The sequence below is a fragment of the Lactobacillus fornicalis genome, assembly GCF_055362665.1.
This window is the reverse complement of record NZ_JBLTIM010000015.1, coordinates 1-53,355: the sequence shown is the minus strand read 5'-3', so window position 1 is coordinate 53,355 and position 53,355 is coordinate 1. Positions and strand designations below refer to the sequence as shown.

At 32.3% G+C, this 53,355-nt stretch carries 51 protein-coding genes; 40 read left to right on the top strand and 11 right to left on the bottom strand.

Features of this window, described 5'->3' with window-relative positions; translation table 11 throughout:
• The first annotated feature begins 44 nt into the window (after nt 1–44).
• Both ACNDLV_RS04185 and ACNDLV_RS04180 read left to right on the top strand, forming a co-directional pair.
• Complete coding sequence (locus ACNDLV_RS04185) at nt 45–551, top strand: hypothetical protein (RefSeq protein WP_006586251.1); 507 nt, start codon at nt 45–47, stop codon at nt 549–551.
• Between the two features lie 73 nt (nt 552–624).
• On the top strand, nt 625–1,251 hold the full coding sequence (locus ACNDLV_RS04180; RefSeq protein ID WP_006587594.1) for an LVIS_2131 family protein: 627 nt from the start codon (nt 625–627) through the stop codon (nt 1,249–1,251).
• An 11-nt stretch (nt 1,252–1,262) separates the two neighbouring features.
• Here the strand turns inward: ACNDLV_RS04180 and ACNDLV_RS04175 are convergent, their stop codons facing one another.
• Nucleotides 1,263–2,798 carry an O-antigen ligase family protein gene (locus ACNDLV_RS04175; protein ID WP_006587595.1) on the bottom strand — a complete coding sequence of 512 codons (1,536 nt, stop codon included), beginning with the start codon at nt 2,796–2,798 and terminating at the stop codon, nt 1,263–1,265.
• Nucleotides 2,799–2,887: 89 nt separating this feature from the next.
• Nucleotides 2,888–3,178, bottom strand: coding sequence for a hypothetical protein (locus ACNDLV_RS04170; protein ID WP_006586254.1), 291 nt, complete (start codon nt 3,176–3,178; stop codon nt 2,888–2,890).
• A 58-nt stretch (nt 3,179–3,236) separates the two neighbouring features.
• Here ACNDLV_RS04170 and ACNDLV_RS04165 point away from each other — a divergent pair, with 58 nt between their 5' ends.
• Together ACNDLV_RS04165 and ACNDLV_RS04160 are read left to right on the top strand one after the other, a co-directional pair.
• A complete protein-coding gene (locus ACNDLV_RS04165) occupies nt 3,237–3,821 on the top strand; it encodes a guanylate kinase (RefSeq protein ID WP_006586255.1) in 585 nt (194 codons plus the stop codon).
• 463 nt (nt 3,822–4,284) lie between these two features.
• Nucleotides 4,285–4,998 carry a C40 family peptidase gene (locus ACNDLV_RS04160; protein WP_373369256.1) on the top strand — a complete coding sequence of 238 codons (714 nt, stop codon included), beginning with the start codon at nt 4,285–4,287 and terminating at the stop codon, nt 4,996–4,998.
• Nucleotides 4,999–5,053: 55 nt separating this feature from the next.
• On the opposite strand, the gene ACNDLV_RS04155 is transcribed toward ACNDLV_RS04160, so the two are convergent.
• Entirely contained in the window at nt 5,054–6,304 is a 1,251-nt protein-coding gene (locus tag ACNDLV_RS04155; RefSeq protein ID WP_498882931.1) for a CAP domain-containing protein, read from the bottom strand.
• 98 nt (nt 6,305–6,402) lie between these two features.
• Nucleotides 6,403–7,674 carry a GTPase HflX gene (hflX, locus tag ACNDLV_RS04150; RefSeq protein WP_006586258.1) on the bottom strand — a complete coding sequence of 424 codons (1,272 nt, stop codon included), beginning with the start codon at nt 7,672–7,674 and terminating at the stop codon, nt 6,403–6,405.
• 172 nt (nt 7,675–7,846) lie between these two features.
• Here hflX and ACNDLV_RS04145 point away from each other — a divergent pair, with 172 nt between their 5' ends.
• The 3 genes from ACNDLV_RS04145 to ndk all read left to right on the top strand — a co-directional run bounded on the left by ACNDLV_RS04145 (nt 7,847) and on the right by ndk (nt 10,938).
• Nucleotides 7,847–8,596 (top strand): ABC transporter ATP-binding protein, encoded by a 750-nt coding sequence (locus ACNDLV_RS04145; RefSeq protein WP_006587598.1) that lies wholly within the window; start codon nt 7,847–7,849, stop codon nt 8,594–8,596.
• 14 nt (nt 8,597–8,610) lie between these two features.
• Entirely contained in the window at nt 8,611–10,410 is a 1,800-nt protein-coding gene (locus ACNDLV_RS04140) for an ABC transporter permease (RefSeq protein ID WP_022091393.1), read from the top strand.
• Nucleotides 10,411–10,488: 78 nt separating this feature from the next.
• Nucleotides 10,489–10,938 carry a nucleoside-diphosphate kinase gene (ndk, locus tag ACNDLV_RS04135; RefSeq protein WP_006587599.1) on the top strand — a complete coding sequence of 150 codons (450 nt, stop codon included), beginning with the start codon at nt 10,489–10,491 and terminating at the stop codon, nt 10,936–10,938.
• A gap of 40 nt (nt 10,939–10,978) precedes the next feature.
• Here ndk and ACNDLV_RS04130 read toward each other — a convergent pair whose 3' ends face one another.
• Nucleotides 10,979–11,629, bottom strand: a complete 651-nt coding sequence (locus ACNDLV_RS04130) for a histidine phosphatase family protein (protein WP_006586262.1) — start codon at nt 11,627–11,629, stop codon at nt 10,979–10,981.
• A 15-nt stretch (nt 11,630–11,644) separates the two neighbouring features.
• Complete coding sequence (locus ACNDLV_RS04125; RefSeq protein WP_006587600.1) at nt 11,645–12,319, bottom strand: matrixin family metalloprotease; 675 nt, start codon at nt 12,317–12,319, stop codon at nt 11,645–11,647.
• 183 nt (nt 12,320–12,502) lie between these two features.
• On the opposite strand from ACNDLV_RS04125, the gene helD reads away from it, so the two are divergent.
• The 6 genes from helD (at nt 12,503) to efp (ending at nt 19,101) form a co-directional block, all read left to right on the top strand.
• The gene (gene helD / locus ACNDLV_RS04120; RefSeq protein ID WP_006586264.1) at nt 12,503–14,797 is read left to right on the top strand and encodes an RNA polymerase recycling motor HelD; all 2,295 of its coding nucleotides are present in this window, start codon (nt 12,503–12,505) and stop codon (nt 14,795–14,797) included.
• Nucleotides 14,798–14,889: 92 nt separating this feature from the next.
• The gene (locus ACNDLV_RS04115) at nt 14,890–15,504 is read left to right on the top strand and encodes a GTP pyrophosphokinase (protein ID WP_006586265.1); all 615 of its coding nucleotides are present in this window, start codon (nt 14,890–14,892) and stop codon (nt 15,502–15,504) included.
• Nucleotides 15,501–16,172: a response regulator transcription factor gene (locus ACNDLV_RS04110; protein WP_006586266.1), complete on the top strand. Its 672-nt coding sequence runs from the start codon at nt 15,501–15,503 to the stop codon at nt 16,170–16,172. The genes ACNDLV_RS04115 and ACNDLV_RS04110 overlap by 4 nt, the downstream gene beginning before the upstream one ends.
• Before the next feature lie 6 nt (nt 16,173–16,178).
• The gene (locus tag ACNDLV_RS04105) at nt 16,179–17,429 is read left to right on the top strand and encodes a sensor histidine kinase (protein ID WP_006586267.1); all 1,251 of its coding nucleotides are present in this window, start codon (nt 16,179–16,181) and stop codon (nt 17,427–17,429) included.
• A gap of 71 nt (nt 17,430–17,500) precedes the next feature.
• Nucleotides 17,501–18,415, top strand: a complete 915-nt coding sequence (gene coaA, locus ACNDLV_RS04100) for a type I pantothenate kinase (protein ID WP_006586268.1) — start codon at nt 17,501–17,503, stop codon at nt 18,413–18,415.
• A gap of 125 nt (nt 18,416–18,540) precedes the next feature.
• Nucleotides 18,541–19,101, top strand: a complete 561-nt coding sequence (gene efp / locus ACNDLV_RS04095; protein ID WP_006586269.1) for an elongation factor P — start codon at nt 18,541–18,543, stop codon at nt 19,099–19,101.
• A 58-nt stretch (nt 19,102–19,159) separates the two neighbouring features.
• On the opposite strand, the gene ACNDLV_RS04090 is transcribed toward efp, so the two are convergent.
• The gene (locus ACNDLV_RS04090) at nt 19,160–20,071 is read right to left on the bottom strand and encodes a proline-specific peptidase family protein (RefSeq protein WP_006586270.1); all 912 of its coding nucleotides are present in this window, start codon (nt 20,069–20,071) and stop codon (nt 19,160–19,162) included.
• Nucleotides 20,072–20,223: 152 nt separating this feature from the next.
• On the opposite strand from ACNDLV_RS04090, the gene ACNDLV_RS04085 reads away from it, so the two are divergent.
• From ACNDLV_RS04085 to ACNDLV_RS03995, 19 genes are all read left to right on the top strand, one after another.
• A complete protein-coding gene (locus ACNDLV_RS04085; RefSeq protein ID WP_006587602.1) occupies nt 20,224–21,804 on the top strand; it encodes an ATP-binding cassette domain-containing protein in 1,581 nt (526 codons plus the stop codon).
• 301 nt (nt 21,805–22,105) lie between these two features.
• Entirely contained in the window at nt 22,106–22,426 is a 321-nt protein-coding gene (locus ACNDLV_RS04080) for a hypothetical protein (RefSeq protein WP_006586272.1), read from the top strand.
• A gap of 193 nt (nt 22,427–22,619) precedes the next feature.
• A complete protein-coding gene (locus ACNDLV_RS04075) occupies nt 22,620–23,372 on the top strand; it encodes a PAS domain-containing protein (RefSeq protein ID WP_006586273.1) in 753 nt (250 codons plus the stop codon).
• A 124-nt stretch (nt 23,373–23,496) separates the two neighbouring features.
• Complete coding sequence (locus ACNDLV_RS04070) at nt 23,497–24,408, top strand: amidohydrolase family protein (protein ID WP_006586274.1); 912 nt, start codon at nt 23,497–23,499, stop codon at nt 24,406–24,408.
• Between the two features lie 55 nt (nt 24,409–24,463).
• Entirely contained in the window at nt 24,464–24,871 is a 408-nt protein-coding gene (locus tag ACNDLV_RS04065) for a MerR family transcriptional regulator (RefSeq protein ID WP_006586275.1), read from the top strand.
• Nucleotides 24,872–24,886: 15 nt separating this feature from the next.
• Nucleotides 24,887–25,825 (top strand): aldo/keto reductase, encoded by a 939-nt coding sequence (locus tag ACNDLV_RS04060; protein WP_006586276.1) that lies wholly within the window; start codon nt 24,887–24,889, stop codon nt 25,823–25,825.
• Nucleotides 25,826–25,846: 21 nt separating this feature from the next.
• Nucleotides 25,847–26,230: a DUF2255 family protein gene (locus ACNDLV_RS04055; protein ID WP_006586277.1), complete on the top strand. Its 384-nt coding sequence runs from the start codon at nt 25,847–25,849 to the stop codon at nt 26,228–26,230.
• 119 nt (nt 26,231–26,349) lie between these two features.
• The gene (locus ACNDLV_RS04050; protein WP_034530458.1) at nt 26,350–27,579 is read left to right on the top strand and encodes a DUF2075 domain-containing protein; all 1,230 of its coding nucleotides are present in this window, start codon (nt 26,350–26,352) and stop codon (nt 27,577–27,579) included.
• Nucleotides 27,580–27,670: 91 nt separating this feature from the next.
• The gene (gene pepT / locus ACNDLV_RS04045; protein WP_006586279.1) at nt 27,671–28,936 is read left to right on the top strand and encodes a peptidase T; all 1,266 of its coding nucleotides are present in this window, start codon (nt 27,671–27,673) and stop codon (nt 28,934–28,936) included.
• 11 nt (nt 28,937–28,947) lie between these two features.
• Nucleotides 28,948–29,724, top strand: a complete 777-nt coding sequence (locus ACNDLV_RS04040) for an SIR2 family NAD-dependent protein deacylase (protein WP_022091395.1) — start codon at nt 28,948–28,950, stop codon at nt 29,722–29,724.
• The gene (locus ACNDLV_RS04035) at nt 29,724–30,677 is read left to right on the top strand and encodes an exonuclease domain-containing protein (RefSeq protein WP_006587603.1); all 954 of its coding nucleotides are present in this window, start codon (nt 29,724–29,726) and stop codon (nt 30,675–30,677) included. Before ACNDLV_RS04040 ends, ACNDLV_RS04035 begins: the two co-directional genes overlap by 1 nt.
• Nucleotides 30,678–30,685: 8 nt before the next feature.
• A complete protein-coding gene (locus ACNDLV_RS04030; protein ID WP_006586282.1) occupies nt 30,686–31,561 on the top strand; it encodes a DNA/RNA non-specific endonuclease in 876 nt (291 codons plus the stop codon).
• A gap of 175 nt (nt 31,562–31,736) precedes the next feature.
• A complete protein-coding gene (locus ACNDLV_RS04025) occupies nt 31,737–32,822 on the top strand; it encodes an ABC transporter ATP-binding protein (protein WP_006587604.1) in 1,086 nt (361 codons plus the stop codon).
• Nucleotides 32,822–33,688, top strand: a complete 867-nt coding sequence (locus ACNDLV_RS04020) for a carbohydrate ABC transporter permease (RefSeq protein ID WP_006586284.1) — start codon at nt 32,822–32,824, stop codon at nt 33,686–33,688. The genes ACNDLV_RS04025 and ACNDLV_RS04020 overlap by 1 nt, the downstream gene beginning before the upstream one ends.
• Complete coding sequence (locus ACNDLV_RS04015; RefSeq protein WP_006586285.1) at nt 33,688–34,512, top strand: carbohydrate ABC transporter permease; 825 nt, start codon at nt 33,688–33,690, stop codon at nt 34,510–34,512. The genes ACNDLV_RS04020 and ACNDLV_RS04015 overlap by 1 nt, the downstream gene beginning before the upstream one ends.
• A complete protein-coding gene (locus ACNDLV_RS04010) occupies nt 34,496–35,779 on the top strand; it encodes an MBL fold metallo-hydrolase (RefSeq protein ID WP_006586286.1) in 1,284 nt (427 codons plus the stop codon). Before ACNDLV_RS04015 ends, ACNDLV_RS04010 begins: the two co-directional genes overlap by 17 nt.
• 51 nt (nt 35,780–35,830) lie before the next feature.
• A complete protein-coding gene (locus ACNDLV_RS04005) occupies nt 35,831–37,138 on the top strand; it encodes an extracellular solute-binding protein (protein ID WP_006586287.1) in 1,308 nt (435 codons plus the stop codon).
• Between the two features lie 152 nt (nt 37,139–37,290).
• Nucleotides 37,291–38,580 carry an extracellular solute-binding protein gene (locus ACNDLV_RS04000; RefSeq protein WP_006587606.1) on the top strand — a complete coding sequence of 430 codons (1,290 nt, stop codon included), beginning with the start codon at nt 37,291–37,293 and terminating at the stop codon, nt 38,578–38,580.
• Between the two features lie 113 nt (nt 38,581–38,693).
• Nucleotides 38,694–39,617: a magnesium transporter CorA family protein gene (locus ACNDLV_RS03995; protein ID WP_006586290.1), complete on the top strand. Its 924-nt coding sequence runs from the start codon at nt 38,694–38,696 to the stop codon at nt 39,615–39,617.
• A 50-nt stretch (nt 39,618–39,667) separates the two neighbouring features.
• Here the strand turns inward: ACNDLV_RS03995 and ACNDLV_RS03990 are convergent, their stop codons facing one another.
• Complete coding sequence (locus ACNDLV_RS03990; protein ID WP_006586291.1) at nt 39,668–40,567, bottom strand: N-acetylglucosamine kinase; 900 nt, start codon at nt 40,565–40,567, stop codon at nt 39,668–39,670.
• A gap of 154 nt (nt 40,568–40,721) precedes the next feature.
• On the opposite strand from ACNDLV_RS03990, the gene ACNDLV_RS03985 reads away from it, so the two are divergent.
• The 4 genes from ACNDLV_RS03985 (at nt 40,722) to ACNDLV_RS03970 (ending at nt 46,533) form a co-directional block, all read left to right on the top strand.
• Nucleotides 40,722–41,642: a serine hydrolase gene (locus ACNDLV_RS03985; RefSeq protein WP_006586292.1), complete on the top strand. Its 921-nt coding sequence runs from the start codon at nt 40,722–40,724 to the stop codon at nt 41,640–41,642.
• A gap of 111 nt (nt 41,643–41,753) precedes the next feature.
• Nucleotides 41,754–42,302, top strand: a complete 549-nt coding sequence (locus tag ACNDLV_RS03980) for a TetR/AcrR family transcriptional regulator (RefSeq protein WP_034535737.1) — start codon at nt 41,754–41,756, stop codon at nt 42,300–42,302.
• 13 nt (nt 42,303–42,315) lie between these two features.
• Nucleotides 42,316–45,441, top strand: a complete 3,126-nt coding sequence (locus ACNDLV_RS03975) for an MMPL family transporter (RefSeq protein WP_006586294.1) — start codon at nt 42,316–42,318, stop codon at nt 45,439–45,441.
• Nucleotides 45,442–45,552: 111 nt separating this feature from the next.
• Nucleotides 45,553–46,533, top strand: a complete 981-nt coding sequence (locus ACNDLV_RS03970; protein WP_006586295.1) for a zinc ribbon domain-containing protein — start codon at nt 45,553–45,555, stop codon at nt 46,531–46,533.
• A gap of 41 nt (nt 46,534–46,574) precedes the next feature.
• On the opposite strand, the gene ACNDLV_RS03965 is transcribed toward ACNDLV_RS03970, so the two are convergent.
• Nucleotides 46,575–47,957 carry an NAD-dependent succinate-semialdehyde dehydrogenase gene (locus tag ACNDLV_RS03965; RefSeq protein WP_006586296.1) on the bottom strand — a complete coding sequence of 461 codons (1,383 nt, stop codon included), beginning with the start codon at nt 47,955–47,957 and terminating at the stop codon, nt 46,575–46,577.
• A 127-nt stretch (nt 47,958–48,084) separates the two neighbouring features.
• Here ACNDLV_RS03965 and ACNDLV_RS03960 point away from each other — a divergent pair, with 127 nt between their 5' ends.
• The gene (locus tag ACNDLV_RS03960) at nt 48,085–48,582 is read left to right on the top strand and encodes a nucleoside 2-deoxyribosyltransferase (RefSeq protein ID WP_006586297.1); all 498 of its coding nucleotides are present in this window, start codon (nt 48,085–48,087) and stop codon (nt 48,580–48,582) included.
• A gap of 40 nt (nt 48,583–48,622) precedes the next feature.
• Here the strand turns inward: ACNDLV_RS03960 and ACNDLV_RS03955 are convergent, their stop codons facing one another.
• Both ACNDLV_RS03955 and ACNDLV_RS03950 read right to left on the bottom strand, forming a co-directional pair.
• Complete coding sequence (locus ACNDLV_RS03955; RefSeq protein WP_006586298.1) at nt 48,623–49,474, bottom strand: helix-turn-helix transcriptional regulator; 852 nt, start codon at nt 49,472–49,474, stop codon at nt 48,623–48,625.
• A 1-nt stretch (nt 49,475) separates the two neighbouring features.
• Complete coding sequence (locus tag ACNDLV_RS03950; RefSeq protein WP_022091398.1) at nt 49,476–50,270, bottom strand: alpha/beta hydrolase; 795 nt, start codon at nt 50,268–50,270, stop codon at nt 49,476–49,478.
• Between the two features lie 199 nt (nt 50,271–50,469).
• Here ACNDLV_RS03950 and ACNDLV_RS03945 point away from each other — a divergent pair, with 199 nt between their 5' ends.
• The 3 genes from ACNDLV_RS03945 (at nt 50,470) to serS (ending at nt 53,150) form a co-directional block, all read left to right on the top strand.
• On the top strand, nt 50,470–51,075 hold the full coding sequence (locus ACNDLV_RS03945) for a TVP38/TMEM64 family protein (protein ID WP_006586300.1): 606 nt from the start codon (nt 50,470–50,472) through the stop codon (nt 51,073–51,075).
• Nucleotides 51,072–51,602, top strand: coding sequence for a GNAT family N-acetyltransferase (locus tag ACNDLV_RS03940; RefSeq protein WP_006586301.1), 531 nt, complete (start codon nt 51,072–51,074; stop codon nt 51,600–51,602). The genes ACNDLV_RS03945 and ACNDLV_RS03940 overlap by 4 nt, the downstream gene beginning before the upstream one ends.
• Nucleotides 51,603–51,842: 240 nt before the next feature.
• Nucleotides 51,843–53,150, top strand: a complete 1,308-nt coding sequence (gene serS / locus ACNDLV_RS03935; RefSeq protein WP_006586302.1) for a serine--tRNA ligase — start codon at nt 51,843–51,845, stop codon at nt 53,148–53,150.
• Nucleotides 53,151–53,355 lie beyond the last annotated feature (205 nt).

Genomic DNA, 53,355 nt, shown 5'->3' with positions numbered 1-53,355 from the left:
AACTAGCACCACGCGTATATTTGATACATTAAAGAGGTTAAGCTTTGAAAATACTATTAAAAGACCTACTAGAAAAAATTGAAAATGAAGATTATATTCAAGATCTTGAAACAGAGAAATATTCGGCATTAACTAAATCAAAAGTGAAAACTATCAGTCAGAACTTAGTAAAACAAGTTTTAGCAGCATTGAAGCATAATTCTCTAGCTCATGTACAACTTGATGTAACAGGACAAAGACCAGCTAGTTTTATTTTAGAAACTAATGTGGTTAATTTGCCATATGCCAATTACAAAAAAATTGGAAATTTTGTTTCTGCTGACGAACCATTGCCAGTTAAAATTTATTTTGAAGTTTCTAGTGAATATATAAATGCTTCTAAATTTTGGATTGAAGAACTAGCTGGAGTAGATGATTTAAATGAAGAAATAATTGCGGATCATTTTGCTGATTTAATTAATCAAAAGTTAGTTGATGTTCGTAATTATGTTAAGCCTGAAAAAACTGTATCGGCTAAAAAGACAAAAGAAAAAACAAAGAAAAAATCATGATTTTAATCATGATTTTTTCTTTTTTATGAATGCCAAGTAACTTATACTAAAAGTTACAAGGAGGAATTAGCTTATGTTTAATTGGAATTGGCTGGGTATATTAGTTTGGTTAGTTCTTTTAGGCTATTTAATTTTTATATCGTATCATATCCGAAAACGACATTTAAAAATGATAGTCATGCAGCAAAAACATTTTACTTGGCGTACTTTGGGATTAGACTTTTTGGAAATATTAATATTATTAATAGGTCTTTTTATACAGATCCAAAATAGTTTCTTTGACAATCCTAGTTTAACTGTAAAAAGTCAGATTGAACAAAGTATTGAATACAAGCCATTAGTGCTATCTTCAGCATCAGATCGCTCATATTATGTGACTAGTAATTCGGTACAAAAAAAGAAATTGTATCAAAGATATAGTTTCTTTACTGAGGGAAATCAATATTCAGTAACAAGTGATTGGGCAACTATTTCTGATGGTAGTGTAGCGTTAAATACAGTGGCGCAAAAATTACCATATTCCAAGCAAGTGTTAGCAAAATATGATACTAAATATCAAAAGGCTTACGTTGCTATTTATGAGGCCAAATATAAAAACACTTGGCAAAATGGATTGGGCTTACATGTGGGGAGAACCGCACTTAGATATTACTTAATAAGAGTTCCCGACTCTACTTTTGTTAGAGAAGTTAAGAATTAAAAAAGGCCGCGTTAAGCGGCCTTTTTTGTAGTATTTAAACTTTTCAATAGATAGCCCATAATAAAACTTAGAATTAAAGTGGCTGTTAAAAAGTCCATTACATTTCCAGAATAGTATGAAGAAAAAATCAAAAAGCTACTAGATGTTAGTAAGCAAGAATTTAAGAAGGATCTATTTTGAGAATTAATAATCCATTTAAATCCAGCATAGATTAATATTACTAGGTAAATACCTACAAATATTATCATTCCTATTAAGCCTAATGAATATGTTTGGGCGATAAAATCTCTTTCAAGATTAAAGATATTAGTTTCTCTAACATAAGAAATCCCCAACCATTTATCTAGTTTATTATTGTTAGTTTTTAGTACTTGATTCAGCATTTTTTGCTCAATAAGGCGATTATTCATTCTATCTTGAACGGGCAATTTTATGATTTCTAGCCAAAATTCAGGATCATATTTATATGAATAACTTTGTTTTACAAATCGTGAGTTAAGTGAATAAAAATCACTGTATTTAGCAAAGAAATTTTTTAAGAATTTTTCCCTTTTTTTACCAGAATGCTTTTTAAGTCCTTCTTTTAAAGTTTGACTGACATCAACTTGTTTATGTGATTTTATGTGATTTTTTTTATTTGAACGAAGTTCAGTAATTTTTTCTTCGAAATTACCACGTTGAATCGCAGGGGAAAAAGGAAAAATTAAGCCGGTAGCGAGTGTACCTAAAACAATAATACTTATAGCATAATTGTTGATTTTAATGTTTTTAAAAACAAAATGATGAATTAAATAAAGAAATACAAATATAGCACTTGAAATTATTAGTCCATATGCTGCTACTTTTGTACCTAATTCTAGCATTGCGAGTGATTGAAAAATATACAGAATAACATTTATTAAATTAAATTGGGTTACTAGTATATAGAGCATTAGTGGTAATAACATAAATAAGATTGCACTTATTGTGTTGGCAAAGTTAAAAAAACCCTTAGAAGCTAAAAGAAAATAGCTCATTCTTTTCCCACTAAACCAAGAAAAAATATTTCCTTGAATGAATTGATTACCATAAGACATTAATGATATTAAGAATAAATTGCTTAATACAATAGTAATTGATATTGAAGCTACTAAGCTCTGAATAACGCGAACGAAGTCTTTTTTTTCTGTATTAGAGTTAGCTGTTATGTAAAGAACAACAATAGGTAAAAACATTCTAATTAGATAAAATATTTCTCCTGTAGTTGTATATCCGTAATCATTAGGATTAACACTAACAAAAGATTTGACATGCCAAATGTGAAGTGCAGAATATATAATTAAAACTATTGTGTAAGCTATTATCCACCAGTGCTTACCTATTTTTTGCCAATGATATTTTTTACTAAAAAACATCCCCAACAAGGTTGCAACTGCAAAGATTCGAATTATTGTTGGAAAAGTAAAAGGTAGGATAGTTGAAAGAGGTGGGTTATAAAACCAATAAAAATCTAAAAATGGTTGCAATAATATAAACCAATACAGACTCTTTTTTATTTTGTTATTCACAGGTATTCTCCTCACCATAGAAGTTACATTTATGTTAACAAAAAAAAGGCCTTAATTTAAGACCTCAGATTATGCTAAATAGAAAATATTTACTTTTTATTTGATGAATCATCATCAATTTTAGAAATCTTAACATCATTGCTTGAAGGTGTCTTTGCAGACTTTTTCGGTGATTTTACTGCTTTTAAATATTTAAAATTAATTACCATTTTATTATTTAAATCACTAACTGAAGCTGCATCTTTAGGATCAAAAGAAGTAATTGATAGCAATGCAGAATTTTCATAAATCTTTTCTACTTTACCTTGGAATGGACATTTCAATTCTTCTTGAGATCTTGCTTCAACAATTGCTCCGATTTTTACATCATTTTTTTTCATTTTCTCGCCTTTTCTCTCTTTTTATTTCAACGATAGTGAAATACTATTATATAAGTTAATGAATTTCAAGCGGGGAGAGTTATTTTTGAAAAAATTAATTATAATTGCAGGACCAAGTGGAGCAGGAAAAACCACAATATCTGACTATTTAGAAGAAAAATATCAAATTCCACGTGTTTTAACGCATACTACAAGAGCAATCAGGCCAGGTGAAAATAAAGAAGCTTATTATTTTGAAACTGAAGAAAGTTTTTCAAAGCTTCACTTATTTGAAAGCGTTAAATATGGCTCATATCAATATGGTTCAAGTAGAGAAGGCTTAGAAAAAGCATGGGAAACTAGTGATATTGTTTCAATAATTGTAGATACAGCTGGTGTGAAATCTTATGTTGAAAAGTTGCAACCAAATCAGTTTTATTTTATCTACTTAAAAGTTTCAAATTTAGATACTTTAGAAGAAAGACTTGTGGAGCGTGGTGATGAGCCAACTGAAATTCTAAAAAGAATTAATAGCCGCGAATTTAAGCGAGATCTCCAATTAAGTGAAGGCTTAAAAAAATATTCCCATATTTTGATTAATGATAATTTAGAAGAAACGCAAAGAAAAATCGATAAAATCATAACTAAGTTACGAAAAAATTAGATATTGTTACATACAAGCCTGCCTTTGTAATGTTTTTTAACACTAAAGATTTAATTTTGTAACACTCGTGTAACATTGCTCTTGTATTATAAATACTGAATTAATTGAGAAACAAAATATGTAGCTTTAAAAACTCGCTACCGAAGATTTTTGAGAGGAAATTATATTTATGAATTTTAAACGTAATTTAGCTAAGATTTCTGCTGCAACTGCATTTGCATTAGCTGGTGTTGCAACTGTAAACACTTTAAATGCGCCTACTTCTGTACACGCTGCAACTTTACCATATGCAGTAAAGATTAATTATGTTCCTGGTTATGGTATTGCTGTATGGAATAACTACAACAATCCAGAACTTATTGCTGGTAAGAAGTTAGCACATGGTACTGCTTGGAGAGTATTTGCACAAGCAACTGATTCAAATGGTGAATTGTGGTACAACTTAGGTGGTGCACAATGGATTATGGCTAAGTACACTGTTGATGCTAGTTCTTCAGATTCATCAACAAGCAAGGTATCACAGCCTCGTGTTTCAGTTGCCACTGTAAATTATGTTCCAGGCTATGGTATTGCTGTATGGAACAATTATAATAATCCAGAGCTTACTGGTAAAATTTTACCACATGGTTCAAGCTGGAGAGTTTTCGCAGAAGCAACTGATTCAAATGGTGAATTGTGGTACAACTTAGGTGGTGCACAATGGATTATGGCTAAGTATACTCTTGGTGGTTCATCAAATACTAGCTCAAGTTCAAACGTAAGTGCTTCATCAAATAATGGTTCAAGTTCATCAGCATCTAACACTACTCAAGCAACTACTTCATCAGCAGCTAAGGTTGTATCATTAGCTTCAGCACAACTTGGTAAAGCTTATGTTTGGGGTGGAAATGGTCCATCAGCATTTGATTGCTCTGGTTTAGTAAACTATGTATATTCACAAGTTGGCATTTCACTTGGCCGCACAACTTATGTTCAAGTAAATCACGGTACAACCGTTTCAATGAACAACTTACAACCAGGAGACTTATTGTTCTGGGGTTCAGCAAGTGCACCTTATCACGTAGGTATTTATGTTGGTAATGGGCAATACATTCACGCAGCTACTCCTAGTCAAGGTGTTATTAAGCAAAGTATTAGCCAATACTTCTACCCATCAGTTGCTAAGCGTGTATTATAATAAAATATAACGAAATTAAAAAAGGCATCTTTTTAGATGCCTTTTTTGTATAAAATTAATTATATTTTTTACCTACTGCCAGTCCCAATGTAATAGATAAGAATCCCATTAAAGCTAGAAGCCAAGACTTATTACCAGTTTGTGGCAATGTTTTTTGGCTAGCTATTGCATTAGAGCTTTTTATTAATTGTGATTTTACAGATGATTTAATGTTAGATTTATTTTCAAAAGTGCTTTTTTGAATTTGGAGAGGCTTCGTTTTTTGATTGGTAACTGTTTGAGGAAGTTTAGTCACAGGTACTCCATTACCTAGCTGACTAAATAATTTAAAACTATATGAATAAACATTGCCAACTTTAACTAGGTACTCATGTCCTAATACTAGTTCAACCCCAGTAGGCATATAATCAATAGTGGTTTTATAGCCATATGCCCAATTAAATCTTCCGAGATTTTTGACATTAGTAGCTGTATAAGTTTTTCCAGTATCTTTATCTGTGATAGTAATCACTGGTGTACCAACTACTTCTGTATTTCCTAAATAAATAGACCAAGGTGTGTTCTCGTGTTGCAACAATTCTATAGGATAAAGTTCTTTGCTCGGAAATGAAACATCAGCCCAAATATTGCTTTTTAGTAAATCATCAGCAAAAACCTCATTTTGGACTGTATATTTAATTTTATTAGTCCCAATAGCTGCACCAAAACCTATTCTGCTCGCACGAGCAGATAATAGTAAATCCCGATGTCCAGTTAGTGCAGTACCATCAATATTATTGTTATCTAAAAACGGGCTGTTAACATCTGTTTCAGGGTTTGATGAACCGTCATAATTATGGGTAAATGTAATATTTCCAAAACTAGCTAATTGTGCTTTATCCCAATCGCTGTCAGTCATTCCTTCTGGCTTTTGGGTATTTAAAATTCCATGAGCATCTTTAGAAACGGGGTAGTTAACTTTTGCCAAAGCCCAAGCTGCCAATTGTGCATCATTATTTGCAGAATCTGTTGTAGTTTCAGCATTTAATCCAGCTAGTTTCCGATAATAGTTAATATAATCTAAAGAAGTTTTTATATATTGAGAGTTTAGTTTGCCAGAATCAGTGTCTGTAGGCGTAGAATCATACATATTTTGATTTGAATAGGTTGATTTATCGATTGCTTGATATTGCTTCTGATAGTCGACTACTTGTTGGCTTTCTTCCTGACTAAAGTCAGCAGCATATACAGAATGATTATTAGTAGCCAGTGTTAACGTTAGTAGGGCAACGCTAGTTAGCATTGTTATTTTTGTATACTTTTTCATAATGTGTCTCCTCAACTTTTCATATTCATTATACCTCTAATTGTTACAATAGTGTTGCATTAATTACATTAAGATTACAAATTAAAAAAGCGAATGTGTCATTCGCTTTTTTGTTTGTATATGGAAAATTTGGAATAGTCTTTTGGAGATAGTTTTACTGTAATTAAAATCCCGGTATTGGTATATTCTTCCTTTTTAACATCACCATTTTCATGTAAATAGGATAGCAAGGCGCCAGCATTAAGTGGCAACTTAATATTTAAAGACTTGTAATTAGAAAAAACACGTTTAGTGATAAATTTTGCTAAAACCTTAATTGACTCACTATCTTTGGCACTATATAAAATATCATTTCCCTCAATTTCTGGAAATTTTTTAGTTGTTAAATCAGCTTTATTATATGCTGTTACAATTGGAACATTAGTAATTCCAATTTCATGAAGAACTTTTTGGGTAGTTTTAATCATTTGAAGCATGTTTGAATCGCTACTATCGACAACATTTACAATCAGATCTGCATCACTTGCTTCTTTTAATGTGGCTTTAAAAGACTCAATTAAATTATGTGGCAATTTAGAAATAAAGCCTACAGTATCAGAAATAATGAAATCGTTAGTTCCATCAAAATTAATTCTGCGTACGCTAGTGTCGAGTGTAGCAAAAAGCATGTTTTTTACGAATACCTCTTTACCAGTATCGCTGCCAAAAACTTTTAGCAATCCATTCATAGTGGTCGATTTACCAGCATTAGTATAACCAACAAGAGCGACTTGTGGTAGTTTAGAATTATTTCTTCTCTTTGATTTTATTTCTTCTTGTGTAGCTACATTTTGTAGCTCTTTTTTGATAGTAGTAATTTGTTTATCAATTGTTCGACGATTTAATTCTAATTTACTTTCTCCAGAACCACGATTAACACTTCCACCACCACGTTGTTGATCTAATGTGTTTTCACTAGGATGGAGGCGAGGAAGTTCATATTGAAGTCTAGCAAGTTGAACCTGCAATTTAGCTTGACGAGTTTTTGCACGATTTGCAAAAATTTCTAAAATCAATTCAGTTCGATCAATTACTTCTAATTTAGTTATTTTTTCGATATTTCTAATTTGCATTGGTGTTAATTCGTCATTTAAAACAACTGCAGTTGCATGCAAACCATGAGCTAAGTTTTTTATCTCATTAAGCTTACCCAATCCAAAATATGTACCACCGTATATTTGCTCAAGATTTTGTCTAACTTGTCCTACTACTAGCATATTATTAGCTTCAGATAAATTTACAAGCTCAGTCATGTAATAATCAAAATTAGGATCACTTAAGTTAACACCAGCAACAACTACTTTAGTTTTTTGAGGCTGATTATCAATCATTATAGATACCTTTCTTTCTTTGTGTTCATTTTTATTTTAAGGGGTATTCATAACTGGAAGCAAATTAATAGATTATTTGTGGTGAAAATGAAGTTGAAATGATTGACAATGTCGTTTTATTATTGTAGTGTAATATTTGAATAGAACAGTATTTCAAAAAGGAGGAAAGAATATGTCAAACTTAGTCAATGTAAAAGAAATTACAAAAACTTATGGAAAGAAAGGTCAAAAACAATTTACAGCTCTCAAAGGAATATCATTTGAAGCTAAAAAGGGTGATTTTATTGTTATTATGGGGGCTTCAGGTTCAGGAAAAACAACTTTACTAAATATATTATCAACATTAGATAAGCCAACTACAGGTCGAGTAGAAATTAATGGAAAAGACATTAGCAATTTGAATAAGAATGCTATGGCTGACTTTAGAGGAAAAGAGATTGGATTTATTTTCCAAGATTTTAATTTACTAGAGAATTTAAGTGTTCGCGAAAATATTGCATTGCCACTTTCATTGCAAAACTATCCCGTTAAAAAGATAAATCCGTTAGTTGAGAAAGTAGCCAATCGTTTAGAAATAGCTGATTTATTAGATAAGTATCCTGCTCAGCTATCTGGAGGACAAAAACAAAGAGTAGCAGCAAGTAGAGCATTAGTTCATGAACCGGCAATATTACTTGCTGATGAACCAACAGGAGCACTTGATTCAAAAAGTGCAAGAGAATTATTGACTACTATGGAAGAACTTAATGAACAAGGGGTAACTACTTTAATGGTTACTCATGATCCCTTCTCTGCCAGTTTTGGTAAAAGAATTATTTTTATCAAAGATGGAAAAATCGATTCGGAGTTAGCTAAGGGGAATAAGGAAAGAAAAGATTTTTATCAAGAATTAATTGATAAGTTAGGTACATTAGAAAATTAATGAGGAGAAAAAAGATGATTTGGAAATTATCATTAACGGGCATAAAGTCGCGCTTTAAAGATTATTTAGTTCTTTTTTCTGGATTAGTAATTTCAAGTACGATATTTTATATGTTTTTGTCACTTGCTTTGAATCCAGCTTTTTTAAGAAAAAATATGTCTTTCTCCATTAGTATTACTCAATATATTTTTATTTTTGGGGCTATTTTATTAGGAATTATTACAGTTGCCTATGTAAATTTTGCTAATAATTTCTTATTAAGTATGAGAAAGAAAGATTATGGTACCTATTTAATGTTAGGAGCTAAATCGAGAAAAATAGGTAATTTGATTTTTAGTGAAACGTTGATTACAGGTTTTTTATCAACGATTGTAGGTATTTTATTAGGAATATTGGTAAGTCATGTTGTAACTGATATGTTATTGAACTTGATTCAAATAAAAATCAGTTCATATTCATCTTTTGTATTTAATGCAGTTTTGTATACTGTATTGTTTTATATTGCTATTTTCTTTTTAGCAGCAATCTTTAATCGAATTAAGTTGACTAAAACGCCAGTTATTAAATTGCTGAAAGAAGAACAATCTCCAGTAACGATTACCAAAAAGAAATTCCTTAGAATTATTTTTGCAATTTTGGGGATTGGCTTACTTGCTACAGGATATTCTTTATTACTAAAAAAAGATATTGATTTAAAGATCATAGTCGCTTCATTCTTTACAATTACTTTTGGCTCTTATTTCTTCTTTAAAGCTAGTTTGGGAATGGCCATTGACTTTTTAAGATTGCGACATCAGATACTTTATAAAAAATTACATTCTTTTACTTTAGGACAATTAAAATTCAGAATAGAAGAATATACTCAAATTTTAGCGGCGATTTCAATCTTCTTTGCTCTTGCTTTAGGAGCAATTACTGTAGGGATGAGATTTGAGAGTTATAAGAATCAATATGCCTCAACCACTTATTACGATGCAGTTGTACAAAAAGAAACAGCGAAAACTACTCGGCTTTTAAAAGAAATTAAAGGCAAGACAACAGCAAGGTATAATTTCAAAGAAACTAACAAAGTGATTTATTTTAATCAATCTTCTTTTAAGAAAACACCTCTGGTAAATCTAGTTTTTGATGAAAAAGCAGTTTCTAGTCAGTCAGATGCTATTGAACATATGAAAACTGTGAAGTTAACCGCTAAAAAGAATGAAATAGCACAGATGACAGAATTGCTTCAAGAATTTCTTCAAACTGGTAAAAAAATCCAATTTGTTTCAAACAGTGAATACCAAAAATTAACTGGAAAAGTTAAGCAATTTCAATTGATAAGAACTAAAGACATGCGAGCAAACTATTCCAATTTAAAAGAATTAAATGAAGAGCAAACTGATAGTTCACAGGGCTTAGTTCCTTTGCGACCAGTGGCCTACCAAATGGTAATTGGTTTAGTATCCGGCTTTGAGTTTATGGGATTCTTTTTGGGAGTTGCTTTTTTGGCAATGCTTGCATCAACTTTAATGTTTAAAGTATTAACAGGAGCTAAAAAAGATCAGATAAGATATCAAATGCTTTCCAAATTAGGCTTTAGAGATAAGCAAATTAAAAGTGCTATTAATCAAGAAGTAGGGATTTTGTTCTTCTTGCCAGCGGTTTTGGGACTATGTCATGTTTTATTTGGTCTAAAACTCTTTGAGAGAATCGTTATTAAGCCATACCAAGATTTTTGGATTCCATTTACAATTTTCTTGCTTCTTTATTTAATTTATTACTTTGCAACTATTAAATTGTATCAGTCAATTGCTTTAAAAAAGGTTAAGTAATTAAAGAAAATCGCCAAAGTTCTCTTAGTTTGGTATCCTAATTTAATAGATAGGTATACTGTAAGAAGGAGTAAAATGATGATTCAAAATGAATATAGTTTGGTTCTTGTTAAACCAGACGGTGTTAAAGCAGGTCATGTTGGTGATATTATTACTAGAATTGAAAATCGTGGCTATAAAATTGAAGCACTAAAAGTGATTAATGCAACTGAAGATCAGCTCAATGAACATTATATTGATAGTGTTGGTAAGCCATATTTTCCCCACTTATTGAACTATATGACTTCTGGTCCCATGATTGGAATAATTGTTTCAGGAACCCATGTGATTGAAGTATTGCATAAAATGGCTGGGGCAACTAATCCATCTAGTGCAGAGATGGGCACTATTCGTGGTGATTTTGGTAGAGAATGGCCAGATGATAATATTCGCAATGTGATTCATACTTCCGATAGCCAAGAAAGTGCTGAACGTGAAGCTAAGGTTTGGTTCTCTGATTTTGATTTTTCTAAAATAGAAAACTATTAATTAAAAATAGGACTCTCCATTATTAGGAGAATCCTATTTTTTATAAAGTAAGTTGATTATAACTAGTGATTTTAGTATCAGTATCAGTTAATTCCATCATAGTAATAGATGAATTTCGTGGGCCTGTTTTGATATCAAACGTTCCTTTGCCATATTTCGCGACAAGAGATCTAATGGTAAAACCATGTGTAACTAGTAAAATATTTTCATACCCATCTAATTGGCGAATTAAATCTAAGCCTTGTTCTAATCGGCTCCAGTATTCTTGGGCGTTTTCTGCATCATGATATGGATCAGATTTTTTCATTAAATCTTTTATTTCATCGATTGAATAATTATCGAGTAAGTCTTGTAAGTTACGTAAACCTACCGGTCCCGCAATCATGCGCCAAGCCATGTCAGAGTCCATACCCTCGAAATAACCATAAAACTGTTCTCTAAAGAACTTACTTGTCAGATGCTGTAATTGATTATGATTTATATTTTCTTTCATAATCAATTCGCAAGTATCGCTTGCTCTTTTAGTATCACTAGACAAAGCTAGATCAAAAGGAATATTTTTAAGAACTTGGGCAACCTTTTTCGCCCCATCAATTCCTTCATTAGTTAATGGTGTATCACACCAACCTTGCATTTTATTATAGTGATTAATGTAAGTTCGACCATGGCGAATAATATAAACCTTTTTCATATTTACTCCTCATTTTTATGCTGCATTAATTGAACTAGATGAAGATTGATTATTTTCTCCATATAGTTGCTTTACATTACTTATATCTCTAGGTTGGATTGTGTAATAAGAACCCTCAGGATACATTACACTAACTTCTTTAGTATGACTTAATCCAATCGCATGTCCTAATTCATGTTCAGCCGTATTAACAATTCTTTGATTATCATAGCCGAACCACTGATTTAGCAAATAATATTCATTAAGTTTAACAACTGCCTTGAGTAAGTGATGAGAGACAGGATTGTAGGAAGTGTTTGTTAATCCAGCTGCGTTAGTTGAATCATCATTCATTGCCTTTATTATGATATTAGCATTCTTTTTAGAATTGACAATTTTAAAAGTAAAAGCTCCAGTACTATTCCAACTATTAATGGCATTAACGGCAGCATTGTATAAAATTTGATTATCTAAGTCGATATATACAGTAGCATTATTGCTTGACCAAGTATAGTTGTTAGTTGAATTATGATCGTCATTAGCACTTGATTTACTGTTTGGATATACTAACTGTGTAACTTTAGTTTGTAAAAAAGCTACTGAGTCTTTAGCTGCAGTTTGTATAGAAGTATCATTTTGATATAAGTGGACAGCAAAAGCGATTAATCCAACCCAAATACCCAACTTTAATAATTTATTGATAATTTTCATCTTATTTATTTCCTCATTAATACAATAATCCATTTTTGACTAAAAATATATCTAGAAGTTTTGAAAAAGCTGTGAATAAATTATCAAAGCTTGTTAAAGAAACTCTAAAATGCATCAGATTATAACTTAAAGATTAGATATGCTACAATAGTATGCAAGATTTTTAGAAAGGGTGGGAAAGTTTTGAATAATTTTGAGAATGAAAAAAGATATGAACAAGCCCACTTAGATGAAGTTTTAGGTCTAATTAAGAAAAAAGAAGCTAAATTAGCGGGATCGATTAAATCTGCTGAAAAAGAAGCGCGTAATTTGAATGCTCATTTTTTCGATGATTTAAAATTGGATTATGATGGCTATTCAACTTCGATGGATACGGCTTTATCCATTCACCAGCAACAACAAATGTTAGCTGAAAGACAAAATGCTTGGCAACATTCAAGTAAGCAATTGTCTACTCTTAAAAGATTAGAAAAAAAGCCATATTTTGCAAGAGTAGACTTTGAAGAAGTAGGTGAAAAGCCAGAAACTATTTATATCGGTTTAGGATCTTTTGCTGATCGTGATGATCACTTTTTAATTTATGATTGGCGTGCTCCAATTTCTTCAATTTATTATGATGGTAAGCTAGGTAAAGTTACTTATCATGCACCTAGTGGTGAACAAGAAGTTAATATGACCAAGAAACGTCAATTTATGATTGAAAATGGTCATATTGAAAATATGTTTGATACCAATGAATCAATTGGTGATCAAATGTTATTAGAAGTGTTGGGAGAAAAGTCTTCAACACAAATGAAATCAATCGTTACTACAATTCAAAAAGAACAAAATAAAATAATCCGTAATACTAGTGCGGACTTGCTTTTTGTTCAAGGAGCTGCTGGTAGTGGTAAAACTAGTGCAATTTTGCAAAGAATAGCGTATCTTCTATATCGTTATCGAGGAAATTTGACTAGTTCAAATGTAATTATGTTTAGTCCTAATCAGCTTTTTAATGACTATATTGAAAATGTTCTACCAGAAATGGGTGAACAAAATATGGTACAAATGACATACTGGCAATTTGCTAGTCGTCGTTTGCCAGGAATAGCTGTAGAAAACTTATTTGAACAATTTGAAAATTCAGAAAAAAATAATAAAATAAAGGACTTTAAAGATTCAATTTATTTCTTTAAACTTGTTACACGTTATGCACAGCTCTTAAAAGAGAAGGGAATGGTGTTCAAAGATCTTTATTTCCGAGATAAAGACAAACCATTTTTCAGCAAAGAAAAAATAAAGGATATATATTATTCATTCCCACCTAATTATAAATTGTCTAATAGAATTGATGCGACCCGCGAAAGCTTGGTTAATAGTTTGAACCATATGATTACTAGTGAAAGTAAAAAAGCTTGGGTTGCAGATATAATAGAAAATCTTAGTCAGGAACAACTGAATCAACTATATGATCGACCAGATCAAGAATTTGAATCAAGTGAAAAAGAAGAACGTTTTTTAGCTAGAAAAATAGTAATAAAGGAACTTCAAAAAGTTAATAAGAAAATTAATCATAATCAGTTTTTGAATATCCGCCGGCAATATATTAATTTTCTACGATTAGTGGGCAAAAGTGTAGACTTCACTAAATATGGATTTTCACAAGAAGAATGGGATAAGCATATATCAGAAGTTATAACTGGTTTTAAGAATAAGAAAATAAAAATGACGGATGTAAGTGCTTATTTATACTTATATGATTTGATTACAGGGCGAAGAACCAATTATGAAATGAGATATGCTTTTGTTGATGAAATTCAAGATTACACACCATTTCAAATTGCTTATTTACGGTTTAACTTCCCAAGAGCTAAATTTACAATGCTCGGTGATTTAAACCAAGCTATTTTTACTAAGGATTCTAGTCATGACCTATTAAATCAAATATCGACATTATTTGATCCTGAAAAAACAGAGGTTGTTCAACTGACCAAGTCGTATCGCTCAACTAAGCAGATTACTGAATTTACAAAAGAAATATTAGTTCAGGGAGAAAAAATTGAATCCTTTAATCGACAGGGTCCGAAACCAACATTCTATAAGAGAGCAGACTTTTTGGCAGAAATAGAAAGTTTGATGTCTGTGATTAAAGAAAATGATGCTCAAAAGTTGACAACAGCTATCATAACTAAAGATTTAGCAAGTAGTAAGGCTGTTTTTACCGCATTAAAAGAAAAGAGCGTAAAAACTACTTTAATTGCCTCAGCTAATCAACGATTAGTTCCAGGGACAATTGTAGTTCCATCATATCTTGCTAAAGGGCTTGAATTTGATGCTGTTGTTATGTGGGATGCAAGTGATAAAGTCTATCATAACTTTGATGAAAGTCAGTTAGTGTATACAATTGCTTCACGAGCTATGTATAAATTGGATATAATTTATTGTGAAAAGTTAAGTCCTCTTTTACAAGTTAAGAAAGATTTATATATTGATAAGTAATTATTAAGCCATCGTTTAGATGGCTTTTTCTTCACACTTTTTTCTTAAAGCTCTGCTAAAATGCAAAGTATAACAATAAGGAAGGTTATGCTATGAGTATTTATGGAAAATATCAAGCTTACTTGCCCCTTATTTTAGAGGATATGCGGCAAGAAATTACTGCGATGAATGAAGAATATCAAAAAAATCATGGACAAAAGTTATATGAACATTTTGAAGGTAGAGTTAAATCAGACAAAAGTATGATTGAAAAGTGCCAGCGCAAGCAACTACCATTGACACCAGAATCAGCTCTGATTAAAAATAGGGATTCAATCGGCGTTCGAATTGTGACTAACTTTGTTGACGATATATATACAGTAATTAAATTATTAGAATTGAAAAAAGATATCCACATAGTTAAGAAAAAAGATTACATAAAAAATGCTAAACCTAATGGATATCGTTCTTATCACTTAATTATCGAAAAAGAGGTTCCTTTTGAAGATATAAAGGGACAAAAACCAGGTCATTATTTTATTGAAATTCAATTAAGAACTATTGCGATGGATACATGGGCAAGTTTGGAACATGAAATGAAGTACAAACATAATATCAAAAATCCAGAAAGAATTAGCAAAGAGTTGAAAAGAGTAGCCGATGAGTTGGCAAGCTGTGATTTAAGTATGCAGACTATTCGGCAGTTAATTAAGGAAGATGAATCATGAGGATATTACTTGCAGAAGATGAAAAACAATTAAACCGAGTTCTAACAGTAGCGATGACAAGTCAAGGATATGATGTTGATAGTACATTTAATGGTCAAGAAGCAGTTGAAATGGCCCAAAGAAAAGCATATGATGTAATGATTTTTGACATTATGATGCCTATTAAGGATGGGCTAACTGCTGTTAAAGAAATTAGAGCAAGTGGGGATAAAACTTATATTATAATGCTGACAGCTAAAAGTGAAATAGATGATAAGGTTAGAGGACTAGATGATGGAGCTGATGATTATTTAACAAAACCTTTTTCATTAAAAGAATTATTAGCTCGCTTGCGTTCAAAAGAGCGGCGAGAAGATAGCTATACTACTAAAAAAGTTCAGTTGGCTAACTTATTTTTAGATGTGGAAAACCAGGAGGCTTCTAGTCGAAATTCGGTAAGATTATCAAATAAAGAAACAGAACTACTACAATATTTACTATTAAATAAAGAAAAAAAACTTTCTACACAGGCTATTTTTACACATGTGTGGAAAGATTCGGACGAAGATGAGGATATTGTGTGGATATATGTTTCATATTTACGTGAAAAATTAAAAGCCATTGGGGCTGATGTGGAAATATCTGGGGAAAAAGATGGGAGTTTTATGCTTCAAGTAAAGAAAGGATAAGGTCTGATGATTAAAAAATTTCGGCGTAAATTTATCGCAGTTGCAGTATTGTCGTTGGCAATTATCCTTTTCGCTTCATTTGGTGGGGTCGTTTTAGCGACTCAATACCGTACAGATAAGGAAATAACAAATGTTTTACAACTTTTAGCTAAAAACAATGGCCAGTTAAATCAAAAAGCTGCTCGAAAGACCTTGGGACCGGATTCTAATAAGGATTCTTTATTTAAGTATCGCTATTTTACTCTTAGTTTATCTAGTACAGGTAAGCTAAAATTAGTTGATAATACCCATATTTCTACGATTTCAGCTAGTGATATTACTAGCAATAGTTCTTTAATTAAAAGAACTATAAAAAATACTACTAGTGAAGGTAGTATTATGATTAATTCGAATCCATATCGTTTTATTTTAGTAAAAAGTAAAAGTTCTAATCAAACGATTGCAATATTTCTTGATACTACGCCAATAACCGCTAGTTATAAGCATTTATTTAGAGTAGCAATTTTTTTAGGAATTAGTGGTCTAATCTTTTTTACTTTAATTTTGTTTTTACTTTCTAATCAAGCAATTAAACCAATTGTGGAAGCATATGAGAAACAGCGACGCTTTATTACTAATGCGGGTCATGAATTAAAAACACCGCTTGCAATTATCTCCGCAAATACTGAAATGGAAGAAATGATAGGCAAAAGTGATGAATGGACTGAAAGTACTAAAGAACAAGTAGAGCGGTTAACGATGTTAATTAATCAATTAATCAGTTTAGCAAGAATGAGTGAAAAAGATGAATTAATTTTAGAACGAGTTAATTTTTCTGACTCTGTAAAAAGAGCTGCTAATAGTTTTAAAAGTCTGATTCAAAAAGATGGTAAGAATTATGATATAGAAATTGAACCTGATTTATTTGTAAATGGAGAAAAACAAAGTTTATATGAACTGGTTAATATTTTAATTGATAATGCTAACAAATATTGTGATGAAGCTGGTCGAGTAAGTGTTAACTTGAATAAAGGATCATTAGGAAGAAATGCTATTTTGCAAGTGAAAAATAGCTTTAAAGATGGTAAAAGTATAAATTATAATAAGTTTTTTGAGCGGTTTTATCGATCAGATGAATCTCATAATAGTCAAAAGGGAGGCTTTGGAATAGGTCTTTCCATGGCCCAAGACTTGGTAAGGGTTTTTGGTGGAAAAATAAATGCTAGCTATGATGGAAAAAATGTTGTTTTAACGGTTATTTTGAAATTAAGAAAGTAGGCAATTATCGCCTGCTTTTACTTTTTATGCTATTTTTATATTTGAAGTGCTTTAATTTGGAGTGGTGAATTATGAAGTCTTTTACACACTTTAGCAGAAAAGAATGGGCAAGTTTAAATCCTAATTTAAATATCAATGTAAGTCATGAAGAATTAGAAAAAATCAATTCACATGGTGACGTTTTAAGTATTAAAGATGTTCGACAAGTATATGAATCTTTAGTTGCTTATATAGGGGTAGTGTTTAAACAATCTAAAGAAAAAGAGAAGAAAAAAGCTGATTTTTTAAAGCGACCGATTTCTAAACGACCATTTATTATAGGAATTTCAGGTTCAGTTTCTGTTGGTAAATCAACTACCTCTCGTTTGTTGCGTCTGCTTTTACAAAGGACATATCCAGAGTTAAAGATTCAGAGAATGACTACAGATGGTTTTTTATATACAAATAATGAACTAAAGGCTAAAAATCTGATGAGTCGAAAAGGATTCCCAGAAAGTTATAATATGCAACGCTTGAATGACTTCTTAACAGATGTAGTAAGGGGAAAAGAAGATATTGTTTATCCTCTATATTCTCAAGGTATATCTGATATTGTACCGGACGAATTCGGTCATGTTCTAAGCCCAGATATTTTAATTATTGAAGGGATTAATACATTACAATTACCACCGAATGGAACAATTGTTAGTTCAGATTTTTATGATTTGTCAATTTATCTTGATGCAGATGAAGAGTTAATTGAGAGTTGGTTTTTGAGTCGCTTTAAAGAATTAATGGAACAAAATAAAGATAATCCTGATAATTATTACTATCATTGGGCCAACAGCGATCGTACTAAAGCGATAAATGCTGCTAAAGAAGTATGGCAATCTGTTAATCTGGTTAACTTAAGAGAATTTATTGCCCCAACGAAGGCAAGAGCAAATGTTGTTTTACATAAAACAAAAGGGCATCATATTGATTCAGTATATTTAAGATGCTACTAAATTTGGTATACTAGATGTATGAATTGGATTATTTATATGTTGATGAAAGTTCTGGCTTTGCCCCCGTCAATTAGTAATTGAAAAGTTAGTATAAAAATATTTGATTTAAAGAGGAGTTATTAATTATGGTAAATGCAATTGAACTAAAAAAAGGTATGATTTTTAGCCAAGACGGAAAGCTAATGAGAGTATTAAAGAGTAATCACCACAAACCTGGCAAGGGAAATACAGTTATGCAAATGGACTTGAGAGATGTTCGTGCCGGTTCAGTGATTCATAAGACAATGAGACCAAGTGAAAAAGTAGAATTAGTTGAAGTAGCTAAAAAAGGTGCACAATACCTTTATGCTGAAGGTGATAATTACATCTTTATGGATACTACAACTTATGAACAATATGAAATCACTAAAGACCAATTAGGTGATGATGCTCTTTACTTAATGCCAAATATTGAAGTACAACTTGAGTTTACTGATGATGGCGAATTGATAGGTATTGAGTTACCAGCTACTGTAACTATGAAAGTAGCAGAAACTCAACCCGAAATTAAGGGTGCTACCGCAGCAGGTGGTGGTAAGCCAGCTACTATGGAAACAGGTTTGGTTGTAACTGTACCAGATTTTATTAATGAAGGTGACGAATTAGTTATTAATACGCAAGAAGGTACTTACAAGTCACGTGCATAAAATCTTTATATATAAAAAGCTATTAGGAGAAATATTCTAATAGCTTTTTAAATGGTCTTTATTTGTTAAATGTGTCAGTTTCGACTTCTTGAATAAATTGCGCTAAATGACGATAGTATACATCAGGATTATCTACCATATGGTGGTGTCCTCCGTTTGGAGTAGTAACTAAGCGAGAATTTGGAATAAGCTTCTCCATTGTTCTAGCAGTTTCAATAGGCATAGTTTCATGTTCCCCAAAGGTTAATAAAGTAGGTACTTTAATGTTAGGAAGTTGATCTCTAAAGTGCCAATCTTTTAGCTTACCAGTGATGACAAATTCATTATCTCCTTGAAAAGCATTGTAAACTGCGCTTCCTCCTAAATCTTTTAAGTGGTATAACTTCGAAGGCTGTTTACGATCAACAAAGTTAATATTCAAGATTTGAACATCATCCTGGTATCGTTGATTATCAAAATTACCTTCAGCTTCACACTTATGCATGAAGTCAATTTCTTCTTTGGTTAATACTTCTTCGCGTCTGCGATTAACAGCTTCAACGTATTCATCAATTTCATCAACCATTGATGAAATAATAGCGCCTTTTAAGTGTTTACCATATTTAACTGCATATTCTTGAACTAATAATCCGCCCCAACTTTGGCCTATGAGATAAAAATTATCAATACCTAATTTTTGTCGAACTTCTTCAACTTCATCTAAGAAGTATTCGTAAGTAAGGTATTTTTTGGCAATATCAGGATTATTATAATCTGGTTGGTCAGAGTATAAAGAGCCTAATTGATCATACATGTGAACTTGGACATTTAAACCTTGCTTTTTTAATTGTTCAGCAGTATCTTCCCAATATTCATGATTCCCACCAGGTCCGCCATGTAGGGCCAGTAAATGAATATCACCGCTTCCTTGAGTGTTTGTCCATAAATGATAGCCATTATCCAGTGTAAGAATTTTAGTTCCTTGTTTCATGTGTGTCTCCTTACTAATACTTTTGATATTAATGAAATAATAACATTAATTTTAACTTTTTTTAGTATAAAATGCATTTTTGCGGATAGAATGCAGAATCTCTTAAAATTAGTTACAATGTAATGGACGTTAAAATATTTAAGGAGAAATAAATGAGTCTTAAATACGCACAAAAACGTAAAGTTTTTTTATTTATCTTTTTTGCAACGATTAAAGCCTGCAATATTTTATTTGTGGCCTACATGCTCAAATTAATGCTTAATGTTGCTTCATCTGGTAAAAAAGATATGATGCAATTAGTTGGGTTAGCTGGTATTACAGCAGTTGGTCAATTATTTTTTATGTGTAGCAATTTCTTGTATGAAGCAAATAAAATGGAAATTATCCGCCAGGTAAACCTCTATTTAAAAAAGAAAAATATTGCTTATTTAGTTGATCGAGGAGATAGTGACATTAAACAGGGTTTAAGTTTAATGACTAATGATTTAAAACAAATTGAAACTAATCGTGTCACTGCACAATTAGATATGATTTTTCAAAGTATAACTTTTGTTGGTGCTTTAAGTTTTGCATTTTATAATTCATGGGAAATGACTTTGATTTTTATTGTAGCCTCGTTAGCACCAGCAGTTGTGCAGATTTTTACTAGCAAAATTATTACGCAAAAGGCTAAAATTTGGACTAAAACCAATGCTGATTATACACAAAGTGTATCTGATAGCTTAAATGGTGCGAATGCTGCTAATTTGTATAATAGCAGGGATAATATCTTAGTTAGGGCAACTAAGTCAGCATCTAAAATGGAAGCTGCCTTAAAGTCAATGAATTTAACTCAAGCTTGGGCATTAGAACTCATTTATTCTGCTGCAGAACTCTTTTGTTTTATAGTTCCATGTACAATTGGTGGAATTTTAATGATGGAAGGTAAGTTAGCAGTTGGTACTTTAGTAATGTTAGTTGATTTAGCAATGAATTTTATTACGCCAGTAGTTACTATTTTTCAAGAATTTAATCAGGTTAAATCAACGGTACCTATGTGGGAAAAGAGCTTACGAGCTGTTAATTATCAGTTAGATGATGAAGTTGAAAAGCGTGATAATTTTACTGGATTAGAGGTTCAAAATTTAAGTTATCAAACTAGTTCAGATAAAAGAACAATTTTTTCAAATGTTGACTTAAAGGTTAATCCAGGTGAGAAAGTTCTTTTAATGGCCCCAAGTGGTTGGGGAAAAACAACCTTACTTAGATTAATGCTAGGTCAAAAGCAACCTCAAGAAGGTAAAGTATTAATAAATCAAAAAGATGTAACTGGTAATTGGGAGTCAGCACATAATTATTATTCCTATGTCAATCAAAAGCCTTTTTTATTTGATGATAGTTTGCGCTTTAATATTACCTTAGGAAGAACTTGTTCTGAAGCAGAATTATTAGCAGCTATTAAAGAAGCGGGCTTGAATGATTTGGTTGAAAGCAAGGGCTTAGACTTTTATGTTGGCGAAAATGGTAATAAACTTTCAGGTGGGCAAATCCAGAGAGTAGAAATAGCTAGAGCTCTGCTTTCAAGGCGTCCAATTATTTTGGCGGATGAGGCAACTAGTGCATTGGATCCAGTAATGTCAAAAGCAATACATGAAACCTTGCTAAAAAATCCACAAGTAGCAGTTATTGAAGTTGCCCATAAGATAAGCGATTATGAAAAAGAGATGTTTGATCAAATTGTTAAATTTAAATAGCATGACATTTTTGTCATGCTTTTTTCGTAAAAAATAAGCGTGAAAAATTGTTGAAGGTCAAAGAGGTGCATGTTAGAATGTCGATAAATTGAAAGGAACTTATGATTAATCGAAAGTTAGCTTTCAATTTTTGTAACAAAGTTCGTCGATTTTTTAAAGAGAGGGACATATATGAATATTTTAAATCTTAAGCTTGGTATTCCTTTGATAATTTGGGGAGCTAGTGTAATTCTTGGTTTTTTGCAATTAAAAAACTAGAAAGAATTACCTTAATCGCCTAAATAGTCTGGATACTTTCTTGATGGCAACAATTGTTGCCTTAATTTTTTTACTCCAATCCTTAATAGTTCCAGAAATTTTAGCATTCGTTTTTCGTGAATTTGCTCTATTCTTTGGCTTACTTAGTGTGGTATTGCTAATTATTGCGCTAGTTTTAAAAGCATATCAGACCTTTCAACTTGCTTCTTTAATTGATGTCGGCATGTTTACTGCATTTTGGGGAGTCGTAGTACTTTTTATATCACAAAATTACATTTCAGTTTTTACGATGATTGTTCCGATTTTTGCAGTAGTTGTCGGAATTGCTTTGATTATTTGTGGCAAAAAAGCGGAAAGTTATTAAACAATAGAAAACACTTGAAAAGCATCTTAGGATGCTTTTTTATTATTTAAAGGAATATATTTTGCACTTAAATAAAATTATATTTTATAAAGATAAAAGAAAAATATAAAATATATCAAATGAAATATTGAATTAGTATAGCGTTAAAGTTATGATAAAAGCGATTACATAACAAAGAGAGCGAGGAACTACAATGGCTGAACCAAAATGGCTAAAAGATATGAATCCTGATGATTATTTAAAAGAAGACTTTGATTGCAAAGGTAAAGGGAAATATACCGTTTCTGGTATTGAAAACGATGATCCAGAATGGCTTGATAAAGCAGCAAAGAAAGTTAATGCTGCTGAAGGCGATGACTACGTTAAACTTGATTGTGGTTTAATGACTGTTAACCAATTGAACTGGATGCTTAGAAATACTTTTGGTGAATTGACTTTTGTTGACGAAAATAACCAATTTTTGTGGTATAACCGTCCGACTGATCCTAATTACAAGATGAAGGCCAAGCGTGTTCCTGCTCAAGTTGGTGACACAATGGGACAAATTCACCCAGATGTACGTGATGTTATCCCTAACGCTAAAAAGGTTGTTCACGCACTTCGCACTAAAGAAGGCGGACATGATGATGTTTACATGCCAGTTCCAACTGGTAACTTGAAGGAATTAGTTTTACACTACTACAAGCGTGTTGAAGATGAAGAAGGTAACTATCGCGGAATTTACGAATGGGTACAAGACTTATATCCATTTGTTAAGTACTTCTGTGAAACCACTGGTCAAAAGTTGGTAGTTGACCCAGATGCTACAACTGGTGCAACTTACCGTCGCAATTCTGATCCAGATGCAAATACTGGAGCCTCAAGAAAGGCTGAAGCTGAAAAGATGGAAGAAAAGCCAAAGGTTGAAGAAAAACCTGATGCAAATACTGGAGCTTCAGAGCATTAATTAGTTTAGATAAGCGATCTCAATTCATTTTGAGGTTGCTTATTTTTTTGAAAAAAATCTTGACTTGGAGTTGACTCCAACCAATACAATTAGATAAAAAATTGGTTAAGGAGCTGATAAAGCAATGAAAATTGATGTCTTTTCACATTTTTTACCTCAGAAGTTCTATCAAAAAATGTTAGAAATAGAACCTAATTTAGCCGACACCTTTCCTTATGTAAATAATCCTATCTTATTTGATCCTGTCAAAAGACAAGAAAGTATTCCTGAAGGCGTCAAGCAAGTAATTAGTGCAGTAAATATTAATCCCGAAGACTTTGCTAGAGCAGATACGGCGGCAAAACTTTGTCAAATGGCTAATGAAGAATTAAATGAGTTAGTTATGAGTAACGAAAAATTTCTTGCTGCAGTTGCTATGTTACCAATGAATAACTTAAAAGTTGCAACTGAAATAATTCATCAAATAACAAGCAAGGAAAATAAATTAATTGGAGCTCAGATTTTTACAAGAGCTTTAGGAAAAAGTATCGCTGATGAAAGTTTTGAACCGATTTTTGCCCAAGCTGAAAAAGATAATGTGCCATTATTACTTCATCCAGTTTTCGATGAAAGAAAACCAGATAATAATTTGGTTTTCAGCTGGGAATATGAATTAGGTCAAGCAATGCTTCAATTAACAGAAAATGGGATTTTTGAAAAATATCCTAAATTAAAAATTATTGTTCATCATGCAGGTAGTATGGTTCCATTTTTTGCAGAGAGAATTAATCATATCTTACCTAAGAAGCAAGCTGATGATTTTAAGAAATTTTATGTAGATACTGCAATTTTAGGTAATCCAAGTGCCTTAAAACTAGCGTTAGATTACTATGGCAGTAACCATATCTTGTTTGGAACTGATGCACCATTTGGAATTCAGCCAGCAGGAGCTACAAATGAAATTATTTCTGCTTTAAAAGAAACGAATATCGAGTCAAAGCAGCTTGATAAAGTGTTCTATGAAAATTTCTACGAACTTTTTGAAAATAATATTTGACTTGAAGCTAACTCCAGGTAATAAGATATCTATTAACTAAAGCGGGAGGATAAAAATGGCTAACTTAACAATTACTGAAATTAGTAAAAAATATAATATTACCACTGATACGATTCGTTACTATGAACGAATTGGACTTTTACCTAACATACCGCGTAAAAGTAATGGCAATCGATATTTCACTGATGGAATGCAACATTTTTTAGAAATGGTTATTTGCTTGCGCCACTCAGGAGTGAGTGTTGATTCATTGGTAGAATATGTAGCTTTAATTCAAAAGGGAGATGCAACGCTTGATGCTAGAAAAGAACTTTTAGAAGAACAAAGGGATTTGTTGGAAGAAAAGAAACATAATTTACAGCGGTCAATTGATCGTTTGAATCATAAGATTTCACTTTATGAATCTGGTGAAATAACGGAAGATAAATCATATTTCAAAGAATATAAAATTAATGAAGACTAAGGAAGGATAAAGTTAATGAATAAAGAATCTAAGATTGTCCTTGGTGCATGGGCATGGGGCGATAATAATAGCTATTTTGGTAATAATTATGATCAGTCACATTTTCAGGAAGTATATGACCAAGCAGTTAAGTCGGGTTTAACTTTTTGGGACACTGCTTTTGCATATGGTGCTGGAAATTCTGAACGTATTTTAGGAAATTTGATGGAACATACGCCACGTGAGGAATTGACTATTTCTACAAAATTCACACCACAAATGGCTGATAATAGTGAAAATCCAGTTGAGCAAATGTTTGAAGGAAGTCTTAAGCGCTTGAAGACGGATTACATTGATTATTACTGGATTCATAATGACGCTGATGTTGAAAAATGGACACCAATGGTAATTAATTTAGTAAAAAGTGGAAAAGTTAAGCATATTGGTGTATCTAATCACACTTTAAGTGAGATTAAACGAGTTCAAAAAATTTTGGTCGAGGCAGGTTTAAAGCTTGATGCTGTACAAAATCACCTTAGCTTGCTTGATCGAACTTCTGAACAAGCAGGAATTCTTGATTACTGCCGTCAAAATAATATCGAATTTTTTGCGTACATGGTTTTAGAACAAGGTGCATTAACTGGTAGATACAATCAAGATAATCCATTCCCAGCAGGCAGTGTTAGAGCGCAAGTCTATAACAATAAGTTGCCTCAATTAACCGAATTACTTAATAATTTACAAGCAATTGGTGATAAACATGGAATTAGCATTGCTCAGACAGCGATGGCTTGGGCAATGGCTAAGGGTGCTCTTCCAATTATCGGAGTAACTAAGGTAAATCAAGTTAAAGATGCCAAAGCGGTTACTCAAGTTCAATTAACATCTTCAGAAATTAATCAATTAGAAGAGGTGGCTGATAAGGCAAACGTTAATACCATTGGTAGTTGGGAACAAGATATGCGAGAAGATTAGTAGAAAGGAAAGAATATAAATATGACCTGGACTAAAGAAGAATTAGCTAATTTTAATGAAAGTTCAACTTTACAAAATCATCCATTTGATAGCGATAAACACTGGACTGAAGATAATCCAGTTTGGTGTGTAGTTGCAGATAATCGTTTATTTATTCGCGGAGCAAAAGGAGATAAAGCAACTAAATGGGTTCTTAATGGAACCGCCAATGGAGGAGAAGTTGCTGTTGAAGGAAAGCTTTACCAAGTAAACTATAATCTTGTTACTGATAAAGAGACTATTAAATTAGTGACTGAAGCTTATGAGAAAAAGTATCATGGCCAATATCCAATTGATTTAATGGTATCTGAAATAGCTGAATCAGGAACAGTAGAATTAATAAAGGATATTAACAAAATGGAATGAATTCGTAGGTTTTGCTTAGCGAGTTAGTTTAAATGAAAAGTAGTTTCTTAAGTGAAACTGCTTTTTTAGTAATAAAATAAAAACTATCCTGAGTTATTAGAAAAGAGTGTGTATTACCTATTTTAACTAATGATGCTACTGAAAAATTATCAGTCAATTTACCTTTAACTACTGAGCAAGAAAATCTCGTAAAAAGAATTATCTCTTTTACAAGAAAACATATTAATGGTGATAATCCAGCTATCTTTACTGTTTATGGAGATGCAGGTACTGGAAAAAGCGTGGTTTTAGCTCATTTATTTAATCAAATTCAATTAGCTGCTAGAAATGAGAAGAATTCTAATTTATATGGAACTAAAAATTATTTTCTAGTTAATCACCCCGAAATATTGAAAGTATATAAAGAGATTGCTGGGCAAGAAGCAGGATTATATAAGAAGGATTTTACTAGGCCAACTTCGCTCATCAATGAATTAGATAAAAAGCAGGCTCAAGTTGATATTGTAGTTATTGATGAAGCTCATTTACTTTTGTCGCACAGGGATGCCTATAATAATTTTACTTATGATAATCAATTAATTGAGATTATTAAAAGATCCAAGGTGGTAATCTTAGTTTTTGATCCATATCAAGTTATGAGAACTAAAACATACTGGTCGACTAAACGATTAGAGAAAATTACTCATCAGTATCCTCATGAAGATTATCATTTAACTCATCAATTTAGGATGAATGCTAGCTCGGAGTTAATTGATTGGTTTAATACTTTTACTGATGAGGCTAAGATTATGCCATTTCCTAAGAATGCTAGATTAGGATATGATTTTCGTGTGTTTGACGATGCAGAAAAAATGCGACAAGAAATCGTTAAAAGAAATCAAGAAGTTGGATTATCTAGAATTTTATCGACAACAGGGTATCCGTCTATTCTTGATGGTAAAAACCATTATATTGAAGAAGGTAAATTTAAAATGCCTTGGGATCAATATAATTACACTAGTAAGCCTTGGGCTGAAATACCAGAAACGATTAATGAAGTAGGGTCTTTTTATACTTGTCAAGGCTTTGATTTGAATTATACCGGTATCATCTTGAGCCCACCATTTAGCCAAATTCCTGGGACTAATAAGGTTCAAATTGATACTAGCAAATTTACTGATACTGAGGCTTTTAAGAAGCGGGCTGATTTGTTTGATCCGCAAGAATTAGAACAAGTTAAGCAACGACTTTTTATGAATCAGATTAATGTCCTGTTTAAAAGGGGAGTTTATGGGACTTATCTTTATGCTCATGATCCACTTTTAAGAAAGACTTTGTTTCAAGCTTATCGAGAAATAAGCCAGAGTTAGTAGCATAATACTAGACAAAGACGTCAAAATTTGGCGTCTTTTTTTATGTAGCAAAAGAGCCTAAAATCTATAAACAAGGGAGGCGACTAATTTGAATATTGATCAAAAATATATCCAAGATAAGTTTATTGAGTATTGTGAAGTAGATACCCGTTCTTATTTTGAAAGTGAAACTGTTCCCACTAGTGTTGGACAAGTTGAATTGTTACAGTTGTTAAAACAAGAATTGATAGAGCTGGGATTATCGCAAATTAGCTATTCCCCAAAAGATGCTTATTTATTAGGAAAAATTCCAGCAACTACATCTAAAAAAGTAACTGCAATTGGCTTTGTAGCACATGTGGATACAGCCGATTACAACAGTAAAAATATTAAAGTTCAAATTCATAAAAATTATGATGGGACAGATATTAGACTTGATAAGAGTCATGTCTTATCTTCTAAACAATTCTCAAGTTTGAAAAAAGTTATTGGTCATACTTTGCTTACTGCTTCAGGAGATACTTTACTTGGCGCAGATGATAAAACGGGAATCGCCGGGGCCTTGGGGATGGCTAAGTATTTACTTTCTCATCCTGAAATTGAGCATGGTGATATATGGCTAGCTTTTGGACCTGATGAAGAAATTGGAAAAGGGGCTGCGCGATTTGATGTTAAACGTTTTCCAGTTGAATTTGCTTATACACTTGATAATGGCGATATTGGTGATATTGCATATGAAACGTTTAATGCGGCGAGTGCAACAGTAACTTTTGCGGGGACTGTTGTTCATCCTGGAGAAGCATATGGGCTAATGGTAAATGCCGGTTTAATGGCAAATGAGTTTATCGCTGCTTTGCCTAAAGATTTTGTACCTGAGAAGAGTAAAGGATATGATGGATTTTATTTAGTTACTGATTTTTCTGGTAATGTCGATCAAGCTATGGTCAACTTAATAATTAGAAGCTTTGATACAAAGGATTTTTTAGCTAGAAAGCAATTTCTTAAAAACTTGGCTAATAAAATTGATGCTAAATATGGTAAAGGGCGAGTAAAAATTGAAATGAGAGATCAATATAAATCTCCCGGTGATTTAATTAAGCAAAATCCCTATGTTGTTAACTTAGTTCATCATGCTTATAAACAACTCAACATAACAGCTAAGCATATTCCATTTCGTGGAGGTACAGATGGTGACTTTATTAGTGAAAAAGGCATTCCTACGCCAAATTTATTTAACGGAGGCGCAAATTTTCATGGACCATATGAATATGTAACAATTGAAAATATGGCAAAATTAAGCGAGGTACTTGTTGAGATAAGTAAACTGCATGTTCATTTGAATGATTGCAGAGATGAAACACCTTTGAAGAGATGAGGATAGAAAAAATGTCTGATTTTGAGAAAGCTAGAAAAATTATAAATGAAGCAGATGCAATTTTAATTACGGCTGGAAACGGGTTTGCTAGTTTGGATGGATTCGATATGTTAGATGAAGCTAGTTTTAAAATCCAGTATCCAGATTTAGTAGAGAAATATAATTTTAAAACTATTGGAGATGCATTAGATAGAAGATTAAGCAATTGGGATGAGCAATGGAGTATTTGGCGTAGATTTATTGATAATTATTCGATTAATTATCAAGCGAGTTCAATGATGCAAAATTTGAAAACTTTGCTTAAGGGAAAAGAATACTTTATTGCAACAAGTTATTATATCCATGCTTTTGAAAATGCTGGATTTGACTCTAAAAAGATTTTTAATATTTTTGGAGATTGGACAACTATGGCTTGTTCAAGTGGGATTAATCATGGCTTAAAAAGTGATTTGCAAATTTATGGCGTGCCAAAATGTGAGATTTGTAATAGTGAAATGGAAATCCATATGCCTTTAACTGCCCATTTTTATCCAGATACAGATGCTAATACAAGATTACGGATTTTTATTACTAATAATGAGAGTAAAAAAGTGGCAGTATTAGGCTTAGGTGTAGATGAGTTAAGCCCACAATTGTTAGAACCGATTACTCATTTAGTAAGTCAATTTGAAAGTTGGCATTATATATCGGCAGATTTATGCATCACCGATTTACCTCAAGATGTAGCCAAGAGAAGCATTGCAGCTGAAAGTAATAGTGAAAGTTTATTAGAAGGTTTAATAAGTTAATGACAGTAAAAGTAGTATCCGGTCAATTGGAGTTCACAAATCAAAATTTAGCTAATAAACTACGAAAAAAAGGGCATGAGCTTGTAACATTTTTAGACGATTATACAATGCTAGATATTGAAACAACGGGGTTATCACCATATCGTGATAGAATAACAGAACTTGCTGGTATTAAAGTAAGAAATGGAAAGGTAGTTGCAGAATATAGTCAACTAGTAAAATATCCTAAAGATAATAAGGTACCACGCTTTATTACTAAGCTAAATGGAATAGATGAAGCATTAATTTTAGCTAATGGGATGCCTGTAAAAGAAGCTATCACTGAATTTAGAAATTTTATTGGTGGAGATGTAATAGTTGGATATAATGTCAACTTTGATTTGAACTTTATTTATGATCTTTGTGAAAAATTTCAGTTAAAAAAATTGAGTAATAACTATATTGATGTTTTACATTTCTCACGAGTCTTTTTTAAAAAAGAGAGTCATAATCGCTTATTAGACTGCATTCGGCGACTAGGAATTAGTGAATCAGAAGCACATCGAGGATTAAAAGATTCATTGGATACTAAAGCAGTATTTGATATTTACCGAAAGCAATTTACCCCTGAGATGTTAAATGAAGTCAAAGATAGTTTAAAAAGTTGTGTTTTAACCGAAGAAATTCCATTTGAATACTTGATTAAACGCAATCCATTAAAAAATAAAACTGTCGTTTTTGCAGGTACTGTTAATAAAGAAGAATTAGAGCTAATTGTAAGTAATATGGGCGGTCAAGTAAGAGACCATGTTGATTCCACAATAGATTATTTAGTCATGGGGGATAAGGACTTCTTTTCAAAAAGTAATTCTGAATTGCAAAAAGCAAGAAGGTTAATATCAGAAGGAATTAAGATTTCTCGACTTAGCGAAAGTTTTTTCCTTGATATGTTAGATAGTTGGGCAAGAAGTTAGGAGTAATAATGACGAAAAGAAGAAAGAAAAGAGCATCAAATAGAAAATTTAATCCGATTACTTCAATTCTTTTTGTATTAGCATTTGCTTTTTGGGGAATTTACCAAAGTTCAGGTGGAAATTTATCTACTGCCGTTAATTCAATAACTTCCTTTAATAACTCTAGTAGTTCAAGTAATTCAGCAAAAAATACTTTTACAGCGACAAGTGCTGATACCGAATATGGTGGATTATCAACTAGTGATTATCAAAAGTTAGCTAATTTAGATTTTCAATCAGGTCAAAAAGGATATGTTGTAGTTAATAATAATCATTCAACATTAATAAAAAACGCTTGGAAGGTTAACAAAGTTATTTATTCTAATTTAGATAATCTAAATAGAACTTCTCATTCAAATACTGGCTTTTTAGAACAAAGAAATGTTGCTAATGATAGTTTGCGAGTAAGGCAATTCGTAAATCCAACTGCGTGGCACTCTAATCGTTCAAGTGGGGAACAAATATATAACCGAGGCCATCTGATTGCCTATTCAGTTTCAGCAGGAATTGATCAAAATGGTAATTATGAACCTAATAACCAGTCAGGTGATCAAAATAATCCTAAAAATTTATTTACGCAAACAGCTTATTCTAATCAAAAAGTTCAGACTATTTTTGAAGGAAAAGTTAGACAAGCTCTTAGACAAGGGAAAAAAGTGATTTATCAAGCAACGCCTATCTTTAGAAATAACGAATTAATGGCGCGTGGCATTAATTTACAGGCAGTTTCGACTGATGGAATGTTAGATTTTAATGTCTATATTTTCAATGTTCAACCTGGATTTCAATTTAATTATCAAAATGGGCGGGCAAGTAAAGACAATAGTTTGCAAGTAGCTAATTAAGTTTATAGTTATATAAATAAAGTTCGGATTTTTAGATTGTGTATATATAAAAATACTAATGTTAATAAAATGATAGGTAAAAACCGAATTTTATCATTATTTTATATTGTAATTTACCGAAAAATCCCGTACACTCAAATAAGAGAATTTTCAAAGTAAGTAGTGGAGTTATTAGATGAACGAAGAAAAATTTGTTGAAGTAAAAGACCTTCGTAAGGTTTATGATAACGGCCATGAAGCAATTAAAAATGTTTCATTTAGCGTTAAAAAGGGTGATCTTGTATGTTTATTAGGTCCATCTGGGTGTGGTAAAACCACAATTTTAAATATGCTTGCCGGATTGCTTAATCCAACTAGTGGTGAAATTTTGTTTGATGGAAAAAATGTGGTTAATGTGGAACCTAAAGATCGTGAGATTGGCTATGTGTTCCAGAATTACGCATTGTATCCACATATGACTGTATTACAAAATGTTATGTTTCCACTTACCGTTGGAAAAACTAAACGACCAAAGGAAGAAGCGGAAAAAATAGCCAAGAAGTATATGGCTTTGACTCAAATTACGGATTTGGCCAATCAAAAACCTGGCAATTTGTCAGGTGGGCAACAACAGCGTGTCGCAATTGCACGTGCTTTGGTTGGTGAACCTAAAATATTACTTATGGATGAACCTTTAAGTAACTTGGATGCTCGGCTTCGTTTGAAGATTAGAGAAGAAATCAGAGCATTAGTCAAAGAAGTGGGGATTACAACTTTATTTGTTACTCACGACCAAGAAGAAGCTTTATCAATTGGTGATAAAATAATCCTTTTCAATAATGGAGTAATTCAACAAGATGATAACGGACAAAACTTCTATTTAGAACCTAAAAATCATTTTGTTGCTAACTTTATTGGAAATCCAGTTATCGATAATTTCGCTGTAACAGTTGAAAACGATGAAATTAAGACAAGTGATTTTACAATTAAAGTTTCAGATTGGGATAAACAGAGATTAAGAAAACAATTAGTTGATGGAAATTATATTTTATCTGTACGTCCAGAAAATATTACTCCTGCTGACAATGGTGAGCTAGCTGTCCAAATTGTTGATGTTGAATTAATTGGTAGAGAAAGAATTCTAAAATTTAATTATGATGGTCAACAAGCTAGATCACTTGTTAATTTGGAAGTGCCGATTAAGGCAGGAGATAAGGTAAGATTAAAGCTACGGCTAGATCGAATCTTTATCTTTACTCCGGAAGGGGAAAGAATTTACTAATGAAAACTAATCAAAAAAAGGCTTGGTTATTTTTAGCTCCAACTTTAATTTTTGTTACTGTTTTTAGCGTATGGCCTATTTTACGGGCTTTTACAATGAGTTTCCAAAGCGGACCATTAATTAATTTGGAATGGACTGGCTTTTCTAATTATCAATATATTTTTTCAGATCCTGAATTTTGGCGCGCAATTAAAAATACTTTAATCTATGCTATTTTTGCTGTGCCGGTTAGTTTAGCAATTTCGATTATGTTGGCTTGGTTTATTTTTAGTAAAGTAAAGCATTCTTCATTTCTTGAAACTACTTTTTTCATGCCATACGTAACAAGTACGATTGCAATAGGTATCGTTTTTAGATATATCTTTAATGGCGAATATGGGTTGCTGAATTACTTATTAAAAGCGGTGCATCTTCCTGCTCCAAATTGGATTGATGATCCAAGTATGAGTTTAATCACAATAATTATTTTCGGAATTTGGACTTCTTTAGCTTTTGACATTGTAATTTTAATGGGAGCTTTAAGAAATATTGACCCTAATTATTATATTTTGGCAGATATGTATGGTGCCAGTGAACGAGAAAAGTTTTGGCGAATTACAATGCCACAACTAGTTCCAACTTTAGCATTTTTGTTAACTATGAATATTATTGGGGCATTTAAAATTTATACTTCTGTTTATGCTTTGTTTAATGGGCAAGCAGGAATTGGAAATTCTGCCACTACAGCAGTATTTTATATTTATAATAAATTCCAAATGGTTGGAACTCCTGGAGTTGCAATGGCCGCAACTGTCGTATTATTCTTAATTATTTTACTAACAACATTTTTACAACGTAAAATGATGAAAAAGATTGGACGATACTAATGAAAAAAATTCGAATTGGTAATTTAATTGCCTACGTAGTTCTAGCAATTTTTGCATTAATTACAGTGTTCCCATTTGTGTATATGATTTTAGGTGGATTGATGTCTTATAGTGAAACTACAACTATTCCTCCGACTTTAATTCCACATAAATTTAATTGGGGCAATTATGCAAAAGTTTTTGCTCAAGCACCATTTGCAAGGTATTTTTTAAATACCTTTATAACAGCGTCAGTTACAACAATTGTGAGTTTATTTAATGCCCTACTTGCTGCTTTTGCTTTAACAAGTTTGAAGTTTAAAGGTAAAGGGTTAGTGCAAAGCTTATTACTTTCTCTATTAATGGTTCCAGGAGAAGCAATAATTTTTACTAATTATAATACTATTGCAAAAATGGGATTATTGAATACTTATCTTGGATTGGTTTTGCCATTTTTAACATCTATTTTCTATATGTATTATTTACAAAGTTACTTTGGGTCAATTTCAGATACTATTTATAAGGCTGCCATGATTAATGGAGCGAGTGATTGGGAATATATATGGAAAGTACTGGTACCTATGAGTAAAGGTGGTCTATTTACAGTTGGTCTACTTAGCTTTATTAGTGGATGGAATGCCTTTTTATGGCCATTACTTGTGACTAATGAAGATAGTATGCGATTGCTTAACAATGGACTTTCTTCGTTTGCTTCAGATTCTGGTAGTGAAACTGAACTTCAATTAGCAGCAGCAACGTTGACAGTTCTTCCAATTTTGATTGTCTACTTTATCTTTAGAAAGCAAATTATTCGAGGAGTAGTTAGAAATGACCTTAAAGGATAAAACAACTGTAACTTTTTATAATGGTCTAACAACGATTGGTGGGCCAATGATTGAAGTTGCTTATAACAAAAGCCATGTTTTGTTTGATTTAGGAGAAGTATATCGGCCTGAATTAAATTTGCCAGATGAAAGCTATCAAACTTTGATTAAGTATCAGCTCATTGGCGATGTTCCTGATTTTTATGATCCGGCTATAACTGGTAAGCAGCTAAATCACGAAAAATGGGAGCATGCAGCAGCTTATATTTCTCATTTGCATTTAGATCATAGTAAGGCACTTAATTTATTGGCGCCAGAAGTTCCTTTATATGCGGGACCAATTACTGCAGCACTTTTGCCAGTATTAAATAAAAATGGTGATTTTTTGTTGCCAGCAGCTAATCATGAAAAAAATTATACGCGTTCAATTATTCCTGCAAAATATAAAACTCCCATAAAAGTAGGAGATATTACTTTGGAAGTATGGCCAAGTGATCACGATGCATATGGAGCGACTGGTTTAGTTGTTAAAACCCCAGATAAGCTAATTGCTTTTACAGGAGATATTCGGTTGCATGGGTATCATCCTGAATGGGTCAAAGAATACCTTTCAGCTGTAAAAAACGCCGATTTGTTTATTGTTGAAGGTACAGGAATTTCCTGGCCAGAACATATAGGACAAGAATTTTCTGGCCCTAAAAATGAAGATGAATTAACAGAAAGAATAGTACAATTAGAACAAGAAAATCCTCAAAGACAAATAACTTTTAATACTTACCCTACTAATGTAGAGCGACTTCTACGGATTATTGAAGAATCTCCAAGAAAAGTTGTTCTACATGCTAAAAGGGCAGATTTGCTTAAAGAGTCATTGAATAAAGATTACTATTATTACTACTTGCCAGGGGAAGAAAAATATAAATCACTTGATCCTAACTTGAAAATTTCATATCAAGACTTATTAAAAGATAATCACAAATACCTTTGGCAAGCAGTTGCTAATTATGGCGATCTGATGAAAAATGGCCTGTACATTCACTCAAATGCTGAACCGTTGGGTGATTTTGATCCAGCATACAAACCTTTTGTTGAAGCTTTGGAAAGGCAAAATATTGAGTTCACTGCCTTACGTTGTTCAGGCCATGCTGATGATAAAGAACTCAGAGAAATTATTGGATTAGTTCAACCTCGCATTCTATGCCCGGTGCACACATTGCATCCGGAGTTGGCAGAGAATCCTTATGGGGAACGGATTTTACCTAAACGTGGACAAACAATCACGCTTTAGTTAAAAATCAAAAATATTGTTGTATTTAGTTTTATTGGAGGAAATATCCTTATGAAGTTTGCTAAAAGATTAGCTGTTGCTGGTATGACTGCTTTAGCTTTAGTTGGCACTACTGCTTGCTCTAGTAGTAAAACAAGTTCAACTAAGTCTAATGCCACTAGTTCCGTTAAGATTCCTAAAGTTACTAAGAAGACAACTGTTGTTTTCTGGCATGCTATGACAGGAGTTCAACAATCAACCTTACAAAAACTGACTGCTGAATTTGAAAAGAAAAATCCTAACATTACTATTAAGTTGGAAAATCAAGGTGCGTACACTGATTTACAAGCAAAGATTAATTCAACTTTGCAATCACCAAATAATTTACCAACTATTACTCAGGCCTATCCAGGTTGGTTGTGGAATGCGGCTAATAATAAAATGTTAGTTGACCTTACGCCTTATATTAATGATAAAACAGTTGGTTGGGGAAGTGCTAAGTCATCTAATATTAAGACAGAACTTCTTGAAGGTGCGCAAATTAAAGGAACCCAATATGGGATTCCATTTAATAAATCTGTAGAAACTTTGACTTATAATGCAGATATTCTCAAGAAATACAATGTCAAAGTACCTACTACAATGGCTGAACTTAAAGCAGCTGCTAAGAAAATCTATGAAAAGAGTGGTCATAAAGTTGTTGGTGCAGGTTTTGACTCACTTTCAAATTACTACACACTTGGCATGAAGGATGAAGGTGTGGATTTCTCAAATAAGATTAACTTCTCAGGAACCACTTCTAAGAAAGTTATCAACTACTATGCAGATGGAGTAAAGGCAGGTTACTTCAGAACAGCAGGAAGTGAACACTACTTATCAGGACCATTTGCAAATGAAAAAGTTGCAATGTACATTGGTACGAGTGCTGGTGAAGGATTTGTGAAGAAGGGTGTTGGAACCAAATTTACTTATGGTGTAGCTGCACGTCCATCTAAGTACAACATGCAACAAGGTACAGATATTTACATGTTTAGTAAAGCAAGTGCAATGCAAAAAGCAGCAGCATTTAAATACATGAAATTCTTGGTATCTAAGTCAAGTCAATTAACGTGGGCAAATGCAACAGGTTATGTACCAGTTAATACTGCTGCAGTAAACTCAAGTGAATACAAAGATAATAAGTCAATGAAGACGCCAGCAATTATTGCTAAGTCAATGAAGAACTTGTACTCAGTTCCAGTAGAAAAGAATTCAAATGCTGCATACAGCCAATTAAATTCAATAATGCAAAACATTCTTTCTGCAGCAGCTAAGAAGCAAAGTGTAAATTCACAAATAACAGCTGGTAAAGCAAAATTTGATGCTGCATGGAAGCAATAAACTAAATTTACATAAGAAAGAAGTAGGGTTTCCTACTTCTTTTTCTTTAACATACTATATATTGAAATTCAAGGTTGAATATATCAATATATAGAGTAAGATGATATATGGACTTTTCGAAAAAATTCAAAATCAATTTTGGAGGATTAGATATGAATATTTGGAAAAAAGCATTTTTATCATCATTAGTTGGAGTATCTTTATTAACTACAGCATGTTCTACACAGAAAAAGACCTCAGCAAAACAAGAGAGTAATATTCCTAAAGTAACTAAAAAGACAACTGTAGTTTTTTGGCATGGAATGAGTGGAGTACAAGGTGCGACATTAAAGAAATTAACAGATGAATTTGAAAAAAAGAATCCTAATATTAAGATTAAGCTTGAATATCAAGGAACATATATTAATTTACAAGCTAAGTTAAATTCTACAATGCAATCACCCAATAACTTACCAACTATTACACAAAGTTATCCAGGTTGGCTTTATAATGCTGCCAAAAATAAAATGTTGGTTGATTTAAAGCCATATATTGCTTCTAAAAATGTTGGTTGGAATGGAAAAGACAGTGATATCAATACCAGTTTATTAAATGGGGCTAAGATTAATGGTGTGCAATATGGAATTCCGTTCAATAAATCTGTTGAAGCATTAACTTATAATGAAGATATGTTGAAAAAATATAATGTAAAAGTTCCTAAGACAATGGCTGAGCTTAAATCAGTCGCCAAAAAAATATACGAAAAGAGTCACCATAAAGTTGTGGGTGCTGGTTTCGATGTTATGAGCAACTATTACCTTTTGGGTTTAAAAGATCAAGGAATCAATTTTAGTAATAAAGTTAAATTCGATAGTAAGGCATCTAAGAATGTAATTAATTACTACGCTGAAGGAGTTAAAGAAGGCTACTTTAGAACAGCAGGAAGTGAACACTACTTATCGGGACCATTTGCAAATGAAAAAGTTGCTATGTATATCGGAACTAGTGCAGGAGAAGGTTTTGTAAAAAAGGCAATCAACGGGAAATTTAAATACGGCGTAGCTGCACGTCCATCTAAGTACAACATGCAACAAGGTACAGATATTTATATGTTTAGTAAAGCAAGTGCAATGCAAAAAGCAGCAGCATTTAAATACATGAAATTCTTGGTATCTAAGTCAAGTCAATTAACGTGGGCAAATGCAACAGGTTATGTACCAGTTAATAAGCAAGTTTTAATGGATAAGAAATATATTAATAATCCTAATATGAAAACTCCAGCAATTCTTAAAGCTGCTATGCAACACTTATATTCAGTTCCAGTAGAAAAGAATTCAAATGCTGCATATATCCAAGCTGGTAGCAACTTAGAGAATATATTAATTGCAGCGGGTAAAAAACAAAATTATAGTGGCTTAATTAAGCAAGGTCAAACCAAACTAGAAAATGCATGGAAGCAATAAACTAAAAAAAGAAGTAGGAAATCCCACTTCTTTTTTTATGGATTAAAAACATTAGTTTTTCATCTAAGAAGAAACATGTTAACATAATAAGGTACTTCTAGTGAGGTGATGGCATGATAAAAGAACAAACTTTCCCAGTTAAAACAATTTATAACTGGTATGATATTAGTAATCTTAGTGAAGAGGACAGTCGGATTTTACAGAAAGATTTTAATTTTACTTCTGACATAATTTCATATATATCTGACCGGCATGAACGTCCTCACTATGACTATGATCAGTATACTCAAAGTCACTTATTGGTTTATGACGTGCCTATATGGCCAACACCTAGCATCAAACACTTTACAGCTAATCCGGTTACCTTCTTAGTTCAGGGAAATAATATTTTTACTTTTCATACCGAACTAACTAATTATGTATTTGAAGAATTTGATGATGAAAGAATGCGTGAGCGTTTATCTGAGGCAGAAGATGTAACAGAACTCTTGATGATTTTTTTATTATACTCATCTCAATACTTTCAAAGAGCTGTAACTCAATTGAATATTGAACGTAATGGTCTTGATAGTAAATTGTCAGATAATATTAATAATAAGGATTTAGTTGAGCTTTCTAACATCGAAAAGGGTTTAGTGTATCTTTCAAGTAGTATTCAAACTGACTTGCTTATGTTGCATAGTTTAAATAAATCACATTTAAATAGTAAATTTACTAAGCGATCACTTGAACGATTAGATGATGTTTTAATTGAATCAAATCAATCTGCGCAAATGGTTCGAATTTCTAGCCAAGTTACGAAAACTTTATCAACTACTAGTAATAATATGATGAATAATAATTTGAACGATACTATGAAGTTTTTGACTGTTTGGTCAATTCTTTTAACTATTCCAACCATAATGACAGGTTTTTATGGCATGAACGTTAGCTTACCTGTTTTTGGACATAGCTTAGACTGGATTATGATTTCTATAATTACAGTAGGTATTATGGCATGGTTAGCTTATTACATGAAGCGACATCATTTCTTTTAAAATAAAAAGTCTAGCATATATTGAAGTGCTAGACTTTTTATTTTTATATTTTACTTTGCAGTATAGTAATCATCGTTTTTATCAAATAAGATACCACTTGCATTGCTACCTGAAGAAACAACAAATTTGGCATTAGGATATTTGACATGAACTTTATCTTCTACACGTGTGCGAAGCATCTTATTATTAGTTAATACTGATCCGGTTAGTGCAATTGCCATTGGTTTAGGATCTGTGAAGCGGTCAAGTCCCATAATAATATCCTGTGCCAATAGATCAGCTTGGCTAAAAATCACATCTTGTGCGTCTTTAGATCCTTTATCAGCTAATTCAGCAATAAGTCTTGCTAGACTGGCAATTTCAGGTCTTTCGAGTCGGTAAACTTTTTGATTACAGTCATTCATTTCAGAAACACCAAAATGTTTAGTGAACAAGTCAATTAAATCATTCTTTTCACGCTTGTCCCAAGAATGAAGGGCTGATTTTAAGCCAGCAATGCTGATGGCATATCCACTACCTTCGTCACCTAGCAAGTGTCCATATCCGCCAACAGTTAATATTTTTCCATTTTGCAAGCCGTTAACGACAGAACCGGTTCCGGCAATGACTATAATACCATCTTCACCTTTAAGACCTTTGTATAAAGCTAGAAGCGAGTCAGTTACAGCTTTAGCTTTGGTATTAAAAGCAGAAGCTAAAGCTTCAGAGACTTCTTTATATTGGCCAGTTACTGAAATTCCAGCGATTCCAGCGAGTATTCTTTCGCAATCTGAACCTAGTTTTGCTTGGATTTGGCGAATAGCTTCTTTGATATTTGCCATACCACCATCAAAGTCTGCGTTAATATTTCCTTGTCCGGTTTCTACTGTTAATAATTCTTGACCTGTTAAGTCATATGCAATAGCAGTTGTATGAGTACCACCTGCGTCAATTCCAATTTGATAATGCACTGTTTAAATATCCTTCCTGTTTTTGTATCAGAATAATTATATAATTAAATCGCTTTCTTTGCTTATGAAAATAATAACTTTCTAAAAAATTTTAATGCATATTGATAAGTTGAATGTATTTTGGCTAAAATTATCCTAGGTAGAGGGAGAAATTATGAAAAATAGGATTATTTTAGGGGCAATTGTAGCATCTGTATGTTCATTTGCATTATATTTAAACAATATGAAAAGGTATGAATCTGCTACTTTAACTATTTCTAGAAATCAAAACAATACTCAAACTGTTACAGAAAAAAATAAACAAGGCAAAAAGCAAGAAACAAGTCCTGTTCTTGAAAAAATAACTAAGAAAGGGAATTCTAAATTAGCATCGCAAATTCAGAAAGCTATGAAGAATTCTAATAGTTATGATGTAAAAGTACTTGATTTAAAAAATTCTAATAATTCAGCAGAAGTTTATAATAAGAAAGACAAAGTAAATGTTAGTGATAGTTTGAAGGCTTTTTTATTAGTTGGACTATATAAAGAAATAGAGCAACAAAAAATTAAGGCGGCAGCTACGCTTACTCCAACTGCAAGTGAAATTGTTAAGGGAGATAGTACTTTTGCAGCTAATACCGTCTACAGCTTAACGTATGTGCGACAAAATTTAATGAGTAAAAATAGTAATACAGCTGCTAATTTATTGCTTAATAAATTAGGAAAAGAACAAGTTAATAACATCATTAAAGAAATGGGAACCCGTGAAACTGTAATTTCCAATAAATTTGGTGAAAGTGTTGTAGGTACTACGAGTGCTGAAGATTTGGCGATATTAATGAAATCTCTGTATAATGGAAAATTTTTAGGAAATTATAGCAATACAGTATTAACCGGTCTTTCAACTTATTCTGTAAAAAGTCCATTGGTAAATAAAATAAGTAATGCCAATATAATCCAAATAGGAGATAATACTTCAGCAGTTGCTTTAGTAACTACTGATAAGCACAGTTATGTTATTGCTGTTACTTCACAAAATAATAATTCATTTGCAGAATTAGGCTTAAAAATTAGTACTTGGTTTAATCAAAATTAAGATTTGGCTGATGCCAAATCTTTTTTTGTAACATTAATCTACAAAGTGTAGAAAGAAATCTACAATGTATCGTGGTATATTATTTTTTGTCGATAATTGGAGGTGAAAATATTGGTTAAAAAAAGAACGTTAGATTTATCTAAGGTTATAGCTGCCACTAGTGAGTTGATAGATGAACAAGGCTTAGCAGCTGTAACATTTCCTAATCTTGCTAAAAGGTTAGGGATTCGTTCACAGTCTTTATATCACTATATTGATAATCGTACACAATTGTTATCACTTGTCGGTGCTAATCGAATTAAGGCTTTGAATGAAAATTTAAAAGAAAACTTAGTCGGAATGGCAGGGCAAGAAGCAATTCTAAAATTTTGTGATTTGATTCGTGACTATTTACTAAAAGATAATGCGTTAGCTGCAATTTTATATCATTTAAATGAATATGAACGAGATGCAGAAATCAATATTGAGCTTTTAAAAGTTATTGAACTGGGAACAAAACTAAAATCTGATAAAGATGAACCGATATCAGTTCATGCTTTAGTTGGTGCTGTTTTAGGATATGTCTTTTTTGACAGATCAGCCATCTTCAGTGGAGAAAGTTCGAATGAAAGAAATTCTAATTATCATCAAATGATTTTACGTTTAATAAAGCCAGTTTAGAAGGGGGAAAATAATGCAAAAGTTTATAAAAAATCATGTATTTTCATTGATTGCCTGGTTGCTGATTTTGGTTATATCTATTGTTGCATTACCCAATGTTAATCAGCTAACACGTGATCATGCAGAGATAAAATTGCCTGCAGATACACAAACTACTATTGCTCAAACATTTAATAATGAATGGAGCAATAAAACTAAGAATACATATGAGATTGCTTTGGTTTTCAATAAAAAAGATGGAAAGCTAACTAAAAGTAATCAAGCAGCAATTGATCAGACAATTTCTGATTTGAAAGAAAATAAAGAAAAGTATGGAATAAAAAATATCTTATCGCCCAATGATAATACTGCCACTAAAAAGCGTTTGAAATCTAAGGATAAAACTACTTGGCTTGTGCAGTTAAATGTTTCCAAATCACATGGAACTATTTCAGATATAAATAAAGAGTTGCAAAAAGCTGTTAAGACTAAAGGCGTTACAACATATGTAACTGGTGCGGATATTTTAAATGATGACTTTTCAGCATCAATTCAAGAGGGAATTAAGAAAACAGAATTAATATCAATAATTTTCATTTTTATTGTTTTAGTTTTAGTTTTCAGATCTCCAATTGTCCCATTGATTTCTTTATTTACAGTGGGGGTATCTTTCTTAACAGCCTTTTCAATTGTAACGAATCTTGTAAAAAGTGCTAACTTCCCATTCTCTAACTTTACACAAGTTTTCATGGTAATTGTGTTGTTTGGAATAGGAACTGATTACAATATTCTTTTATATGATAAGTTTAAAGAAAATCTTGGTAATGGCTTAACAGTTGGAGAAGCCACTAAAGATGCATTGCATAAAGCAGGAAGAACTATCTTATTTTCAGGCTCTTCTATATTAATCGGTTTTTCAGCATTAGCTTTAGCTAAGTTCTCTATTTACCAATCAGCAACTGGCGTTGCAGTGGGCGTTGCAGTGCTATTACTTGTCTTGTTGACCTTAAATCCATTCTTTATGATGAGTTTAGGTGCTAAGATGTTTTGGCCTGTTAAAAAATTCGAAGGGGAAAGTGAAAGCAAAGTTTGGACTTTCCTTGCTTCTAATTCAGTAAAAAGACCAATTTTGCATATCATTGTAACTTTTTTAATTGTTACGCCATTTATGGCATTATATAGTGGTCACCTTAATTATGATGATACAGATGAAATTAGTAATGATACACCTTCAAAAGCTGGTTTGCTAGTAGTTCAAAAGCACTTTTCTAAAGGGATGGCAATGCCATCATACTTATATATAAAGTCTAATCACACTTTAGATAATGAAGCAGATTTGAAATTAATTGATGAAGCTACCCGACAACTTCAGGCAAGCAAAGGGGTAAGCTTAGTTACTTCTGTAACGCAACCTTATGGTGAAAAAGTTAGTCAACTTTATGTAAATAAGCAACTTAATACTGTTACTCAAGGTGTAGGAACAGCGCAAAGTGGCTTAACTAAATTAAGTAATGGTTCAAGTCAAATGACTAATGGTTTGGGGCAATTAGTATCTGGTTCACAAACTTTAACCAATGGTTTGAATACAATGACTAGCCAACTTAATAGCCAAATGTCTACAGCTAACCAGAGTCAATTGGCTCAATTACAAACTGCTTTACCTCAAATTAATCAAGGGATTCAAGAACTAAATTCAGCCTTACGTAATTCGGGGGCTTCAATTGATACAACTAGTTTAACTAACAATTTAACGGATGCAGGCAATAATGCTAAGTTAATTGGAAATAATCTAACTGCTGCAGGTGAAATTCTTAAACAACTTCAAGCGTCAACGAGCACTTCTTCTGCTGATACTAGTCAAATTTTGGCTCAATATCGTGCTGTAGAAGATAAAGCAGGCTTGAATGATCAACAAAAGCAGGCTATGGAACAAGCTTTGATGACTATTTTGTCAGGAGTTAATAATAAAGTTCAAGCTCAAACTAGTGCAGCAACTACATCAATAGAAAAAGTAGCTGCTAACTTGCAAGCAGCAGGCTTAGCTGATCAAAGTTTAGGAAATAATTTATCCAATGTTGCCGCAACTCTTCAAGGATTATCAGGTTTGAGTAGCCAAATTAGCACGCTTCAAACAGAAGTTAATAAATTAGCAACAGCATCTAATCTTGCTTTACCAGGTGCTAACCAAGCTATTACTAAGTTATCGTCTGGGTTGAATCAAGTTCAAAGTGCTGTATCAACAGCATCTAATGGTAGTTCACAAATTACTAGTGGGGCGCAACAACTTTATAACAATTCACCAGCTCTTACTGACGGAATTAATAAGGTAAATTCTGGTTTGGGTGAAGGAGCTACATACTTATCTGGTCTTGCAGATTCTGCAGCTAGTGATGAATTTTATATTCCAAAGAAGTATTTAAAGAGTTCATTATTCCAAAAATCAATTAATAACTACATGAGTAATGATAAGAAAATGACTAAAATTATTGTAGTTCTTGATTCAAATCCAAGTTCTGACAAGGCTGCGGTTAAGTCACATAAACTTAGTGCGATGGTTAAGAAATCACTTGCTGGAACTGATTTAAAGGATGCGGAAGTAGTAATGGGAGGACAAAGTTCAAGAATCCAAGATACTCGCCAAACAGCTTCTAAAGACTTTACTCGGACAGCAATAATAATGTTAGTTGGAATTGGTTTAGCTTTAATTGTAGTAACCAGATCTGTACTTCAACCATTATTCATTTTAGGAACTTTATTGATGGCTTACTTCAGTTCATTAACTATTAATGAATGGTTTATCAAGGCGGTTATGGGTAAGGATATGCTTACTTGGAATACCCCATTCTTTAGTTTTATTATGATTATTGCTTTAGGTGTTGATTATTCTATTTTCTTAATGATGAGATATCGTGAATTAGATGAAGCAACTGCAAGTGAAAGAATGGTTCATGCTAGTGCAATTATCGGTACTGTCGTAATTAGTGCAGCTATAATTTTAGGTGGTACCTTTGCAGCGCTTATTCCATCAGGTATTCCAACTTTAATTGAAGTTGCGATAACTGTAATTGTTGGTTTAGCAATTTTAGTAATCTTAATGCCGATTTTATTATCTGCAGCTGTAAAGTTAACTTATGAAGGTTTTAAGAAATCCAAGCATTAAGTTTAAAAAGTAGTAAAAGACTGTATAAATGCAGTCTTTTTTTCTATGCAAAATAAGTTTTAAATTTATAATGGATGTTATAGTAAATAAAAATTTTAGAGGTTTTGATTAATGAAAAGATGTCCAAGTTGCGGCCACTTATTAAAAATTGATGAAGCAAAATGTACATATTGTGGCCACATATTTTCAAAAGAAACTGAACAAAATAAGTCAGAGTATACAGAAAATACGCAGGGGATGAGTAGGAGTCAACTTCAAAAAGAAAACTCGTCAAGTTTAATACAGCCAGTAAGTAAGTTGCCATTAAAAGAAATTTTTCAAAAAATGCTTTTGTGGATTCATAAAAATTCAACTATTGTTTTCATTACTGGACTAATTTTAATGGTGTTTACAAGTATTGTACCCGAATTAGGGTGGACATGCTTGTTGTTACTTTTAGGGTGGTTATTTTGGGTATGTAAGAAAGATATTCCTGTCAAACAATATACTGTTGATAAAAAGCTAACCGCTGATCTTAATAAAACTGGAGAACGGGTCGGTGAAAGAGCTGATCGACAAAAAGAGCGAATAATTAGCGAACACCCTGAAGTAAGAGAAAAAATAAAAAAAGTACAACAAATCAAGTTGCCAAAAAATGCCAGTGTATATCGCTGGGGAGCAATCTTTACTTCCTTACTTAGTTTATTTATTTTCTTTTCAAAATCTGAGAATACTAACTCATTATCCAGGGTGGTTCTTGATTTTGCTAATAATCAATTCTCATCATCACAAACAATTTTTGCTATGCTAGTTTATATTGGATGGGCTTACATAGTTATTAATCCTTTCCTTATTGTCTATCGGTTATTGAAAAAAGAAACTAGTTATAGAATCAAAGCTTTTGTTTGGGCACTAATTGAAACTATTTTGTTATTTGGTTTAGTAAATTATTCTTCTAGAACCACAGCTGTTTCAACTTTTGGTAGTTTAACAAAACAATTAATTTCTTCATTAACAGCTATTGCAGTTAATTATTATATGTTGATTTTTACTAGTGTTTTGACTACAGCGTTAACGTTAATGAATATAATAAAAGATAAAAAGAATATTTAAAAAATGCCTTCCTAACTTAGGAGGGCATTTTTGGATAAATTTTATTTATTACTCTTAGTACAATCAATTATCAAATGTTCATTAATGAAAGCATTAAGTCCAAGTTCACTCAATTCTCGACCGTAACCAGAATTCTTAATACCACCAAATGGGAGTTCTGGAGCAGTAATCCAGCGACCATTGATAACTGTCATCCCAGTTTCAATTTGACTAGCAATTTCTTGCGCTTTAGCGACATTAGAACTGATAATAGATGAACCAAGACCAAAGCTAGAATCGTTAGCTAATTCAATAGCTTCGCTTATGTCTTTTACTTTGTATATGCAAGCGACTGGTCCAAATAATTCTTGATTAAAAATTGGATTTTCTTTGTTAATATTGGTTAGAATTATTGGTCTAAAGAAGGCCCCTTTTTCATTGATATTTGGATATTGATAAGAAATATTAGCACCTGCTTCACAAGCCTGCTTGACTTGCTGAGTCAACTTCTTTTTTGCACTTTCTGAATTTAGAGGTGCTAATGTGGTGGATTTATTCATTGGATCACCAGGCTTTAAATTGGCAAAAATATTTTTTAACTCATTAAGAACTTGGTCATACTTATCTTCTAAAACAATAATTCTTTTAGAAGAGGTGCAAACTTGACCACAGTTATAAGTTCTTGCATCCTGTAAAACATTTTTGAGTATTGTATCATCAGCGTCATTTAAAACAATGAAAGGGTCATTCCCTCCTAATTCCATAGTTGATTTTTTAAGACTCTTACCGGCTTGCATAGCAACACTAGCGCCACCTCGTTCAGAACCAGTTAAGGCAACACCTTTAATCCGATTATCACTGATTACATCTGCTAATTGTTGATATGATAAGTATAAATTTATCATGCTTCCTTCAGGAGCTCCTGCGCGTTTAATAATTTTTTCTGCCAAAGCTGCACATCCTGGAACATTGTGAGCATGCTTTAAAAGCATGGGATTACCAACAATAAAGTTAGGAGCAAATACGCGGATGATTTGGTAAAGAGGAAAATTCCATGGCTCGCAAGCCATAATAACGCCCGTAGCTTGTTTAAGGTAATATGCATTACCTAAAGAGGTGTTTAGAGGAACTTTATTTAACATATCAACCCCATGTTGAGCAAAGTAGTGACATATATTGATACATAAATCAACTTCTTCTAGTGATTCGACATAAAGTTTCCCCATCTCTTTTGTTATAATTGTCGCCATTTGAACTCGATTATCTTTAAAATTGTCGGCAATTTTATCTAAGATTTGACTTCTTTTTTGTGGACTTTCATGTCGCCATTTTTTGTATAAGCAATTGGCTAAATTTATGCTTTCTTCGATATGTTGAGCGGTTGGATTGGAATATTCTGCGAAATTTTCATTTGTATATGGATTAATGGATTGATAATTTGACATGTAAATACCTCTTTTTAACAGACTATAGTCCTCATTATAAAACGTTTTCAAGAGAGAGTTAATTTTTTTACTTAAAAAATTTTTTTGCTAGAATATTGATAAGAAAAAAATAAAAAGGGAGAAAAATATGACTGAAGTTTCAACTGGTAATGTGTACTTAGGGACACCATTTTATAATGATGCACAAAAAAATAGAGTGAAATTAGCGCAAGAATACTTAGCAGAAAATCCAACTGTTGTTAGAGTTCATTTCCCATTTGATTATGAATTTGTTGATCCAGAAGAACCAAATCCTAAGGCGGGTATTCCGAGCTTAAAATGGCAATTAGCAACTTATCAAAACGATATTACTGGATTAGTAAATGCTAATGTAGGTGTCTTTTTATATGATATGGATAATATTGATGATGGAAGTGCTTTTGAAATTGGATATATGCGAGCAATGCATAAACCAGTTATTTTAGTACCATTTACTGAAAAAAATAATGAAGTAAAAAAAATGAACCTGATGCTTGCTCAGGGTGTAACAACTTTAATTGATGGAAACACAGAATTTGAAAAGTTAAAAACATATGATTTTAACTCCTGTATGAGTAATCCAGTTACGGGTTATCGCATTTTTTAAAGAAAAAAATAGTCTGGCAAAACCAGACTATTTTTCTTTTTTATAAACTTTCTAATGCACTTTGGGCACGCTCAATTACTTGTTGATTGTCGTTAAGGCGTCCAAAGGCAATTGCATCATAAAAATTATCTTTTGCCTTTTGAATATCACCGTTTTGGGCAACAATGTTTTCTCCTAAGCGGAGACAAGTTCTAGCTAAGAAAAATACGAGGTGGCGAGTTGCACATAAATTATATGCAGCATTCAATAATTTATTAGAGTGCTTATAATCGCCTTGCTCACCATAAAATTCCCCAGCAGTACACAAGATAGAAAGTACTTGAATTGCTTCTTCATTACTATTAACTTTAAATTTTAAAATTTCATTTTTAATTTGGTCATAGTAATGTTTAGCCTTATCGAATTCTTTTTGACTAAAGTATACTTCACTGCAACCATTTAAAGCTAATAAGCGATAGATACTATTAGCTTTTAAATCAGCTGCAGTTAAAATACCATTGAAATAATAAAGAGCGCTCATAGGCTCATTTTTATCATAAAGAGCAACTTGGCCTTTTAAGTATTGATAATGAAACTTATCATCACTCTTTTTTAGAGAGCTTTGCTTAACTTTAGCCATGAGTCTAGCTAATTTTTCATAATCATATGAAACTAATGAAAAATCCGCTTCTATTAATTGCTCCGTAACTCCCGCTTCTTCAGAAGGTCCCATTAAATCTGAAAGAGAAATATTCATTCTTTCACACAATTGATTCAAAATCTTAAATGATGGAACCAAACCATTATTTTCAAACTTACTTAAAGTGGACTGAGTACAAATACCTGAACATAACTCTGTTTGAGATAATTTCAGAGATTTTCTAATTTGTACAAACTTATCTATATTCAACATTCTACTTATTCCTTTTTATGGCTTGATAGAGAAAATCTAATGATTCATCTACGTAGTCATTGGCATAGGCCATAGCATGACCTGAACCAGGTAAAGTAAGAAGCTGTACTTCATGTCCTGAATCGGCTAAAAAGTGGATAAATCTAAAAACACCACTGAGCTCAACTAATTCATGGCTAGAATTGATTAACATTAACTGATTAAGGTTATCATAATCATATGAATCAGCATCTAACTTTTGCAAAACTTCATGATTATTACTTCCAATGTAAGTTACAGTGAAGTATTTATAAAATGAAGCAGCTATTTCATCAGGAGCACTTGTTCCTAATTCTGATCTAGCATCTGGGGATGGTGAAACTGTTTCATGCTCTTTCATCCAATTAGAAAAATCAACAGGTGCAGACCAAGTCACTGTTGGGAAAACGTAAAAACCAGCAAGTTGTAAAGCTAAAGTACCACCGGCACTTGCTCCAATTTGCACTATATTTTTCTGATCATCTGAATCAGTATAACTTGAGTTTAGCAACCAATCGATAAAATTTCTTGCATCTTGGTGAGCGGCAGGGAATATATATCGAGGAGCAAGACGATAATCAGGAATAAAGGTCATAAATCCTGCATTGGCAAATTTAATACCAAAGTTTTTGCATTCATCTTTAGATCCTCGAATAAATCCACCACCGTGCCAAAAAATTAATATTTTTGTTTTTGAGCTAGTATCATTAGGAAAATAGATATCAGTTCTTAAATCATGCTCAGAGTCATAAATGACATTTTGCTTAATGACTACCATCAATCCATTCCTTTCTTTTGCGGTTTCGAGGCATATTATAGTAAAAAATGCATGAAAAAAGCCAATAAAAACAACTATTATCTTAAAAAAATAACAAATACTTTAATTTTGATAAAAAATTAATGCATTTTTCGATTATTCAAGTTTATTGAGTTACATTTGATAAAATATTTTATGTGGGATAGAAAGGCGGAAAGAAATGCGATTATCTGCTGAAAAAAGTCGAAAATTAATCAACATTTTAACATTAGTATCTTTTATCCTAATTATTGCGTTAGTCATTTATTGGTGGAAACTTGGTATTTTTACGGATACCGAAAAAATGAAAGCATATTTAGCTGATAAAAAAATTATTGGACCGTTGATATTTGTGTTGATTCAAATTGTCCAAGTAGTAATCCCGATAATTCCAGGAGGTGTTTCACTTTTAGCTGGTGTTATATTTTTTGGCCCTGTTTGGGGATTCATATATAATTATGTAGGAATATGTATTGGTTCATTTGTTATTTTTTATTTATCAAGAAGGTACGGAAAACCATTTATTTTACATTTAGTATCTGAAGAAACTTTGGATAAATATATTAAATGGACAAAAAATCAGAAAAAATTCAATTGGTTTTTCGCTTTATGTATTGTAGCACCAGCTGCTCCTGATGATGTTTTATGTATGTTAGCAGGATTGACTCAAATGAAGTTTTGGACATATTTTTGGATTATTGTTTTAGGAAAGCCATGGACAATTGCAGCATATAGTTTTGGATTATTATATGGCGCTAAATGGTTATTTGGTATTTTTAAAAAGTGATTGGTAAGAAAATTTATTTAAGACATTTTGTAAAAGAAGATGGAGAACAACTTTTTTTGTGGAGTAAAAAAACTGTTTATTTTGAAAAAGCACGTTTTACACAATATAAAGATTTATCCGCTGCTAAGCATGGAGCTACTTTATTGGCCCAAAGAAAAAATAGCTTTGCAATATGTAGTCATGATAATGATAAAGTCATAGGAATGATTGAATTATATGAACGAGGAGCAAGTGAAAATTTGCTAAATACTTGTGAAGTAGGTTTTTTATTAGATGAAAAGTATTGGCATCAAGGGTTAATGAAAGAAGCTTTGCAGTTGGTTTGCCAATATGCATTTAATGATTTGGGGATGAAAGAAATATGGGCTGGAGTTTTTCAAGATAATGATGCGTCTATTCATTTATTAGGCAAAATGGGTTTTGAATATATCTATCAAGTAAAGTATCCTGACATATTTTCGCCTGAAAATAAAAATGAAAATTATTATCTTTTACGTCCAGGTAATTGCAAATTTGTGCGTTCATGATAAAATTTAAGTAAACGCGAAATCCTAAGACAGCTTCAGAGAGTCCGCGGTTGGTGTGAGCGGATGGACGTCGTTTCCAGATTTCTTAAAGTGGGCAATTAATAGTTGCACGGTTTGCACCGTTATCGCAAAGTAATGAGTGTGGTCTTAATTAGACTGAACTTGGGTGGTACCGCGAACCGTGATCCGATTCGTCCCAGTAATGGGACGGGTCGGCTTTTTTATTTTTCGGAGGTTTTTATGTTAGATATTAAGGTTATTCGTGAACGCCTTGATTGGGCAAAGGAAAAATTAGCTACTAGGGGTATTAAGCCTGAAGAATTAGATGAAGTAGTAGCTATTGATGAAAAGCGTCGTGCAAAGCTAAGTGAGACGGAAGCTTTAAAAGCTAAGCGTAATGAAGTTTCTAAAGAAATTGCTAACAAAAAGCGCAATAAAGAAAATGCTGATGATGCAATTAAGGCTATGCGTGAAGTTGGTGAACAAATTAAGAAGCTCGATGAAGAAGTGGCTGAACTTTCTGAAAAGCAAAACTATATCTTACTTCGATTGCCAAACTTCCCAGATGATTCTGATCCAATTGGCCCAGATGAAAGTTATAATCAAGAAGTTAGAAAATGGAATGAACCAACTAAGTTTAACTTTGATCCCAAAGCTCACTGGGATTTGGGCGATGATTTACATATTTTAGACTTTGATACTGCTGCTAAGGTATCAGGTGCCCGTTTTGTGTACTACAAAGGCGCAGGTGCTTTGCTTGAAAGAGCAGTTTATAATTTCTTCTTAGATGAAAATACTAAAGAAGGTTATACAGAAGTTATTCCACCTTACCTTGTAAATGATGATTCAATGCAAGGAACTGGACAATTCCCTAAATTTACTGAAGATGTATATACAATTGTAGACAACGATGATCCAGATAAACCACTTAACTTAACTTTAATTCCAACAGCAGAAGTTCCATTAGTTAACTACTTTAGAGGCGAAATTGTAGATGGCAAAAAGCTTCCTATTAATGTCACTGCATTAACCCCAGCTTTCAGAAGCGAAGCTGGTAGCGCTGGTAGAGATACACGTGGCTTAATTAGAATGCACCAATTTAATAAAGTAGAAATGGTTAAAGTATGTAAGCCAGAAGAGTCATGGAATGAACTTGATAAGTTGACCCACAATGCTGAGCATTTGCTTCAAAAGTTAGGTTTACCATATCATGTTGTTGCTTTATCAACTGGGGATGCAAGCTTTACTAGTGCAAAGACTTACGATCTTGAAGTTTGGATGCCAGCACAAAACAAGTATCGTGAAATTTCAAGTTGTTCAAATTGTACCGATTTCCAAGCTCGACGTGCTCAAATTAGATACCGTGATGAAGATGGTAAAGTTAAACTTGTGCACACTTTGAATGGTTCAGGATTGGCTGTTGGTAGAACTGTTGCAGCAATTCTTGAAAATTATCAAAATGAAGATGGCAGTGTTACCGTGCCAGAAGCATTGGTTCCATATATGCATGGCATGACAAAGATTACTAGAGAAGATACATTAGGTTAAATGTTCTAAAGAGAGGCAGAAATGCCTCTTTTTTTTTTGAAAAAATTTTTTCAAAAAAAAACGACTAAAATTGTTAAAATAGGAACATTAATCAATGAAAAAGCGTAAAAGTTTACAAACTTGAAGAAAATCAAAAAAAAAAAGTAACAACGTTTCCTGGTGTTCAGAAAATTTAGGTATTAAATCGAACAAAAAAGAAAGTTTG

Bases quoted from the DNA above. Each gene is read 5' to 3' on its own strand.
- ACNDLV_RS04020 (WP_006586284.1), top strand. From the start codon at position 32,822: ATGAAAACTAATCAAAAAAAGGCTTGGTTATTTTTAGCTCCAACTTTA.
- ACNDLV_RS04090 (WP_006586270.1), bottom strand. From the start codon at position 20,071: ATGAAACAAGGAACTAAAATTCTTACACTGGATAATGGCTATCATTTA.
- ACNDLV_RS04140 (WP_022091393.1), top strand. From the start codon at position 8,611: ATGATTTGGAAATTATCATTAACGGGCATAAAGTCGCGCTTTAAAGAT.
- ACNDLV_RS04125 (WP_006587600.1), bottom strand. From the start codon at position 12,319: ATGAAAATTATCAATAAATTATTAAAGTTGGGTATTTGGGTTGGATTA.
- hflX (WP_006586258.1), bottom strand. From the start codon at position 7,674: ATGATTGATAATCAGCCTCAAAAAACTAAAGTAGTTGTTGCTGGTGTT.
- ACNDLV_RS04145 (WP_006587598.1), top strand. From the start codon at position 7,847: ATGTCAAACTTAGTCAATGTAAAAGAAATTACAAAAACTTATGGAAAG.
- ACNDLV_RS04130 (WP_006586262.1), bottom strand. From the start codon at position 11,629: ATGAAAAAGGTTTATATTATTCGCCATGGTCGAACTTACATTAATCAC.
- ACNDLV_RS04010 (WP_006586286.1), top strand. From the start codon at position 34,496: ATGACCTTAAAGGATAAAACAACTGTAACTTTTTATAATGGTCTAACA.
- ACNDLV_RS04085 (WP_006587602.1), top strand. From the start codon at position 20,224: ATGAGTCTTAAATACGCACAAAAACGTAAAGTTTTTTTATTTATCTTT.
- ACNDLV_RS04180 (WP_006587594.1), top strand. From the start codon at position 625: ATGTTTAATTGGAATTGGCTGGGTATATTAGTTTGGTTAGTTCTTTTA.
- ACNDLV_RS03955 (WP_006586298.1), bottom strand. From the start codon at position 49,474: ATGTTGAATATAGATAAGTTTGTACAAATTAGAAAATCTCTGAAATTA.
- ACNDLV_RS03965 (WP_006586296.1), bottom strand. From the start codon at position 47,957: ATGTCAAATTATCAATCCATTAATCCATATACAAATGAAAATTTCGCA.
- ACNDLV_RS03950 (WP_022091398.1), bottom strand. From the start codon at position 50,270: ATGGTAGTCATTAAGCAAAATGTCATTTATGACTCTGAGCATGATTTA.
- ACNDLV_RS04030 (WP_006586282.1), top strand. From the start codon at position 30,686: ATGACGAAAAGAAGAAAGAAAAGAGCATCAAATAGAAAATTTAATCCG.
- ACNDLV_RS04110 (WP_006586266.1), top strand. From the start codon at position 15,501: ATGAGGATATTACTTGCAGAAGATGAAAAACAATTAAACCGAGTTCTA.
- ACNDLV_RS03945 (WP_006586300.1), top strand. From the start codon at position 50,470: ATGCGATTATCTGCTGAAAAAAGTCGAAAATTAATCAACATTTTAACA.
- ACNDLV_RS04105 (WP_006586267.1), top strand. From the start codon at position 16,179: ATGATTAAAAAATTTCGGCGTAAATTTATCGCAGTTGCAGTATTGTCG.
- coaA (WP_006586268.1), top strand. From the start codon at position 17,501: ATGAAGTCTTTTACACACTTTAGCAGAAAAGAATGGGCAAGTTTAAAT.
- ACNDLV_RS04005 (WP_006586287.1), top strand. From the start codon at position 35,831: ATGAAGTTTGCTAAAAGATTAGCTGTTGCTGGTATGACTGCTTTAGCT.
- ACNDLV_RS04055 (WP_006586277.1), top strand. From the start codon at position 25,847: ATGACCTGGACTAAAGAAGAATTAGCTAATTTTAATGAAAGTTCAACT.
- efp (WP_006586269.1), top strand. From the start codon at position 18,541: ATGGTAAATGCAATTGAACTAAAAAAAGGTATGATTTTTAGCCAAGAC.
- ACNDLV_RS04155 (WP_498882931.1), bottom strand. From the start codon at position 6,304: ATGAAAAAGTATACAAAAATAACAATGCTAACTAGCGTTGCCCTACTA.
- ACNDLV_RS04060 (WP_006586276.1), top strand. From the start codon at position 24,887: ATGAATAAAGAATCTAAGATTGTCCTTGGTGCATGGGCATGGGGCGAT.
- ACNDLV_RS04080 (WP_006586272.1), top strand. From the start codon at position 22,106: ATGGCAACAATTGTTGCCTTAATTTTTTTACTCCAATCCTTAATAGTT.
- ACNDLV_RS03970 (WP_006586295.1), top strand. From the start codon at position 45,553: ATGAAAAGATGTCCAAGTTGCGGCCACTTATTAAAAATTGATGAAGCA.
- ACNDLV_RS04070 (WP_006586274.1), top strand. From the start codon at position 23,497: ATGAAAATTGATGTCTTTTCACATTTTTTACCTCAGAAGTTCTATCAA.
- ACNDLV_RS03985 (WP_006586292.1), top strand. From the start codon at position 40,722: ATGAAAAATAGGATTATTTTAGGGGCAATTGTAGCATCTGTATGTTCA.
- ACNDLV_RS04040 (WP_022091395.1), top strand. From the start codon at position 28,948: ATGTCTGATTTTGAGAAAGCTAGAAAAATTATAAATGAAGCAGATGCA.
- ACNDLV_RS04075 (WP_006586273.1), top strand. From the start codon at position 22,620: ATGGCTGAACCAAAATGGCTAAAAGATATGAATCCTGATGATTATTTA.
- ndk (WP_006587599.1), top strand. From the start codon at position 10,489: ATGATTCAAAATGAATATAGTTTGGTTCTTGTTAAACCAGACGGTGTT.
- ACNDLV_RS03995 (WP_006586290.1), top strand. From the start codon at position 38,694: ATGATAAAAGAACAAACTTTCCCAGTTAAAACAATTTATAACTGGTAT.
- ACNDLV_RS03960 (WP_006586297.1), top strand. From the start codon at position 48,085: ATGACTGAAGTTTCAACTGGTAATGTGTACTTAGGGACACCATTTTAT.
- ACNDLV_RS04025 (WP_006587604.1), top strand. From the start codon at position 31,737: ATGAACGAAGAAAAATTTGTTGAAGTAAAAGACCTTCGTAAGGTTTAT.
- serS (WP_006586302.1), top strand. From the start codon at position 51,843: ATGTTAGATATTAAGGTTATTCGTGAACGCCTTGATTGGGCAAAGGAA.
- ACNDLV_RS04035 (WP_006587603.1), top strand. From the start codon at position 29,724: ATGACAGTAAAAGTAGTATCCGGTCAATTGGAGTTCACAAATCAAAAT.
- ACNDLV_RS03975 (WP_006586294.1), top strand. From the start codon at position 42,316: ATGCAAAAGTTTATAAAAAATCATGTATTTTCATTGATTGCCTGGTTG.
- ACNDLV_RS04065 (WP_006586275.1), top strand. From the start codon at position 24,464: ATGGCTAACTTAACAATTACTGAAATTAGTAAAAAATATAATATTACC.
- ACNDLV_RS04015 (WP_006586285.1), top strand. From the start codon at position 33,688: ATGAAAAAAATTCGAATTGGTAATTTAATTGCCTACGTAGTTCTAGCA.
- ACNDLV_RS04170 (WP_006586254.1), bottom strand. From the start codon at position 3,178: ATGAAAAAAAATGATGTAAAAATCGGAGCAATTGTTGAAGCAAGATCT.
- ACNDLV_RS04165 (WP_006586255.1), top strand. From the start codon at position 3,237: ATGAATTTCAAGCGGGGAGAGTTATTTTTGAAAAAATTAATTATAATT.
- ACNDLV_RS04160 (WP_373369256.1), top strand. From the start codon at position 4,285: ATGGCTAAGTACACTGTTGATGCTAGTTCTTCAGATTCATCAACAAGC.
- ACNDLV_RS04000 (WP_006587606.1), top strand. From the start codon at position 37,291: ATGAATATTTGGAAAAAAGCATTTTTATCATCATTAGTTGGAGTATCT.
- ACNDLV_RS04115 (WP_006586265.1), top strand. From the start codon at position 14,890: ATGAGTATTTATGGAAAATATCAAGCTTACTTGCCCCTTATTTTAGAG.